The organism is Sedimentibacter acidaminivorans, from assembly GCF_017873955.1.
Taxonomy (GTDB): Bacteria; Bacillota; Clostridia; order Tissierellales; family Sedimentibacteraceae; genus Sedimentibacter; species Sedimentibacter acidaminivorans.
In genome coordinates, this window is sequence record NZ_JAGGKS010000004.1 from 57,672 (window position 1) to 115,342 (window position 57,671).

Here is a 57,671-nt window from a genome sequence, read left to right on the forward strand (position 1 = left end):
ATAAGATCTCCACTGTATTGTCTATCAAGTGATACATTAAAATTTCCTTTTGCCATTTCTTCTAACTTGCTTGTAATATCCTCAACAACTTCTCTAAATACTGATACTATAGTTGCTGTAGAGTTTATAAGAACCGCTCCGCTATCGCTGCCTTTAGAAACCTCTGCTTCTGTATGTAAATCTCCTTCTGCTAAAAGTTTTAGTCTTTTAACCGATGCAATAATTGGCTTTGCTATTTGTCTTGACCTATATAATAATACTAATACATTTATGGTTGATATTATTATTATAGCTACAGCAATTTCAACATAACCAGTAATATATCCTAAAACGAAAATAGCTATCATAGCTATTATGTACCCTATTATAAGAACATGTATTTTTTTAAATAATGATTTCATTTTTTCACCTTTACTTTAATATATTTTACTTTATTTAATAGTGATGCAATGGGGACTGTCCCCGTTGCATCCAAAGTTTTGCCAAACAAAAAGAACCGTCCACAAGAACACCCTAGAAGTCCACTAAACACTTATATCTATCTGATTACCTATATTGGGAGATAATGCAATATTTCTTATAATTTCTGTCATCTGTGTAGCACTATCCTTACTTACATCTAAGGCCATTTTCGTTAAGGCTATTCCAGCTGTCTGTTGTACTCTTGACTGGCTCATCACCATTGATAGAGCTCCGATATCCATATAATTTCCTCCTAAATCACTATAATATATTTTTTTCATAGACTCCGTCTCAATAACGACAGAAAAATTTTGCCAATTATACACATCTCATAATCCACTAATCAGAGAAAAGAGTCAGAGCTTTCACCCTGACTCTTTAATTCTACTTTTACTTGTTTATAAATTATCTTAATAACTGAAGAACTTGTTGTGGTTGTTGATTAGCTTGAGCAAGCATAGCTTGAGCAGCTTGAGAAAGAATGTTGTTTTTAGAGAATGTAGACATTTCTTTCGCCATATCAACGTCTCTTATACGAGATTCAGCAGCTGACAAGTTTTCTGAAGATGTTCCTAAATTGTTGATTGTGTGTTCTAAACGGTTTTGATTAGCACCCATAGTTGCACGTTCATCAGATACCAATTTAATAGCATCATCTATTATTTTAATTGCAGCAGTTGATGTAGCAGCATCAGTACCCAAATCAGCGATACCACTTGTTGCAAATAAACCAGATGTTGTCATATCTGCAAATGTTACATCAATACTTTGAGTAGTATTTGCTCCGATTTGAAGTGTAAATACACCCGCTGTTCCACCTGTTTCATCAAGTAAATTTTGTGTATTAAATTGAGTTTGTGTAGCTATCCTATCAATTTCTTTAATAAGCTCAGCATTTTCTTTTTGAATTTCTCCTCTATCATCTGCTGTATTAGTATCACTTGAAGATTGAACTGCAAGTTCTCTCATTCTTTGAAGAATTGAGTGAGTTTCATTTAAAGCACCTTCTGCAGTTTGAATCATTGATATACCATCTTGAGCATTAGCTGATGCTTGATCTAATCCTCTAATTTGGCCTCTCATTTTTTCAGATATTGCCAATCCAGCAGCATCATCCCCAGCTCTGTTTATTCTCATACCTGAAGAAAGTTTTTCCATTGATTTGTTAGCACTGTTTGTGTTGATGTTCATCATTCTGTTTGCGTTCATTGCACCTAAATTGTGGTTAATTATCATTTTATTTCCTCCTGAAATTTTTTAAGTGGACATCCTGTCTCACTGATTAGTTTTTTATTACTTTTGCTTTATTATCAATTATCTTAATAATTGAAGAACTTGTTGTGGTTGTTGATTAGCTTGAGCAAGCATAGCTTGAGCAGCTTGAGAAAGAATGTTGTTTTTAGAGAATGTTGACATTTCTTTCGCCATATCAACGTCTCTTATACGAGATTCTGCAGCTGACAAGTTTTCTGAAGATGTTCCTAAATTGTTGATTGTGTGCTCTAAACGGTTTTGATTAGCACCCATAGTTGCACGTTCATCAGATACCAATTTAATAGCAGCATCTATTGTAGCAATTGCAGCAGTTGCTCCAGAAGCAGCAGTACCAGAACCTAAATCAACACCACTAACTCCTAAACCTGATGCTCCTGCATCCATTTTTGCAAAAGTTACATTAATACTTTGAGTAGTATTTGCACCAATTTGAAGTGTAAATACTCCAGATGTTCCACCTGTTTTATCAAGTAAGTTTTGTGTGTTAAATTGAGTTTGTGTAGCTATTCTATCAATTTCTTTAATAAGCTCAGCATTCTCTTTTTGAATTTCATTTCTATCATCACTAGTATTTGTATCGCTTGAAGCTTGAACTGCAAGTTCTCTCATTCTTTGAAGAATTGAGTGAGTTTCATTTAAAGCACCTTCAGCAGTTTGAATCATTGATATACCATCTTGAGCATTAGCTGATGCTTGATCTAATCCTCTAATCTGGCCTCTCATTTTTTCAGATATTGCCAATCCAGCAGCATCATCCCCAGCTCTGTTTATTCTCATACCTGAAGAAAGTTTTTCCATTGATTTGTTAGAATTGTTTGTGTTGATGTTCATCATTCTGTTTGCGTTCATTGCACCTAAATTGTGGTTAATTATCATTTTATTTCCTCCTGAAATTTTTTAAGTGGACATCATGTCTCACTGATTAGTTTTTTATTGCTTTTGTTTATTATAAATCTTTTTCATTTTTTACACTAGCGCCTGTGTTAAAAACTGTTTTTATACCTTTACAATACATATATCGTATTTTTTTTTATTTTGTTTAGTGTTTTTTAAAATTTTTTTATTTTTTTATAACATCTTTAAACCAAATAAATACAATCATATATCAACTGCTTTATGATATGGCCTTTCTAATCTTTTCAATAAAGTTTCTGCAAAAATAAAATCCATCTCATCATCAATATCTACAGAATGTTCTTTAGATATGACAATTGCAAAACTCTTATCATGATAAATATTATCAGTACTCATTAAATATTCTGTATTAACAATATATATGGCACCATTTATCCTATAGTAAGTAGGTAGTTGCTGTCTCGGAATGTTTATAGTATCTTTATTTAAGAAATTTACCATTGAACAATTCTCTGACAATGTATTTGACCAAAGTGGAGAATGATCAACTTCGCATACCGAAACAACCGTATTTGCGCTTTTTTCCTTCATTTTATTAAATGCTGCTATTATATCATCCGATGTTCTAAGTGGTGATGTCGGTTGAAGTATAAATACTACTTCAAAATCTTTACCAATATTTTTATACTTTATTATAGCATCCTTCACTACATCTAAAGTTGAAGATGCATCTGTTGCAAGGTAACTACTTCGAAGGAATGGAACACTCGCACCAAATTCACGAGCTATTTTTGCATATTTCTCTGAATCTGTAGATACAAATATTTCATCAAATAGCTTAGACTTTATCGCCGCTTCAATTGTATAAGCTATTAATGGTTTGTCATTAAATAACCTTATATTTTTATCTTTAAGACCTTTCGATCCACTTCGAGCTGGTATAACTGCTAAGATTTTCTTGTTATTATACATTCGATATCATCCTCATACTATTATTTATTATTCTATAGATTTTACTAAAACAAAAGCTTCTGCACTATCAGCCCCTATAACAGCTCCTCTAATAGTTCCATATGCTCTTATATTTCTTACGCTTCTTGGAAATGGATGTTCTGATACTTCGCTCTTAAATATACTAGCAATTTCTACTTTCTTATCAATATATTCAGAAATATTAACATAATAATTTGGTTTAAATGCATCCTCATAAAAAGAAAAATCCGTTTCAGAAGGTGTTTCCATCATAAGTACTTTTTTTATAAAAGGGTACCTGAAATTTTTAGTGCATGAGTAACATAATTTAAAAGTAATTCTATGATCAGAATGAACATCTTTATAATAAGGTAATATCAAAATACTTGGTTGTACATCATTAAAAACTTTACTTATTTTCTGAATAAGTTCAGACTCAAAATATGTATCTAGTCCAGAAGGTTTTAAATTAAGATTATAATATCCATTTAAACCATAGGCATTAATCATATTATTAATTTCATTATCTCTTTTTTTAATATTAAAATCACTGTACCCATATGATGAAGTCATATGAGTCATATTTAAAACAAAAACCTCATTGCCTTCAGCTTTTTTTCTAAGCATTAACCCCCCTGAACCTAAGGTTTCATCATCAGGATGAGTAGCTACAATTAAAAATTTATCCATAATTCACCCCTAAAATAAATCTATATCACTCATAGTTAAATACCAGTTGTTATAATCAAATAAAACTTCTTTATTCTTTTCAGAGTTGTCTCTGACTATAAAATGAAAAATCTTATTACTTTTATAAAATTCAAATTCTTCCAATACTTTAAACAGTTCATTGTCATTAAACCATGTATTAACTTCCGAAACATTTTGAATTTGAAAAGATGAAAAAGCAATATTAAGTAATTCTTTTAAAATATTTTCATTTAGCACAAGTATGTCAACTATATCTCCTATTAAGGTCGAATCAATAGTATAAGTTTTTGTAACTAAATATCCTAAAACCTTATCATTTTCAATATATGAAAATATTTTATATTCATTAATTGGATTAAATATAAACCTCCAATTTAAATATTCCGAATTTCTACATGTAACAATTCTGTATTCATTTACCATATCTATGAAGAAATCATCAAATCTTTTATCGAATTTTTCAAGAATAACACAATTGTTATTTTTTTTATAATTTAAATTAAACTTTTTTGATTTAAACATAGGTATTTCTTTTATTAATTCAAAATTAAGTTTATCTGTAAATCCTTTAACTGAATTTTCATTTGGAACTCCATATATTACATCTAGTGTGCTTTTTTCGAACAATTGCTCTGCTAGTTTTGTAAATAATCCTTTGCCACGGTAATAAGGATCGGTCATTGTAGTCATACTTAATGCAGAATTATGTTTTTTACCATCAATAAATATTACAGTAGGAGAAACAGCATAATGTGCTGCCAACCTACACTTATTCCATGCAAGATTTATTAAATTGGTATTCATATTAGGATTGTCTAAATATCTCCACTTCCAATAGATATACGTTAATTGTCTATTAAATGCTCTGTTAAATAGTTCAATTATAAATTCTTCATCACCACACTTATATTCTCTTAAAGAAAATTCCATCTTAATTTTACTCCTCTATTGTTCTTTCTTTACTTGCAAGTTTAATTTTCCTTATTATCTAAATATTCATTAATTTGCAAATCATAAAAAGTTTTTTCTTGTAATTGTTTTGCAATTATTTCTTTTTTTATAGTATCAATTATAGATTTTGAAGTATTTTTGTTATCGTATGGATTATTTATTTTTTGCAATTTAGATTTCCTTATTACTAAATTAAGTTTCCTATATACATCATCTCTATTAGTCTTACAATTAATAATGGATTCACACTGTATTCTGCCATCTTGCCTTTTCCCAATGTTTATCGTATATGTACTTAAGCTTGGAACCTCAATAATACCACTTGATGAATTACCAACGACTGCTTTTACATATTTTACTGTACTTAAATATTTTAGTGTTCCAAGTGAAAAAAATACAATAGAATTCATAGGATGACTCAAAACATATTGATCTATCATGTCATTTATAATTCTGCCACCTGTATCTGAATTGCATTTTGTAAATATTATCCTTAAACCTTCTATTCTATCAAAACCCAATAGGATTTCATTGAATTGATCATACGCAATGCTAGGTTCAAGAGATAGCGGATGAAATGTACACAATATCGTCCTATCATTAATATGAAAGTTTAATTCTTTTTCTAATTCTTCCTTAGATAATAATTTTAGTGTTTTAATATTCTCTATCCCTAGAGATCCTACATTAAAAACTCTATTTGGATTTTCACCTAATTGAATTACTCTTTTTCTATAATATTCTGTTGAAGTAAAATGTAAATAGCTCATTTTTGTGATGGCATGTCTAATCATATTATCAATGGTTCCTGCCCCTGTCTCTCCACCATAAAGATGAACTATAGGTATTTGAGCTACCATAGCTGCACTAGCAACTGATAATACTTCATATCTATCCCCTAATAAAATTACTAAATCTGGACTTAATCTTTCAAATGAATCCGCAAACCCTATCATACATATACCCATTGATTTAGTAATTCCTTGAGCAGTATCTGAACTTAATAGCATCTCTACTTTTTCATCAATCTTAAAACCATCATTTTCAATTTCTTTATAAGTCAAACCAAATTCTGGTGAAAGATGCATTCCTGTTACTATTAATTGCAATTCTAACTCATAGTCATTGTTTATAATATCAATTAACGGCTTTAATATACCATATTCTGCTCTATTACCAGTTACAACACATAACTTTTTCATAATTACCCCTATAATTAAACCACATATATTAAATATTAAATTATTTTTAAAATTTTAATATTCTATTAACTCATCTTCTTCAAAGTCTCTAATTGCATTTAGCCCTATTATTTCAAACCATCGCATTGGGCTTATACCATTCCCTGGTCTTTTAACAGTTAGATTATCTTCAGTAAAGATTTCTCCTTTTTTTATGCTGCTTTTTGCGATTATACTTTTCCTTGCAATATCCATATTCTTCTGTTCAGATTTTGCAGGCACTTTATCACCGTTACCTATTGATAATTCAACGTTACGAATTGCGCTAACCATAGCTTTTAATTCACCTGGTTCTAAACTAGCTTTGTGATCAGGTCCCTCCATATTTCTATCAAGTGTAAAATGCTTCTCTATTACAGTAGCACCCATTGCTACTGCTGCGATTGGGATTTCAATTCCTCTTGTATGATCCGAATACCCTACTGAAACATTAAAACTATTTTTTATAGTAATCATTGCGTTTAAATTTACGTCTTTATATGGTGCTGGATATTCCGTCGTACAATGCAGTACTGTTATATCACCTGCACCATTATTTCTTAATATTTCTAATGCATTTCTAATATCCTCAATGGTACTCATACCTGTAGATAAAATAATTGGCTTATTTAATTTAGCTATTTTTATTAAGTATGGTAAATTTGTAATATCTCCTGATGGAATTTTCCACATTTTCATATCAAGACTATTCAAAAAATTAATACTATCAAAATCAAATGCTGTGGAAAGAAATTCGATTTGCTTTAATTTACAATAATTCTGTAATTCAACAAAATCATTAAAAGATAATTCAAGCTTGCTAAGCATTTCTAGCTGACTTTCATCATTATTTGTTAGTTGTTTTTGATATTCAGCTTTACAAGCACTCTTTGTAACAATATTTTTCGACACAAATGTTTGAAATTTTATACAATCTGCGCCAGATTCTTTTGCTTTATCAACCAACTTTTTAGCATTTTCAAGGCTTCCATTATGATTAACTCCTGCTTCCGCTATTATATAAACACTCATCTAGGTTTAACCTCCTTGCATGGATTTCCATAGGCTATAATTGAATCATCTATGTTATTCAATACAACGCTTCCCATTCCTATAGTAGTATTATCTCCTATATTTACCTGTTGCTTAATTACACTTTTTGCCCCTATGTGAACATTTTTACCAACATGAACTTCTCCACATAAAACTGTACCTGGTGCAATATGTGAAAATTCACCAATAACACAATCATGTTCTACTGTTGAAGAAGTATTAATAATAGACCCCTTACCAATGATCGAACCAGCGTTTATAACTACATTTTTTCCAACGTAAATTCCACTTTCCATTTTTACATACTGACTTACTATAGAAGTTAGGTCTAAAAAATTAGGTATCTCAAAGCCTATTTCTTCAATCATATTATATAATTTAATACGTTGTGAAGGATTTCCAATGCTACCGAGTGTCACAAAGGCATAATTATATCCGCTTTCATATAATTTAACTAGATCATTATCACATCCAATAGTACTGATACCAAAAATATATTTTCCGATATTTTCAGATTTATCAATTATACTAATTTCTGAATACTGATTTAATTGTAAGAGAGTATCCAATACTGATTTACAATGTCCTCCCCCACCTATTAAAAGTAATTTTTTACTCATCATATTCTAACCTTTTTCTCATATTTTCCATTTCATCCAACTGACCCATATCCATCCAGGAACTTTCACCAATTGGATAAACTCCAATTTTTTCACCAGCTTGCCTGTACTTTTCTATTATATCAGGAAACCCTATAGGCATATTATCTTCTAATTCATTAATTATTTTAGGTTCTACTATATACATACCTGTGTTTGTAAAAAAAGATAGCTCTGGCTTTTCCTTCATACTTTCTATCTCACCATTTTCACTTATTTCAATTACACCATAGGGTATTTTAATTTTTTTTAAAGAACACACCATGGTAATTAAATTTTTTTCTTTTATATGGAAATTGTACATCTTTTCATAATCTTCGTCTATAATAATATCACAGTTTGAAAGTATAAATGTAGAATTAATTTTATGTTTTAGAAGGCTTAATCCACCTCCAGTTCCAAGAGGAATATCTTCATCAATGTATGCTATTCCATAATTTTTTTCTACTTCACTAAAGTAGGCTTTTATCATATTTTTCTTATGATTAACTATTAAATGAAATTTATCACTTCCGTATTTATGGAATCTATTAATAATATGTTCTATTATTGGAATTTCACCAATTGGAATTAATGGCTTAGGTAATATTTTAGTATAAGGATAAAGCCTTGTACCAAAACCTCCAGCAATTATTACAACAGGTACATTCAGCTTTTTTCTGTTATTGATTTTCTTATCGTTCCAACAAGTAACTGATATTATCTCCATATAATCATCAACAATTGGAACGGCCTCTATTGAATACTTTTTCATATATTCTTTTGCATTATCTTTATCTTTTTCATATAAAAATTTTGGTGAATAATTTGCTATATTTTTGACTTTGGCTTCGAGATTTCCTTTTTTGAGAATCCACCTTCGAATGTCTCCATCAGTTAAAGCAGCAACAAACTTTCCATCACTGACAACAAAAAGAACTTTTTTAGCAACTTTATCTAAAAGAGCCATAGCCTCAATCATTGTGCTTTCTTCATCTATTAAAAAATCTCTAATCTCCATATTACCCACCTCTTATGGTTTAAAAAATATTATTATTGAGGTTTTTTCAAACAATCTACAACATTTAACAAATCCTCTTTTGTCAAATTTGTACTGCAAGGGATATTGACTACATTTTCTATATAATACTTTGCTTTTTCTATTTTATATGTTTGACTACTTAAATATGGTTTCTGATCACTAATCAAGCCCCATATTGGCCTTGATTGTATATTATTTGACGATAAATGCTTAATTATTTCATCTCTATTTAGAGGATATTCCTTGCTACATTCCAATGCATAAAACCAATAATTACTCCTAATATTATCTTTAAAACAAATAAGCGATAACCCTTTTATATCCTGAATGTTTTCTTTATAAAAATTATAATTTTCTTTCTTAATGTTTATGAAACTTTCTAATTGCTCTAACTGTGCTAAACCAAGAGCTGCCTGCAAATTTGTCATTCGATAATTATATCCTATTTCATCATGAGTATAATACAATTCATCACTTTTGGCTTGGGTAGTTAGATGTTTAGCCTTGTTCAATAACTCCATATCGTTTGTAACTATCATACCACCACCACCAGTAGTGATAATTTTATTACCATTAAATGAATACACCCCAACATTACCTATTGTTCCAGAATATTTGTTTTTATATTTGCCTTCAGTATAATAGGTTCCAATTGATTCGGTAGCATCTTCAACTACTTTTAAGTTATACATATCTGCTATACTCATTATTTTTTCCATATCAGCCATATTACCAAACACATGAACAATTAACACTGCCTTGATATGTTTCTTAGTCTTATTATTTATAAGTTTACCTGATTTAAAGCTACACTCCTTTTGACAAAACTCTAACAGTTTGTCTGCATCCATGGTGAGCGAATCATCACAATCCATGAATACTGGTTCCGCTCCAATATATTTAACTGGATTAACAGCAGCTATAAATGTTAGTGTTGGTACAATAACTTCATCTTCTCTTGTTACCCCACAAATTTGAAGAGCTATATGCAAACCAGATGTCCCATTTTGGCACGATACTGCTCCACATACTTTAACATATTCCGCTACTTTTTCTTCAAATTCTTTGACATATGGACCACCAGTTGATACCCATTCAGTTTCAATGGCATGTGTTATATAATCTAATTCTTTTCCCTTTAAATTAGGAACAGAAAGAGGAATAAATTTTTTACTCATATTATCTCCTCCAATTAAATATTATAAATATCTGATTTATATTTATCTATATTATTTCTGAAAAACTCTATAGTTTCAGCTAACCCTTGCTCAAATGTATACTGTGTTTTCCAATCAGTTAATTTTTTAATTTTTTCATTAGACCCAAGCAATCTATTCACTTCACTCTTTTCAGGTCTTAACCTTTGCTCATCACATCTAATTTTTGCATTAGGATTAATTTGCCTTATTAATTCTTTGGCAAGCTGTTCTATTGATATTTCCTGTTGAGTTGCAATATTAATTTCTTCACCTACAGTTTTATCTGATTTGGATATCTCAATAAACCCATTAACCGTATCTTTAACATAGTTAAAGTCCCTAGTTGGAGTTAATGATCCAAGCTTAATTTCCTCTTTTCCTGAAAGCAACTGTGTGATTATTGTAGGAATTACTGCTCTTGCGGATTGACGAGGTCCATAAGTATTAAATGGTCTTACTATAGTAATAGGCATATTAAAACATCTATAAAATGATTCTGCCAATCTATCTGCACCTATTTTTGTAGCAGAATATGGAGATTGTCCTTGAAATGGATGATTCTCATCTATTGGAACATATTGTGCAGTACCATAAACTTCTGATGTTGATGTAACAAATACACGTCTTGTGTTTAAATCTCTTGCTGCCTGCAATACATTTAATGTCCCTTTTATATTTGTATCAACATACATATCTGGTGAATGATAGCTGAATGGAATTGCAATAAGAGCTGCAAGGTGAAAAACCTCATCAATTCCATGCATCGCTTCTCTTAAACCATTAGGATCTCTAACATCTCCTTGAAAAATCTCTATTTCATTTAAGATTTCTTTTGGAAGTGTATCAAGCCATCCCCAAGTATTAAATGAATTATAATAAACAAATGCTTTTACATTTTTTCCTTGTCTTACTAATTCTTCTGTCAAATGACTTCCTATAAAGCCATCTGACCCAGTAACTAGAATTTTATTCATAGTATTCAACCTCTAATTTCTTTTTTAGCAAATATGCAAAAATTAACATATAATCAATAATATTATATACTGTTACTACTTATATATTCAACAATATCTGAATTCATTTCATCATAAATTGGCTTAATCATATCCATATCCTTAATACATATATCTATAAACTTTCCAAAACCCTCTAATACTCTTCTGGCTTTTTTGTCTGGATTTCTATCATTATTTAAGCTAACTATACTATCCGCCAACATCTCATATTGAACTCTATTCATAGGAAGTATAAATGTTTTATAGAAATAATTATGTTCAATTTTTCTTAGTTCTTTATCAAGATTTAAATATAAATTTTCAACATTAGTATATCTTCTATTATTTATAGCTTTTTCTATTTTACTTAGTATTTCTTTGTATTCTTTGTTTATCTTTAAGGCATCATTATAAGCTTTATCCATGAGTTTAGATTGAGACTCTAAATGCTTTTTATCATAACTTGTTTTATTTATATCCAATGAATTTCCTTCTACCATCTTCTCATTTAAACTTTTTTCCATTATCTCTTTTAATTCTATAAACTCTGTTCCTTTGATGTTTGCTCCACCTTTAGTTGTATTAACAACATTTACATTTGAAAAGAGTTCAATATAACTTTCCATTTGTAGTCTCATTGAATTAAATCCGTCATTGGTTAGTATCTCGTTTCCATAAACATCCTTAACCCATATACCCTTTTTTATTTCTTCATCAGTAAGGTCTCTGCTATAGGAGATTCCTTCTGAATAACGTTCTTTGCCACGAAACCCAAGATTTTGCCCTACTAACAAAACATTGCTAAAACCCAGGGTACACAATAGTTGCATGGTAACTACTGCAATAGATGGAGCATCATATACTATACTTATACTCTCATCACTTTCACTTTTTAAATAATATCCTGCTATTGAATCTTGACTTGTTATAATATGATATTTATTCCCTAAATAATTTTCTAGAGTTTCATATCCTACTGATGAACCAAATATTAAAGGAATATCTTTAATCCCTTTTTCCTTTATAGACTTAAATACTTTTTGATTAATAACTGATGGGTCATAGGTACAAGCTGCATCTGGATTTATATTATTATAAATAAGAGTATTTACAGCTGAACCTACGCTAAATATATATGCCAAACCTTTATCCTTGATAGTTCTCAAATTTTCAATTTCTTCATTTAAAGATGGTCCTGCTGCTACTAATATAGCCGTTTTACCTTTAAATTCACCACTCTTTTCCATTATTATATTTGGAGTTGATAAAACATCTCTTAGGTTTTTCATGCTATTTATTATCCATCTTTTTTGATAAGCAAAATTTGCTAGCATTGATCTTCTTTTATTTTTAATTAACTCCTTATATTTATTTAAAAATGCACTATACTGTTCTTCAAAAACATTTGCATAAATTGGCAACTCCATTATGACGATTTTCTTATCTGTTTTCTTTAAAAGCACCTTAAAAAAGTCATCTAAAATTTCTTGTTTATACTCGCATTTTAGTATTTCTAAATTGCGTAAAAGTGAACTTTGAATATTATATTCTTCAAGAAAATATCGAAATATCTCTATAGATGGTTCATAAATAGAAAATGATGTATTGGGATACCTTTTTATAAATACATCTAGGTGATAACCAAGACCTATTCCATAAAAAATAACGTGTGTATCTTTATCAACATTTTCTTCTTCTAATTTATTTATAATTGACTCTGCTTCTCGAAAGGGATTATATTTGCTATGCAAATAAATACACCCATTGTCTTTTTCAATTTTTACTGTTTTTTGATTATTTTTAGTATTTTCTATGGTAATATTACTTTGAGCTTTATTTTCTTCTATTTTTTTCAATTCAGTATACAATTCTGGGTGGTTTCTTTTAAGAAATATAATATTATCTGCTAACATTTTTGTCTACTCTCCAAATGTTAAAAATTCTAATTTTTTTAACATAGCTTCAAATACAGGCACTATTTCATACAAAGTAATATCCCCAATTAATATATTGTCTTTTCCTAAAATTGCATTCTCTAGCTCAGGAATAATATTATGAAGTTTTGATATCTCTTGAACATACTCATTCCAAATATCATAATCATTTACTACAGTATCTAAATTATTAATAGAATTAATCTGAGTTTGAGATTCCATAATCCACTGAATACCTTCAAATAAATCTGATAATTCAGACCAAGTGTTTTCACTTGGTCTTTGATAAAATTTTTCTGCCAGTTTATTAATTATTGGAATTGCATTCTTTACATAATTATAAGATGACAAAATCATTTCTTTAATCATCTCGTCAAGAGTTAAAACAACAACTTCTACTTTTTCTATATTTTTAATATTTTCATTAATATAGTTATAAAAATCATCATATATGACCTCACCATCAATAATCAAATGAGAAAATTGCAAATTCTCTTTTTTCAAAAGTTCATCAATGCTATTCAATATTTGTTGAGTAATCTCCAATTTATTTTCGAACTCTAATATTTTGTTTTGTATTTGAATGTACATAATTCACCGACCCCTTTATCTTTTCCTTGATAATACAATATTATTTTTCTACTAAGCACCTCACGTTATCTTACGAATAAAAAAATATATTTCTTAAACTTTAATATTTAATACTCTTGAAGTTTCATTATCTTGGAAGTTATTTTGTTTTATAATTATTAACTCTTCATTTATTTTTTTACGTATTTCTTTATCCATTTCTATTACTTGCTGAATAGACTTTTCAATGTCCCCTTTTATGTCTTTAATTATTTTTGAATCTTCACTAAATATTTCTCTAGATTTTAATTCATTAATCTTTGCATCAATTAAATCAATAGATTCTTTATACTTTTGTCTTTTTTGAATCATTTCATTTATTTTATTAAAATCTATTTTAAAAGAAAGCGACAAAATTTGTTTCGTATAATTTCTTAAATTTTCAATTGCTTCTAGTTTTTCCTGCAATAAATTTATCATATTTCACCTTAATTCTTAGAAGTTCTTGCTAGTTTATCTGCTTGTTCCCATGTATCTCTGTAATCTCTTACTAGAGGGAGAATATCCTCAATAGGTTTTGTTTTTCTTGAAAAAATTGCTTTTACTATTTCTCTATTAAAAAAGGAATACATTTCTTTTAATTCATTTGACATTTCATAACTGTAATCTAATGTTATAATTAAATAATTAAATATTTCTCGGCATTTTTCTAAAAGAACTCTTGATTGTTCATATTCATTATTGTCCATTAATATCTTGCTTTGATTTAATTTTTTAATTGCTCCATCAAATAAGCTTAAGAGTAATTCTCCCTTTGTCATTGTATTTACTGATGTTTGTTTATATTGTTCATATGGATTTAACATAATGTACCTCTGTCTTTTTTTTATTTCCTATTTTATTGGCTCATCATACTTGTTAGCCATGAACTTTGATTATTGAGAGAATTTAGCGCTTGTTCTAGAGCAGTAAATTTTTTATAATATCTTTCCTTTTCATCAGCTAAATCATCCTTTAATTTAGCCATTTTTTTATCGTACTCTGCCATACTTTTAGATAAAAAGTTTTTATCCGCTGTAAGTCCATCTGATAAGCCTGCTTCTTCAATGAGAGTTCCTGTTCCTCCGAATGTTCCTACATTAGCTTGCAAAATACTTTGAACTTGCTTCGCTATCCCCGACACACCATTTGTTTCAGTAGCACTTTTGGTAAATAAATTTATTACTTCTTCAGGATTTTCATTTAGTTTAGTTTTAAAAGTTTCTTCATTAAATACTAGTTTTCCGCTTGTATCATAACTTGCTGGAGCTATCCCAATACTTGATAATGTTAAAGTGCTCACTGATGTTTTGTTCGACATAACATTTCTTAAGTTTCTCAATACATTGTCCATTTTACTGTCGCCATAAAGCATACCTTTTTTTGCTTGTTCATTCCAACTATCAATATCATCTTTTTCCATTTCATCCTGTTGATCTGGAGTTAATGGCTGAAAATCGCGGTTTGGTCTTTCTGTTGTCTTTTTACTAATTAAAGAGATTATTTCATTGTAATCATCTATAAACTGTTTTACATTTTTTATTATATCGTCTGTGTTTTTTGTAACGTTGAAAGTTGTAGCTGTTGTAGGGTCTGATGAAATGATATTACCAACTGCATTTTGATTTAAATCTATGTTTATATCATCAATCGCGAAACTAGATGTGCTACGTCTTATTGTTAAATTATCAACCCCATTTAATGAATATGTAATTTCTGTATCAGTTCCATTTGTATTTACTGGTAATGGTCCAAATAATGAAGCTGATAAACTGCCTCCATCAGCATCGTCACTAATATTAATGCGTGAACCTAAGCCAGTGTCATCAGATTTTACCGTAATTTTATCGGTCACAGAAGAATAATACATTGTTACTCCGGCATTAGAATTATTATTTATTTCACTTATTATATCATTTAAGGAATCAGTTGTTTCAAATGTAAACTTTTCATCATTTATTGTTATGTGATATTTACCATCTGTACCTACATTAAGAGGACCTTTTATGCCTGAATCTACAATTGCAGTAGATTTAGAAATCCTATTGTATGTACCTTCTGTAACGCCTAATGTAACATCGTTAATATCTGTTATTCCAAATACATCTGTGTCTTTAGAAACAGCATCTCCTGTTTCGAAACCAGTAATAAAGTTGTTATTAGCATCAACATTTACTTTTATTTTATCTTTTCCAAATGCATTATCTAATTTTGCTTGCAGTTTCGTTGCATTAGTAACGCCACTGGCATCATATAAGTTTATAGTTTTTTTTACTCCGTTAAAATCAATTGTAATATCAGATGTTGATTTTACTGCAATATCAGCTGAAGAGATGCCGCTAGTCGATATTATATTATTTGATATAGTAGAAGTAGAAGTAAAGCTTGCATTTGTTGCAACACTTGCTACATTTGTAATTTTGAAATTTTTAATACTATCGCTATTTCCAGATACACTAACATAATCTGATGATGATTTAATTGTGCTAGAATCAAAAAAACTGTTGCTCAAAATATTTGTACTCTTACTTGATGAAAATGATAAATACTTATCACTAAACGCTACCAGTTTTGTACTTATTTCTCTATATGCTTCCTGCCTATAAAGTAATTTTTGTTTAGATTGGTATGCCCGATTTATTTTGTTCTTCGTACCTGCTGCCATTTGTTCTACTAATGTATCAGTATCTAGTCCTGAAGCCATTCCGACTATACGGTTGCTAGTTGATGAGCCATATAAGTTCATTGATAATATTGACATGTTTTGCTCCTTTCTTGTTTTGCTTTATTTTCTATATTAGTGTTTCGGTACGCATGCAATGCGTTCCCTACAAATTATGTTTTCTAGTGTTGCTGGTGGAACCCGCCCCTACAAATTAATTAACTTTTGTTTAGGTGCTTTATTAGTAAGTCTGATATATTTCCAATTGATGATTGAACTATTACAGCACCTATGTTATATGCTACCATTGGCATTCCATAAACTACACAGGATTCTTTATCTTGTCCAATTGTATATGCACCAGATTTTTTCATATTGAGTAGACCTGCTGCTCCATCTTTACCCATACCTGTGAGTATGATCCCAACGGAATTTTTCCCTGTAACTTCTGCAACTGAGTTAAATAACACATCAACTGATGGACAGTGACCACTTACTTTTTCTCCTGGTCTGCATGTTACAAAATATCCTTTTTCATCTTTTAATATTTTCATTTGATTATCACCAGGTGCTATTAGAACTAATCCGGCTTCTACTCTATCTCCGTTTTTCGCTTCTCTAACTTCCATGTTACAAATTTTATTTAATCTCTCAGCATACATTTTTGTAAATCCTGCTGGCATATGCTGTGTAACTAATATGCCAGGGGTTTCTTTTGGTAATTGCTTTAAAACTTCAAGTGTTGCCTCAGTACCTCCAGTTGATGCCCCTATTGCGATAATTTTCTTTGTTGAACTTACATTTATTTTTGAACTATCTAATGATGATAAATCAACCTTTTCAGCTACATTATTTGTTTTTAAATTGGCAACTGATGCTACTTTTAGCTTTGACTTTAATTCTTTAAAAAAATTAGCCATATCATTTTCTGATGACATATCTGGTTTCTTGACAAAATCTACAGCGCCTGCATGCAGTGCATCAAATACACTTATATTCATGGAGCTAACTAAAACAACCTTAAGAGGTTTTTCTGCCATAATTTTATTCAAGAAAACCAATCCGCTCATTTTAGGCATTTCAACATCTAGCGTCAATATATCAGGATTTAGCTTATCAATTTTATCTAATGCATCTATTGGATCAATGGCAGAACCAACAATTTCAATATCTTCGTCCTCACCTAGCTGCTTTCTAAGTATACCTCTAAACAATAAGGAGTCATCTACTATTAATACTTTTATTTTGTCTCTTTTCATACTATCATTCCTTCTTGTATATTGCCGGGCAAATATATTTGTATTTTGACTGACCTCTTTGTATTGTTTCTGCGTGTCCAATCATAAGATGTCCACAAGTTTGTGTTGCCTCGTAAAATTTATTTACAAGCTCAATTTTAGTAGCTGCATTAAAATATATCATTACATTCCTACAAAATATCACAGTGTATTTATTTCTAGCAACGATTGGATCCATTAAATTAAATGTTTTAAAAGTAATTTGACTCTTTATTTCTGGTGTTACCTCATATTTATTGTCAGAAGTTTTTTTGAAAAATCTATTTTTGTATGACTGTGGTAAATTTTTTATGCTTTCTTCAGCATAAATTCCTTCTTTTGCTTTATCTAAAACATTTTGTGAAATATCTGTTGCAAGTATTTGTACCTTCCAGCTCATTCTTTTTAGTTGAAAATAGTCATTAATTATCATAGCCAAGGTGTATGGCTCTTCTCCCGAGGAGCAACCTGCACTCCAAATATTTATTGTTTTTAATTTGTTTGTTTGTTCTTCGTATGGTAATATTACTTCTCTTAAATATTTAAAATGATTTTCTTCTCTATAAAAATATGTGTAATTTGTTGTTAGTTTATTTATTAATAAGGATATTTCTTGTTGGTCGTTTCTTTTTATACTTTTTATATATTCGCTGAAGCTTTTCATGCCTTTGCGCTCTACCATATTTGAGAGTCTGCCCTCTATAAGTTGCCTTTTTTTTGATAAATCAATTCCGTAATTTTTATGCATATACTGCACAAATTCTAAAAATTCTGCATCAGTTAATTTTATCATATTATAAACTTTCAATTAGACTGCTAATATCTAATATTAGATTAATGCTACCATCTCCCAATATTGAGCAACCTGATACTCCTGATTCTTTAATTTTATATTTGTTGAATATAGTTGGCAAAGGCTTAACAACAACTTGTTGCTCTCCTATTATTTTATCAACGAACAAGCAAACTTTATTTTCTCCAGCTTCTACTAATATGAGTATACCATCATCAATATTTGTAACATTTGTTTCTATATTAAAGAAATTATGTAACCTAACAACTGGATAGCATTTATCCCTAAGTATTATCATTTCTTGACCATCAGTATTGTGTATAATGTCCTGAGATTTAACTTTAAATGACTGCTGAATATTTTTTATAGGAATTATTAATTCTGAATCTCCAACTACTACCTGCATTCCCGATACTATAGCTAGTGTTAAAGGTATTTTAAATGTAATGGCTGTTCCTTTATCTTGCTTGCTATCAAGAACAACAGTTCCTCCAACTTTTTCAACATTTGACTTAACTACATCCATTCCAACCCCTCGTCCAGAATATTCTGTTACAGTTTCATTAGTTGAAAACCCAGGTAACATCAAAAGCTGATATATTTCTTTTGCACTATATTCATTTTCTGGCTTTTGCAGTAATCCTTTTGTTTTAGCTTTTGCTAATATTTTTTCTGTATCAAATCCCTTTCCATTATCTTCAACAGTTATATGAATTTCTCCTCCTGTGTTAGAAGCAGAAAGTTCTATTGTTCCCTTAGGATCTTTACCTTTTAATATTCTTTCATCAGTTGATTCCATCCCATGGTCCATAGCATTTCTCACAAGATGCATAATTGGGTCTGATATACCATCTACTATGGTTTTATCTACCTCTGTTTCTTCTCCAATTAAAACTAATTCAACATCCTTATTTAATTCTTTTCCCATATCTCGAACTATTCTTTTCATTTTTTGGAATATTCCCGAAACGGGCACCATTCTAAGTGACATAACAATATCTTGCAATTCATCTGTAAGCTTTCTAAGTTGTCTAGATGATTTCGTAAAGCTTTCTAAATTTAAATTCTTGATTTCACTATTTGATGATACCATAGATTCTGCTATTACTATTTCACCTACAATATCTACTAGACTATCAAGTTTTGAAAGATTGACAGTTATTAAACTCTGCTTGTTATGCTTTCCAATAACTTCTGAATTCTTTTTATTTTCTGCTTTTTTTACTTGGCTTTTAATATTTCTACCTTCATTTTCATTTACACTGTTATTTTTAATCAAACTTTTATCAGATTTTTTTTCGTCATTAAATTCTATAACAGTGTAATTTTTTACATTTAACGCTCCTTTTACCACTCGTATTCCTGCATCTAGAGAATCTTTGTCTTTTAAAAAAACAAAGAATCCGTCCTTTACTATCTCTGCTGCCGCTTCACTATTATTTTCTACACTTTCAGGTTTATTGGTAAATTCAACACCCATTTCAGACAGTTGATTAACTATAAAAAACGCTCTTAAATTTTCCATACCACAGTCGTCATCAAAGAATATTTTTATGCAATATATTTTTTCAGTACTTGTATCGCTTTCAATTAATGTTTCTGTTAACGCCGCCTCTTCCAACGGAGCTGAATTTCCAGTAGAACTTTCTTCTACAGATTTTTCTCCAGATATAACCTGTAGAAAATTGTGAATTTCTTTTTCAAAATCATCTAAATTTTCTTCTAGAGCCTCCCCCTGTTCTATCTTCGAAATTTCACCTTTTATAAAGTCTGTAAACTTAAACACCAAATTTACTAATCTTTCATTATATTGTTTTTCAACACCATTTTCTCTAATATAATAAAACAAATCTTCTACTTTATGTGATATAGTCATTATGCTATTAAACTGCATCATAGCGGACGAACCCTTTATAGTATGCATTATTCTAAATATTTCATCTACACAGTCCTTATCAAATGCTTGTTCACTCTCTGCTTTAAGCAATATTTCATCCAATTGTTCCAATAAAGTATTTTCTTCAAAGAGATACATGTCCAGCACAGAATCTAAATTATTATCCATATTCAGGTCTCCTTCATTTCTTAAGTTACTCATATTATTTATATCGACATTTTTTTAAATTTATTAAGTATTTCACCGAAAATTTTATAAATTTTATTATTTTAATTGTTTTTCTCCTTATTTAATTTATAAATCTGCCGATAAATATGTATATAGATTATATTAATCTTTTATTTTAGTTATAAATATAATATGATATAATAAATACACAGAGGAAACAAAGACTGACGTCTTTGCTTGATATGTATTTATTGAATCGTTGTGAAACAAGCCGATTTGCGGCTTGTACTATGATATAATAAATACACAGATGAAACAAGGACTGGCGTCTTTGTCTGATATGTATTTATTGTATCGGTGTGAAACAAGCCAATTAGCGGCTTGTACTTATGATATAATAGTAATAGAACTATTAACAGGAGATAGTATTCATGATAGATAATGATATTCGTATAAAAACAAATGCCCCTATTAATGACAACGGGGTTAATAAGCTTAAAATTAAGACTGAAGAAAGCTTACCTTTCGACGTAGTTGACCCTACTAAAGTAACAAAACCTGCTAAACAGGAAAGCGGTAATAATACTAACAATAATGGTCTTAAGTACAATTCAGATTCTGTTTTTGAAAAATTTATACAAGCCTTAAAGAATTCTCCTGTATTGTCTGAAGGCGCAAGAAAAATACTATTAAATAATCAGTTTATCAACCATAATATTAAAACTGACCCCGTTTTAAGCACTTTATTTGAAAATTTTTTAAAAAGTATAGAGATGGATGGTAATGAAATATTAAATTTTTTGAAATTTCAGCAGAATTCAAACACTAAATTTCATGGTGATTTTTTCGATTCTCTAAGAAACATTTTAAAAAGCAATTTAAACAATAACGATTTTAAGAGTGTTCTTAGAAACTTCTTAAAAAGCTATGATTGCTTTGTTTCAGTTGATGAAACTTATACTTCAATACAATCGTCGCTCAAAAATATATATAATACTTTACCACAAATGTTAAAGCAACCTTTTAGTGATTTAGTTGATAAATTGATTTTAGATAATTACTCAAATAGTTTAGATATAAATTTAACTATGTTAAAAAATGAAATAATACCATTTATCGGTCGTTATATAGCTAAAATGAATGATTTTGGCCCAGTCAGAGATTATGTTTCTGTTTTAGTTCACAACATGGTTAGACTTGAATCTAGTTCTAAAGAAAATTTTTCTACTGATTTGGATAATCTATTTGATTATTTAAAGTTCAACTTAAATATTGGAGATAAAGAACTTCAAAAAATAAAATTATCACTAATAACCAATTACGAAACAACTAAAACTATCAAAAATGATTCAATTGACTCATTTATAAAACTTATTGAATCTGGCATAAAGGATAGTAATAATTTAGTGAACAAAGGTGTAATGGAAGAAATTACTGAATCCTTACTTTTTAGTCAAAATGTAAATATTCCCTTGACTCATATGTTCCTTCCATTAAATTATAATGGGATGTTTATGTTCTCGGAACTATGGATTAGTAAAAATTATGAAAATTCCAAGGATAATGAAAAGAAAAATAAATATGAGCCTAGTGAGACTTATAAGATTTTTTTAACTTTTGATATTCAAAACATAGGTTATTTTGAAACGATTTTAGTATTAAAAGACTCTAAAGTATCTCTTGAAATTTCCGTTCCAAGTTCTTTCAAAAACCATACTAAATCGATAAAAAGTGATATAAGTAAAATATTAATTGATAAAAACATAACTATTTCAGATATATACATAAATGAATGTATAAAAAAAAGAAGGTTTAATGAAGTGTTCAATAATCTCTCAGAAAGGAAAAGTGGAGTAGATGTCATTGTATAACAACAAGCGTGCCGTAGCACTCAAATATGATTCAAATAAAAACAATGCCCCCATGGTTATTGCCTCTGCATCTGGATATATAGCAAATAAGGTTGTTGAAATTGCTGAAGAAAATGGCGTACCAATATACAAGGATGACTCACTTTCAATTTTATTGTCACAACTTGACGTAGGGAGTGAAATACCAGAAGAAATGTTCGGAGCTATTGTAGAAATTTATTTGTACTTTTTAAACTTTAAGCTTAAGGTCAATAATGACAATAATATTGATGAATAAATGATTTGTGAAAGGAATAATATTAATGGATAACGTAATTTTTGCTTTAGATATAGGTACCCGATCTGTTGTAGGTGTAGTAGCTGAAAATATTGATAATATACTCAAAGTATCAAGGATTGAAAGTATATTTCACAGTCAAAGGGCAATGATTGATGGACAAATTGAAGACATAGATGAAGTAAGTAGAGTTGTTTCTAATGTTAAAAATCAACTTGAAAGTAATTTGGGTATTAAATTAGATAAAGTTTCTATAGCTGCTGCTGGAAGATCTTTAAAAACAGAGCGCATAATATTGGAGAGAGATTCGGACATTAGAAAACCTATAAATGTTGATTTCAAAAATGCAATAGAAATTGAAGCATTACAGCTTGCTCAGGATATCTTTTCTAAAACTTCTAATAAAGATGACTTGTTTTATTGTGTTGGATATAGTGTATTGAGCTACTCTTTGGATGGAAAAAGCATCTCTAATATAGTTGGTCACAGAGGAAATAAAATTTCTATTGAAATTATTGCAGCTTTCTTACCTCATACTGTAATTGAGGGACTTTATTCTTGCATGGATAACAACAATCTGGAAGTTGTAAATTTAACCTTAGAACCAATTGCAGCAATGGATTTAATAATACCTTCTGAATTAAGGCTATTAAATTTAGTTTTAATTGATATTGGAGCTGGTACATCTGATATTGCCATTTCAAAAGGTGGAAGTATCGTAGGATATGATATGGCTACAATTGCTGGTGATGAAATAACAGAATGCATAATGAAGAACTACATAGTTGATTTTAATTCAGCTGAAAATATTAAAACTCTTTTGAGTAAAGACAGTGGGAATTTAGAGATAACAAATATATTAGGTATCCCACAAACTTTAAAAAAGGAAGAAGTATTAGAAACTATAAAAACTTCTGTTTATGATTTATGTGTAGAAATAGCCTCAAAGATTACAAAATTAAATAAAGAGCCTCCTGCTGCTGTTTTCTTAGCTGGTGGCGGAAGCAAGATTCCATTTATCAAAGAATTTTTATCTGAATTGCTTAATATTCCACAATCAAGAATAGCAATTTCTAACAAGTCTAGCATAAAGAATGTTGATTTATCTATATTAGATAATTTTGGTCCAGAGTTTATCACTCCAGTTGGAATTGCATACTCCGTAATATTAAATAAAAATTATGATTTCTTTAGTGTAAGTGTAAATGGAACGAAAGTTAGACTTTATAGCATAAGACAAATGAAGGTTATGGATGCAATTTTAATGTCTGGTTTTGATTCTAAAAAACTTATTGGTTTTTCAGGCAAAAGTTTGAGATTTAACCTTAATGGAAGTGAAAGATATTACTCAGGTGAATTTTCTACACCTGCTCAGATTTATGTTAATTCTAGTGTAGCAAATATTGAAACTACCATAAAACCTGGTGACTGTATAGATGTTATTCCAGCAATAGATGGAACTTCACCAGTAGTTAGAATTTCTGATATTGCAAGTAATTCAATAGAGGGATTTGTTTATTTCAACGGAATCAAAGTTGATTTTGGAACTAAATACTATGTTAATAAAGTGGACGTTAGAGATGATTATATAATAGGAAACTCTGATTCAATTGAAATAGTAAAAATTGAAACAATTAAAGATTTAGTTCAAATTTATGAAATAGACAAAAGTTTCTATAACTTTTTTGCAAATGGGAAAATGGCAGATCTCGATTATAAATTGTGTAACGGATATACAATAGATTTAATTAAAAAAGAAGAAGAAGAGCCAGCTGAAGAAAAAGCTAATGTTGATGTGGAAATTAAGTCTAATGAAGAAATAGATTTAATTGATGAAGTAAAAACAATTTGTGAAGAAGACTTATATATTGAAGTTTCTATTAATGATAAAAAGGTGAAACTCCCTAACAAAGATGAACCATATATTTTTGCAGATATGTTAAATTATACTGATATTGATCCAACAAACCCCAAAGGTAATATTGTAATCCTTCATAATGGGAAAGACGCTTCATACACCAATTTGATTTATAGCAATGATATTATTATAATAAAATGGGATTCTGATTTAAACTAGTTTTAGATTTATACTTTTTATTAAAGGAGCATTTTATGAACGAGAGAATTTTATTAGTTAGAATATTTGATTTAGATGAAATTAATATTGGACGAGGTATCCTTTTAAGTTTAAATAGCAATGCAATAATAGTAAAAGGAAATAATTTACCTATTTTAGATTCTGGTATGAATATTATTGTAAAAGTCTATGACGAGCTTGTGGGAATTTCTCCCTATTTATGCAATGTAAGTGTTGCATCTAAGCATCAGCTTACTGCACAAATTCTTAGAAAAGAACCTGTTATTGAGCGAAGAAATGCATTGAAAGTTCGGACTGATTTATCTTTTTATGTAAGTAAAATTCATAGGAATGGTGATGATATAACTGATGAATTACCAAATGTTAAGATAAATATACTTAATTTGAGCATAGGTGGTATGCTTATTTCGTCCAATATAGACCTAATAATAGGAGATGTTATTACATACTATTTTAAGTATTATAAATATAAATCAATTCCTTTAGAAGCAAAAATAATTAGAATTGATAATTTAAAAGATGAATGTGAAACAGAAAATGAAAACAGTAATGAAGCTAAAAATTATGGTTGCTATTTTCTAAGTATGTCAAGTAGTGATGAAGCTGTTATTTTGCAGTACTTATTTGATAGACAGCTACAATTATACAGAAATAAATAATTTCAGAGGTGAATTTTTTGATAAAAAAGTCAATTATAATATTATTAATTTTTACAATTATATTTAGTTATTCTAATACAATCTATGGAAGTGAAACTGTAGTTAGATCAATATCTATAAATGGTGGTAAAACGCTTAATATGGCTGTTGATGATTTTGTAACATTAGATATTAAAATTAATCCTACTAGCATAAGCTCTAATAGTATTAAATTTTCATCATCCAAACCAACAATAGCAGATGTAGATTACAAAGGAAATGTTACAGCTAAAAAAGTCGGAAGAACTACTATTACTGCTGAATTGAATGGGAAAAAATCTAGCATTACAGTCAGGGTATCATCGGTAAACAAATCTATAAGTGCTGATTTTTCTACCAAAGATGTTTCTAGTAGGAACTTTAAGGAAATTACAATAACTCCCCATAGATATGATGATGGAGAACTTATTGAAGATGATGCTGATGATGAGTATTACATATATCTTCCTTCAGGGTATCTTGTTAATGGAAAAAGTGCAAGTTACGTTGCAGATAGAAATGGTGTATATCCTTTTACAATTTATTATGGTAACACTAGAAGAACCCTTTACTATACTGTAAAGGATATCGATAGCAATGTGACCGATAATAACAATATAGACGATGATGAAGAGGATATTAATTTTGATTATACCCTAATGTATGATTATGAAAAAAAACAAATTTTATTTAATATGGAACTAGATAAAATCAGATCAATAACTGCACCTAATAAAAAAACTACAATATCAAGCAGTGTAAATTATTATATAACTAACATAAAAAATAATAATCCTATTGATTTTTCATTTACAATTGATGATGTAATCTATCGTTATAAAGTAATTAGACAGGGTGAATTTTATCTTTTAATTTCTCTATTACCTGTTGACTATGATGATTACAGCTCAATTGTACATTATTCAGGTTATAATTTTACAACTAATGAAATTTTCGAGACTTTTCCTAATAAAGGTATTTTTTATGACAATGGAAATTACGAGGTCATGATTCAATCAGATTCTAACACAAAAGAAATTTTTAATTTCAATATAGATGGAATTGATTTCAGAAGACCATCCGTTGAATCATCTTTCCTTTCTGATTATACATTTGAATTAGAAATTGAGGATGATTTTGGACTAGATTATATGATTACATTTGATGGTAAATATGTTCCACTTGGCGGAAACAGCAATACTGGAACAAAAATTGTATATAAACATAACACAAAGGTAACATATAACGGTGACTATGTATTTACAGTTGTTGATAAATCAGGAAATAGAACTGCCTATATAACTAATATAGATTCCAGAATCAAATCTCGAAAGCATTCTATTGATTATGGTGTTCACAATTATAAATACACCAAGGATTTATTTGAGAACATTGGTATATTATATAAAAACAATGATGATAATTCAGATTTATATGAAATTATCCTACCATCGTATATGAACGGAAGTAATTCTTCATACTTCTATCCTGATTCGAATATATCTCGTGCTGAAATAGTTACTTTATTTTGTAGAATAACCGATCTTCCTTATGATACAAATGCGTTTTTAAAAAATAAATTTACCGATATAGAACATCATTGGGCAAGAGATTATATTTCTATGGGAAGTAGTAAAAGATACGTATCTGGATACAAGGATAAAACATTCCGACCAGACAATAATGTAACAAGGGCTGAATTTTGTAAAATGCTTTCAAACATAAGTGCTTTTAAGTCTAAAGTTTCAGCACTTCCTGCTACAAGCAATTATGATTATATTGATATAAATAGTCACTGGGCACAAAAAGAAATAATTAAAATTACAAGTAGAGATATAGTTGTTGGTAACAACAGTCACTTTTATCCAGACAAGCCAATAACAAGAGCAGAAGTTGTACATGCCATAAATAAACTTTACAATCTAAACCCTACTGCTAGTGAATTAGCTTATATTAATTCCATCTATAAAAAGTACTACAATTACAGAGATATTATTAATAATAAATATTATGATGATATTATTATTTCAATAGTAGGTATGTATAGAGAAAAATTAAATTAATTTAAAAGGAGATTGTTGAAAATGGTAGTAAATTATGTAGAATTATGTGTTAAACGGTTTTTAGATAATACCTTAAAAACTGACCCGAACTATTCACATATATGCAAATGTGAACAATGTATCGATGATATTTTGGCAAAATCACTAAATAATATTAAACCTTTTTACATCACATCAAAGACTGGCGAGGTATATGCAGAATATAATTCCCTTGAAATACAGAATAATACTGAGGTTATTAAAGAAGTGATAAGTGCCATTGAGTATGTTTCAAAAAACAAAAGACACGATTAACTAATAAAATTATATAATAAAAAAAGGAAATTATTGAATATTATTTCCTTTTTTTATTATATAATTTTTATATTTTTAGCAAAAGACTTTATTGTTAAATTTCCAGTATCACTATCAAAAATTATAGTTCTACCATAATTTGCTCCAACGTCTTGTGCTATAAGTTTTATATTCAACTTACTTAGTACTTCTTTCGTTGCTATGGTATTTCTTTCTCCAATATTACCAATACTAGAATTACCTTTAATTTCAAACATCCTTGCTCCACCTGCTATTTTAGCAATCATTCTTGATCTCATACATCCCATTAATTCCATTTGTTTTACCATTTCAGGTATTCCGGTATCTGCGTATTTGAATACATTGTTCTTATCGCTTACATTATTATTAGTTGGTAGCATAATATGCACCATTCCTGCAACTTTTTTAACTTGATCTACAATGCAGATACCAACACAGGAGCCTAATGCATAAGATATTAACCCTTTTGGTGAATATGCTATTTTCATATCTGCTATTCCAACATTTAGTTCATCGCTCATATTTCAATTCCAAATCCTTTTAATAAAATATTAAGCGAGGACATATTTGGTAACAATAGCATATTACTATATACTGTTTCTTCTCCATAGAAGTATTTTTCTTTTATAAATATAACCTTATCTGCAGCTTCTGCAAATTCTACTGCAACAGCATCTAATAAAGCACCAGCCATATCTATATTTAAACCAGGAACAGATATGTCAATTTTCATATTTGTAAGCGTAGCAATGGAATTAACATAAGAAGACACCATTATATTTCCAATTTCAGATAGTGCTGATAGCTCCATTTCTGATATGTCTTCAAATTTACTAAGCTCTGTTCCCATCAACGAATTTAATATTAAATGTACAAATTCTTTTTTCAACAAGAATAATATTACACCCTCTATATCTCCATCGAAGCTAACTAATATTCCCACTACAACATTCTCCGCACCACCTATGGATTGAATTGCATCATCATAGTTAAGTATGCTAACTTCTGGTACATTCATATCTATTCTTTTAGAAAGCATTTGTGAAAGTGATGTAGCTGCGTTTCCTGCACCAATATTACCAATTTCTTTTAGTACATCTATATGCATTTCATTTAATTCATTATAACTAAACAATCTTTTTACCTCCTATATTATGTCAGATGACTTCAAAGGCACTACGACAATATCACTTCCATCATTATAAATTTTGCTGTAACTAATATCCTGTCTGACCCTGTACTTCAGCCAGCCAATACTAATTCTTGTATTAACATACATAATACCTTTGCATATTATTTTGTGGTTTGCAATGTTGTCTATTGGAATCTCTTCTTCTAGTTCCTTTGCTATTTCGCAAATATCTTTATTCACTTTAGCTTTTTTAAAAATAAGACTTTTACGTAATACATTTCTATTTTCTATGCTACTATTTATAAGGATTTTCATTTTATCTTCTAAATCTTCAAGTTCTTTAACTTTATTATTATATTCTCTTTTTAAATCTAACTTTTTATTTTTTACTTTATTTATTGCATCTTCATTTTGTTTATAATTGCTCAAATCAATAATTAAATTAGTTTCTGAGTTTGCTTTAGAACCAATTGTTGGAGCATAAATCATTTCTTTTGCATTGCTTGTACCACCTATTATGGATGCATTATGTCCTTTTAATATTATCGAGCCATTAGCAATAGCATTGCTATTAATTAATGTTTCAGAATAAATGTTTTTTTCAGATTCAACAGATGCATTTTCTATATATTTACTAGTTATATTACCTTTTGCATAAATTGTACCCTTGCCCATACCATTCATGCCCTTGCCTATTATAACTTCTCCACCTGCTTCAATATATGCACCTTCAACTAATCCTCTAACTTTTATATCTTGTTTAGCTTTGACTGAAAATCCAGCCTTAACATCTCCATTTATAACTACGCTTCCTGGAAAATCTATATTACCGGTTTCATTTCCCACATTATCTACTGTGTAAACATCTTCAACAACAACTTTATTTCCTATTATTTTTGCACATCCATCAACACTTGAACAAAGTTGCAACCCATCCTCAGATATATAAGTATTTTTTCCATTGCTAAAGTAAACTTTTTTACCTATTTTATAACTAACGTCATTTGCATATATATCAATACCGTCAGTGCCTTCTTTTTCTGGTATTATATGGCAGAGTACATCACCTTTCTTAACATTCACTACATTGTTCAAATTTTGAAAATCTATTGTTCCATCTTCTTTTTCTTTTAATTTGTTTTCATTTGATGTATCAAAATCATATATTAATTCTGCATCCTTACCATCAACAGGGTCTAGCCCTGATGCAGCTACGAGTTCTTTCGAAAACTCCATTTTATTACAATATTCAATAATTTCTTTTTCATCTATACCATATACTACATCTTGTTCTTTTATGTAATTCATTATATCTTCATAATCCACGGTTGACTCATTGTTTATTAAATCAATTCTGATATATAACTTTAATCTATTTGCTGACACAAGATGACTTATTTTGTACTTTAATAATTCTTTCTCCTCATTATCAAACTCCTCTAACTGATTACGATTATCAACTGTATTATTATTTAAATCCATAATGCCACCCTCATCTTTTATTTTATAGTTAACCCCTTAATGAATTTATTGTTTGTTCAATTTCATCTGATGTTTGTATCACTTTTGAATTCAATTGAAATGCTCTTTGTATTTGCAACATTTTAACCATTTCTTCTGACATTTCCACACTAGAAGACTCCAAAAATCCTTTTATAGGCTTTAAATTTTCAGATAAATTATATTCTGCATCTTCATTAGCTATTTCAAATAAGTTGTTACCTACAGCCCTTAAATCAGAATTGTTTTCTAGTGTAAACACTCCTACTTTTTGCTCTTCATACTCATTATACTCATCATACTCATTGCCAATAATGATTGGCTCTTCGTTTTCATCAAGTACATATCCACCTTGATACATTAGATAGTTTTCTCCGTCAACATTTGTTTCCTTAAATTCTCCGCCTCTTGTAAAATATGTATTATCTTCAAACTGTACTGCAAAAAAACCATCACCTTCAATTGCAAAATCTGTCTCTTGACCAGTAAAATAAAAGGATCCTTGATTGAATACAGTATCTACTTTACTTAACTTTGAACCACTTCCAACTCTAGTATCACTATCGCCGGCTCCTTTAATGTTTGAATATAATAAATCTGAGAATTCAGCTTTTGACTTTTTATATCCAACAGTTTGTACATTGGCTATATTATTTGACAATACATCTAAGTAATTTTGATTGCTTGTTGCTCCATTAGTTGCTGTATAATAAGCTCTAATCATTATAATCTCTCCTTTTACTAATTAATCTTTCCAATTTCACTAACTGCCTTATCCTGTACCATATCATATATTTTTAAAGCTTGTGATGCCGTTTGAAGCGCTCTTTGAGATGAGATTAGTCCAGTCATCTCTTCTGTTACATTTACATTTGACCTTTCAATTGTTTTATTTAAAATTTTAGAATACTCCAATAAGTCTGGTACTTCTCCTGAAGTAAACATCCCTTCTCCTGATTTTTCTAAATTATTATAATCAAAGAAATCATATAAGGCAATCCTATCAACTTCTTCATCATCAACAACTATACTTCCATCCTCATTAAAGTCAAATTTATCAGTACCTACATAGATGTCTCCATACTCGCCTTGAACTCTACCAACACCATTTAGAGTTAAATATCCTTCTAAATCAATATTAAAGCTACCATCCCTGGTATATACAGTTTCACCATTATTATCAATGCTAAAAAAACCTGGTCCAATTATAGCAAAATCTGTTGCTAATCCCGTTTCTTCTAAAGTACCTTGTGAATGAATTGTATTGTTATCTTCCATCGCTCTAATAATTGAAACATTATTTATTGGTGTAGCTTCTTCATAGATACCTTTTTGCTTATATTTACTTATTAATAAATTACCAAAATTTGTAGTAACTGCCTGCTCCTTTTTATAACCTGCTGTATTCATATTAGCAATGTTATTACTTGAAATATCTATTTTTCTTTGTTGAGTAAGCATACCTGATGTTAATGCATAGAACCCTCTTGACATATTTTCACCTCATATCATATTTTATCTTGCAGATACTCCTTAATACTCTTTTTTAACTTTTCTAGGGCCATAGAGTGTATTTGTGATGCTCTAGAATTGCTTATATTTAAAATTTTCGAAATGTCTTTAAGTTTTATTTCTTCTTTATAATACAATGATATTACAAGCTTTTCCTTTTCCTTAAGCTGATTAATACTTTCCTTCAACACTTTGCTCAGTTCTTTTGTTTCGTATATATCTTCTGGAAGCTCATAATCATATTTAATTTCACGATCTCTTAAATTTGCTTCTCCAACTAATTCTTCAAATGACATTATGCTTGTACCCAATGTATTTCTGACAATTTGATTGTATTCCTCCATATCAATTTGTAAAAATTCGGCAATTTCATTATCATTTGGTGTTCTTCCAAGCTTAATATTTAATTCTTTTTCTGCTTGGCTTAGAATCTTAGCATCAGTCTTTACCTTTCTTGGAGTCCAGTCTTGTTTTCTAACATAGTCAATAATGGCCCCCTTCACACGAATTGTAGCATAAGTTTCAAATTTAACATTTTTTGATATGTCAAATTTATCTATAATGTCTATCAAAGCAATAATTCCCTCATTTATGACATCATCAACGTCTCCATATTGCTCATAAACTCCTCTTATTTTTAGTGCTATTATTTTCACTAGGTAGCTATACTTTTCTATTATCTGATTCCTAATAGCTATATCTTTTGTTTCAGCATATCGCTCCCATAGATTTTCATTATCTGGTTGTATCTCTTTCATACAAATCATCTGTATCACTCTCTCATTTTATTTAAATTGAAATGTTACCTATTGCTTGTATTTGTACAGCGTTGTCAATTTCATTAAATGATAATACTACCGCCTTTGGATAAAATTGATCTACCAATTTTCTGAAATAACTTCTTACAAATGGAGATGTCAAGATTATTGGTACATTTATTTCCTCTTTTAGCTTCTTAATTTGTTCCAATAGCTCTCCTACAATTTTTTGCATTACTTCTGGATCTATTGATAAGTAAGAGCCTCTATCATTTTTATTAATTGCACCAATTATTAGTTTTTCTACATCGGTACTTAGTGTAATTACCTTTATTTGTCCACCTTCAGACCACTTCCTGGTTATAGTCCTCTTTAATGCTTGTCGAATGTATTCTGTTAACATTTCAGTATCTTTTATAGATGAACCATAATCACCTATTGTTCCTACTATTGTTTCCATATCCTTTATTGGTACTCCCTCGTAAAGCAGATTTCCCAGTATTTTTTGCATGTTACCATATGATACAACTGAAGGAACAACTTCAGATACTAATGAATCATTAGTTTTCTTCAAGTTTTCTAGTAGTTGTTCTACATCCTGTCTTGATAACAGCTCATGTGCATGTAATTTTACTATTTCTGACAAATGAGTTACTAAAACTGATAATGGATCTATTACAGTATAACCATATATTTCAGCTAATTCTTTTTTATCCTTTGTTATCCACTTACTAGGTATTCCATATGCAGGTTCTATAGTATCTATTCCATCTACTTCACCTGTTATAGCCCCTGGATTAAGAGCTAGATAATAATCAACAAGTATTTCACCTCTTGCAATTTCTTCTCCTTTAAGTTTAATTAAATACTCATTAGGATTTAAATAGCCATTGTCACGAAGTCTTACTGATGGAACTACCATACCCATCTCAGATGCAAATTGCCTTCTAAACATTACTACTCTATCTATAAAACTTCCTCCACTTGATTCATCAACAAGTGGTATCAGGCTATATCCAACTTCCATTTCAATTGGATCAATTTGTATTAGTTCATAAATATTATCGATATTTCTAAAGTATTCTTCTTCTGATTCTGCTGGTTTTTCTTGCAAACTTTCATCTTTTAAAATGTCTTTTTCAGACTTAATTACACTACTCTTTAATAATCTAGTACCTAGAAAAATAAGAATTGCTGCAAGTGTAAATACTTGTAGTTTTGGAAAACCTGGTATCAATCCCATAGCAATTAGTACTACACCTGAAATTATAAGAACTACAGGTTGCGACTTTAATTGATTTGAAAGCTCAACATTTAAACTAGATTCTGATGCAGCTCTTGTTACTATCATACTTGTAGCTGTAGATATTAGAAGTGCTGGTATTTGTGATACTAAACCATCTCCAACTGTTGCTATAGAAAATGTCTGCAAAACTTGTGCAAATGTTGTACCCCCTTGCACCATTCCTATAATTACACCACCAAGAAAATTAATAGCGGTGACAATTATAGACATTATAGAATCACCTTTTACAAATTTTGTAGCTCCATCCATGGCTCCGTAAAAATCGGCTTCTCTTTGAATGTTTGACCTTCTTAGTCTTGCCTGATCCTCTGTTATAAGCCCTGAACTTAAATCTGCATCTATTGCCATTTGTTTTCCTGGCATAGCATCTAAAGTGAACCTTGCAGATACTTCTGCAATTCTTTCAGCTCCCTTTGTAATTACAATAAATTGTACTAAAACAATTATTAAAAATACTATAAATCCTACTACTGCATTTCCACGCAATACAAAATTTCCAAATGTTGCTATGACCTGTCCTGCCGAACCACTATTTGTTAAAATCAGTCTCGTAGACGATACATTTAACGATAATCTAAATAGTGTTGTAATCAACAACATTGAAGGGAATACTGAAAATTCTAAGGCTTCTTTGATATACATTGTAGTAAGTAATATTATCAGTGATAAAGATATATTAATTATAAACATCAAATCTAAAAAGAATGCCGGTAGTGGAATTATAAGCATTAATACTATTGCTATTATAAATAATGATATAGAATTATTTAAAAACTTTTTCATGTTTTATTGTTTTCCTTTTTCTTTAAGTTTATAAACCCATGCTAATACTTCTGCTACTGGTTCATAAAACTCTAATGGTATTTCCATATTAACTTCTGCATTTTCATATAATGCTCTTGCTAATGACTTATTTTCTACTAAATTTATATTATGTTCCATTGCTTTCTCGATTATTTTCATTGCTATATTGTCCTGACCTTTAGCTAGAACAATTGGAGCTCCATTACTGTTTAAATCATACTTTATTGCTATTGCAAAATGTGTAGGGTTCCTGATTATTACATCTGCTTGTGGCACTTGTTGCATCATTCTTGACATTGATATAGCTCGTTGTTTTTCTTTCATTTTTCCCTTAAGTTGTGGGTCGCCTTCTTGTTGTTTGTATTCTTCTTTTACATCTTGCTTAGACATTTTAATATTTTTTTCGTATTCCCACCATTGATATAGGAAATCTAATGCCGATATGGCAACAAATGCTATTATTATACTATTAACTAGTGACATAATGGTTGTAATTATAAAGCTTAAACCTGCTATTAAGTCCATAGACATCAAGCGTGGAACTAGGTATAAGTTTTTTCTTATAACTGAATAAACTACATACCCTAAAATTGAAATTTTTATAAGATTCTTTATAAGTTCCACCACTGAACGAATCGAAAACATCTTCTTAATTCCAGATAATGGATTTAGCTTTGAAAGCTTAAACTTTATGCTATCTGCTGATATTAAAAATTTTGTTTGTGCACCGGTAAATATTATTGTAACAGTTATTACAGCAACCATCAGTACTCCGCATGATCCAAATACTGCTATTGCAATGTCTCTAAATGTCTGCGAAACAAAACTTTCATTAAAACTTAATGTTGTTCCCATCAATGAAATATATTTAATCAATGACGTTTTTGTAACCATGTATATATAAGGCATCCATAATTTCAATATATAGAAAGATATAGCTATTACCCCTACCGTTATAACATCCTTACTTTGAAATACATTACCTTTTTTTCTCTCGTCCTTCCTCTTTTTGGGGGAGGCTTTTTCAGTTTTTTCTCCAGCCATATTACCCTACTTTCAGCTAATTAACAAACTTAAGTTTCTTTGAATTGTTTCAAACATAATAGTCAATATATTTTCTAGAAATACTGAAAAAGATGGAACAAGAATCATAACAATAAATAATCCTACAAAAAGCTTAAGTTGAATATTTACAGAAAAAACCTGTATTTGAGGAATCGCCTTCATCAATATTCCTACACCAGCTTCAGTTATTATTTCTACAGCTAATACTGGTAGTGCTAATTTTATAGAAAAAATCAATATTTGTGAAAACATCTCTACCATATTATAAAATAAATTTTGCGGTATGGTAAATGATCCAATTTCTATAAGTTTACATGAAGTTATAAATATTTGAATCAGTGATAGATGCCCTCTCGCGCTAAAAAACAATAATATTATAAATGCATTTAAAAAACTACCTGATACACCCATTGAAATATTGCTACTAGGATCATAAATCTTAGACATAGACATACCGATTTGCATGTCTATTATCTCTCCGCCAATTACAATTACTGAAAAGAACATACTTATTATATATCCTATTAAAAAACCTATAAATACTTCTTTTAAAATAACTAACCCATATTCTAATATAGAAGAAATTAAAATATCATCTGTAGGTGGAATAATCCCATAAACTGTAATTGTAAGCATTAAGCTTAATGCTATTTTAAATGTTGCAGGCAAAGTTCCTCTACCGAATATTTGATTAAAAAAGACACAACCACTCATACGTGCTAATACTAATAAAAAATATGTTAAATCTCCTTCGTATGCCATGGCTTTACCTCATCAATAAATTGTTGTCATAATATCAAATATATAATAAACAAAATCAGACATAACCTCTGTCATCCATGGTCCAAGAATTATTAAAATTATAGCAGTAGCAAATAATTTTGGTACAAAGGTTAGTGTTTGCTCATGTATTTGCGTTGCTGCTTGAAAAATAGCTATAACAAGACCTATTACTATACTAATAAGCAATATTGGAGCTGCTATCTTAATTCCCGCTACCATAGCTGATTGCATAATATCCATAATAACTGATGTAGTCATATATTCCTCCTATGTTAAAAATTAAATGTAGTTATTAAAGTTTTAAATAGAAGAGACCACCCGTCCACCAACACAAACAGCAAAAGTTTAAACGGTAAGGATATCATAACAGGAGGAAGCATTATCATTCCCATAGACATAAGAATACTTGATACTATCATATCTATTATTAAAAATGGAATAAACAGTAAAAAACCTATGACAAATGCCCTTTTCAACTCACTTGTAACAAATGAAGGAATTATTATAGTTAATGGAAGCTCTTGTAGATTTTTGGTGGATTTTAATTTCTCATCTCTCGACATATCCATAAACATTTTTAATTCACTATCACCAGTTTGCTTTAACATAAAAACCTTAATCGGCTCAGAAGCTTTTGTAAAAAATTCTTGTTGCGTTATTTCCTCATTTTTATATGGTTGATAAGCATCTACATTAACTTCATCAATAACAGGTGACATTATAAATAATGTCAGGAACAATGCAATACCAACCATTACTTGATTCGGAGGTGTTTGTTGAAGCCCCAAAGCATTCTTTAAAAATGACAACACTATTATTATCCTTGTGAATGATGTCATCATTATCAATATAGATGGAAGTAATGACATAACTGTAAGCAAGGCTATTATTTCTATTGTTTCCACAGAGCTTCCATTGATATCCATATTAATAACGCCTCCATATGCCTTAGCGCTATAGATTGGAACAATCAATAAAATTAAGAGCAAAATTTTAAATATATATTTATTTTTATTATTCATTTTTGCCCCTCTCGCTACAATTTCTTATTTTTAAAAAATCTAGAAAATATTTTATTGAACTCAATGCTTTCGCCAGTATTTTCTGAAATTTTTAACTCAAATTCATCTAAATCCTTTATTATATTTATATTGTTATCAGTAATACTAATCAGATAATATTTATTAGAAATCTCTATTATTGCTAAATATTTGTTTTGACCCAGTACAATCCTATCAACTATGTTCATATACTTAGACTTTGTTATACTGGTAGCCTTTACAGACAACCATTTAGTAGAAAAATAAGTTAAAAACAGAACAAATATTATACCTAAAATAGATATTACCAATGATATTATATCTTTAATGATAATCAACTCCTATTAACCAATTATACCTTCAACTGTTTTTAATACTCTATCTGCTTTAAATGGCTTAACAATAAAATCTTTTGCTCCACTTCTAATTGCTTCTACAACCATAGACTCTTGTCCCATTGCAGAACACATTACTATTTTAGCGTTAGAATCATATGCTTTTATTTCTTTTAATGCATCTAGTCCATTTTTATTTGGCATTGTTATATCCATTATTACTAAATCTGGTTTTTCTGCTTTATATGTCTGAACAGCAATTTCTCCATCAGCACCCTCTATAATATCTTCATATCCATTTTTTTTCAATGTATCCTTAAGCATCATTCTCATGAATGCAGCATCATCTACTATTAATATTTTACCTTTCATTTTTACCTCCATAAACTTATGTGTTTTTTATTGTTTTTTATATTTTTATAATGATATTTTTATAATTTCATCTTTTTTAACTATTTCAGAGATTCTAACACCAAAGTTATCATTTACAACAACAACTTCTCCCTTCGCTATCATCTGTCCATTTACTATAATATCTACTAATGCACCTGCTTGCTTATCAAGTTCTACTATTGTACCCTGAGAAAATTCTAGTATATCTTTTATTTGTCTTTTGGTTTTTCCTATTTCAACACTAACTTCTAATGGTACAGACATTATTAATTCAAGATTTGAAAGTTAGTCTTGGGATAAATCTTCTTCATAATCATCAAAATTTTCATATTTCATAGGACTGACATTAACTATATTTTGTGATCTTTGCTTTGTCTTTGTCCTATTATTACTTTGTTTTCTTACAGATGGCTTTTCTTCAATATATTCTTCTTCCTCCTCTTCATCTTCTTCATCCTCTTCATGTTCATTGTAATGATTTTGTTGAATAACACTTTTTTCAGATACTGGTGGTACAACACTATTTGAATGATCTTCGTTTTTTTTCAAAGAAGAAGTATCTTCTTCAATACTTGATTCATTTTCATCCATGCTATATCCAGTTCCTTTTAAAAACATTGATACTATTTCTCTCGAAAGTTCTAATGACATAACATTTACAAACTTGCTATCAACAATTTCTTCTATAAACAAATTAAAACTGACTGCTACTATAATATCATTTTCATTAAAATACTTATTCTTAAAATCTACCTTATCTTCTATTTCATATGTTACAGGTGTAGAAATATTTATTGGTTTTCCTAAAAAATCTGCAAGTGCCGTAGCAGCTGAACCCATCATCTGATTCATAACCTCACATATTGCACTTATACTTATTTCATCCATTTGAAACTCTTCATCTGGTATTGTTTGTCCCATTAAAATTTCTATAATAGCCTTGGCATCTAATCTTTTTAATATCATTAGATTAACACCATCTAAACCCTCTACGTACCTTATCTCAGCACCTATGGCAGGCTCTAATCCCTCAAAACTAAATTCTCCAGCATTAATAACATTTACCTTAGGTACAGTTATCTCTACCCTTTTACCTAATAATGTAGATAAGGATGTAGCTGAAGAGCCTAAACTTATATTCATTACTTCGCCTATTACATCTTTTTCCATATCAGAAAAAATAATTTCATTTGCCATATATAGCTCCTCTTTCATTAATGTATAATTTTACTTATTTTTATTACACCTTTACTCTTTTTAGTACCCCATTTTCCCTCGAACCATTTTTCACCATCAACATTAACATCTATATCTGAATTATAGTTCTTGTCAAGAATTATTACGTCATCAACCTTCATATTTAATATATCACCTAATGAGGCTTCAGTTTTGCCCAAAACTCCTGATACGGTTAGCTTTGAAACTTTTAATGTTTTCATAATGGCTTCTTTTTGATTTTCATAATTTTGATCTGAATTTTTCTTTTTAATATTACTTTTTGAAAAAGCATCAGCTTTTTTAAATATTTCATCTAATATATTTGTTGGTATACATATAGTTATTTTTCCAGTTGCCTGACTTAACGTCGCATTAAGGACTATTATTAATACTGTATCATTATAATTTATAGATTGTATGAATCTAGAATTTGTTTCTATTTTACTTAATTCCGTTTTCATACCTATGGTACTCTCCCACGAATTTCCCATAGGAGAAATAATTTGTTTAAGTAAATTACCTAATAATGATAACTCTATATCTGTATAATCTCTTGTAAAATTACTTTCTTCCCCACTTCCCCCTAACAACCTATCAATAATAACAAATGACAACGACTTTGAAACCTCTATGAGAATTTGATTGTCGGAAACAGTTTCATCTGGATATTTTACATTTATAAGTCCCATTAATACATAATCGTCAAGAGCATTGTTATACTCATGAAATATGCTTTCTTCAATTTGTTCAACAGTTACATCACACATAAATCTAAGCATTGAAGTTAAAGAAGAAGATATGCTTCTACAATATGATTCATAAATTCCATTTAGTAAATTCACAGTTTCTTTTGTGATTTTTTTTGGACTTCTAAAATCATATTCTTTAACTTTTTTTTCTTTGCTATGTGATTCAATCTCCTGTATATCTATTTCACCACTATTTAGATTATTTAACAACTCATCTATTTGACTTTGTGATAATACTTCTGCCATATTAGGCCCTCACTCCATTTTTTACTATTTATTCTAAATTTACCTTATTCTTATAGTCTAAGGATTGTTTATTAACAATATTATTACTTACGCTACTATCTACGTCAGAATTTTCTATTCCATTTAAAGTATCCTTTATTATATTTGTATAACTTATAGGATGACCTTTTCTGCTAATATATATTTCAACTCTCCTATTCTTAGCTCTTCCTTCGGGAGTATTATTATCTGCAATTGGACTGTATAACCCATATCCTATTGCTAAATACTTAGCAGGATTAATTACATTTTTCGCCTCTAAATGTTGTAATACGGCATTAGCTCTCTCAGTTGATAAAGTTCTATCTATAGTGCTCTTATCTCTTTCAACTTCTGCGGTATGTCCCGCAATAATTACTTCTTCTATGTAATTATCAACTGATCCTAATCCTTCAGCAAGAACATCTAAAATTGCTTTACCACTAATTTTTAGTTGATTGCTATAACCGTTAAAAGTTATGTCATCATAGAATCTAATAAAAACATACTCTTCTGTTTTACTAACTTCAACGCTATCGTTTAAATTATTTTTAGATATATATTCCATTAGCAAAGTGTACAATTTATCAATATCATCAGTATCTTCTTCTTCGATTATAGGAGTTTCCTCAATTGACCCCTCATCTAACAAGTCATCATCTATTGGTAAATCATCTTGAGTTACAATCGCATCACCTTTTGATAAGGCTTGCACTATCAAAGAATATTTTTGAGCATCTATAGTTGACATAGCATAAAGCATAATAAAAAATGTTAAAAGTAATGTTACCATATCGCTGTATGTCTCAAGCCAACTTGCATGGCCTAATCCACTGGTTTTTCTTTTTCTCGTCAATTCACCAACCCCTTTCAAAACAATTATATTATTTTATGCATTATTTACTTCACCTTGTTTAGATTTTTTTTCCTTTTTAACTTTTTTAGCTTTTGATTTTTTCTTTCCTTCTACTTGATCTTCAACACTACCTGAAGTTTCTCTATCTTTATAGCTAATATACGTTTTTAATTTCCCCTCAATATATTTTGGATTTTCACCAGATTGAATTGAAAGAACACCTTCCATAATTAATTCCTTAACTATCATTTCTTCCTCGTGCATAGCCTTTAATCGATTTGATATTGGTATGCATATTAAATTAGCCAAAACAGACCCATAAAATGTAGTTACAAGTGCAGTAGACATACCCTTTCCAAGTGCATCTGCCCCTCCAGTTGGGTCCATATTTGCAAGCATGTTTATAAGCCCTACCAATGTTCCCATCATTCCAAAAGCTGGTCCAAAAGCTGCACATTTGTCAAATACACTCCACGTAGAAGCATGTCGTGCTTCTATACAATTAATTTCATTTTCTATCTGTGTTCTTACCTTGGAAGGCTCTATCGCATCAACTATAAGCATTGTACACAATTTCAAAAAATCATCTTGCAACTCTATATTGTTTACTTTTTGTTCAAGAACTAAAAGCCCTTTAAGTCGTGCCTCTTTTGCAAGTTCTACAATAGCTTCTATATATTGCTCAAGATTTATTTTATCCTTTCTCATCAAAAGTCTAACATTTTTAGGTACGTCCTTAAGGTATTTTAGCGGAACTGACATTACAGTTGCAGCTATGGATCCACCAATAGTAATATAAACACTTGGTAGATTTATAAAACTTGAAACAGCTTGCGAAGTACTTGATGCACTACTCCACATACCGTATATAACTAACCCGAATCCAGAAATTAGTCCTATTATAAACGAAAAATTCATTTTACACCCCTTGTTATGTTATTCAGTAGTCAACCCTATAAATATTTTCCTATTATAATTAATTATCATATCAACAATTTCTTGCTTGCTCTCCTTGATTAAATAATACCTTCCTGTTGTTAATGTAATTTTTGTCTCAGGTATAAATTCAATCTTTTCTATTAAATTTGAATTAATTATGACCATTTCATTATTTAAGCTTGTAACTTCAACCATATTCATCCTCCTTGGAACATTCTATAAAAATATTAGCCATAACCAAAACATTTTTTTAACCATGGTTAATATTTTTATAGGGCGGCTTTGCCGCCCATTGTTACCAATATTAGCTATCTCTTAAGATTTACAAGTTCTTCTAACATCTGGTCTACAGTAGTTATTATTTTTGAGTTAGCTTGAAATCCTCTTTGTGTAGTAATCATATCTGTAAAGGCACCAGCTAAATCTACATTTGACATTTCCAAAGCATTTGTAAGTAATGAACCTGTACCACTACCTGGTTTTCCAGGTGTATAATAGCTTATATTTCCAGTATCTTTTCCTTCAGAATAATACGAGTTCCCTGATAGTACTAATCCATTTTGATTAGGCACATTTGCAACAGCTACACAACCTAAAGTTACAATTGTATTATCTTTAGCATCTGTTCCTGTACCATTATAATTATATGTTGCAGAAATTGTACCATCTGTATTTATTGTTATATTTGTATAGGTTACATCCGTGGATGCTGGTGCAATATTAATTGCTACAGGATCACCAGTTGAATCTACTGTTGATAAATCCGTACTATTCCATCCTAAAACTTTTGATCCGCTCGCATCTATAAGATCACCAGAAGCTTCAAATTTAAATGCACCATTACGAGTATAAAATATATTGTCACTTTGATCTTTTACTGTAAAATATCCATCTCCGCTTATATATAAATCTGTAGAACTGTCTGTGGGTGAATAACCTGATAATGAATACATTGTATCTACTGAACTTACCTTAGCTCCATAACCTACGTTTGAGGTATTATAATATACATCTGCAAAATTAACCCTTTGAGCCTTATATGCTGATGTGTTAACATTAGCTATATTGTTTCCTATTACATCCATTTTTGTCTGGTGGCTTCTTAATCCCGCTACACCAGAATATAGTGCTTTCATCATAATTAATCATTTCTCCTTTTTTATTTAGCTGTATTGTCTTTCAAAAAAATCCAGACTTTAACTTCCTCAAAAGGACCAGTTATTTTATTACAGCTCCATCAATATTAGTAAATACATTTTCTTTTAACTCATTACTGTTTACTGCTGTTATTACTTTATTATTCACTGTACTAACTATGAAAGCTGAATTGTCTATCATTACAAGTACATTTTTAAGACCCTTGTCTTTAGCTTGACAAACTGCCTCATTTAGTCTATTAGTTACATTTTCATCTATACCTATGTTTCTCTCTTCTATTCTTTCATTTGCATGCTTAGAAAATGATACTTCAACCTTCTTAGATTTTTCGTTTAAAATATCTTTAAATGTTGAATTTACATCAAATTCTTTATTTCTTATAACAGGAGTTGAAAGATTGTTCTTATTTAAATTACTAATACTTCTTATAAAATTTATGTCTGTCATCTATACACCCTCCTCATAAACAATATGTTATTCACTCTGTTCTGAGTTCTCTGCGTCAACACCCGTTTCATTTTCAGTTTCTTTTGAATTCATTATAATCATTTCATCTAAAATATTACCTAATGTTTCTTCAACTACATTTGAATCCTCTTTAGCCTTTATTTCCATAATATTTGATAAATCGAAGGCTTCTCCGTCTACATATAAATAAGTTTCTCCACCATATATTGTAACCTTTTCTACTACCCCTTCTGTAATCTCAAGATCTCCTTTATTGTCATAATTTGCCATAACAACAGTTTTTCCTATTAAGGATGTCGCTTGAGACTGCTTAGACCTCTCTTCTAAATTGCTCATAGCTTGCAATGATGAAAATTGAGCTAATTGTGAGACAAATTCTGTGTTATCCATAGGATTCAATGAATCTTGATTTTTCATTTGAGCAACTAACAAGTTAAGAAAATCATTCATTCCTAATGAAGAGCTATTAGCAGATACGCTATTTGTTGCTAAAGTAGTAGAATTAACGTTATAAGCATTTATTTCCATTATACAACCTCCTATTAAACTATCGTATTTAGTTTAAAGTTTCTTAAATTTATCATTTCAGCTATAAAATTACCTTCCTCTAAGTCGTCAATATTGTTATAAAAATTCTGGTTATTATGATTTTGTTCTCTTTGACTATTTTGTTGGCTGTAGTTCATATTACTTTGATTATTTTGATTTAAAACATTTTCTGTTACAGTTACAGTAACACTTCCATTGTTAAAATGATTTTGCAGTGCTCTAGTCAGTTCTTGAGCATTTGACATTAAGATGCTATTTGTTTTTTGATCTAAAGCCATTATTACAACAGAAATTTTCTCAGATTCAACAGACATCTTAACACTAACTTTCCCTAAATTTTTAGGATTAAGTTCCATCGTTACTTGCTGGATTCCTTCTTTATCCTTTGCCATAAAAATAATTTTATCTTCTACTTGTGATAATACAGTATCTTTTATTTTAGTGGATTCATCACTTATTTCTATTATTTTGTTATTTTCATTAAATATAGGGGGCTTATTTTCTAACAAGTTGCTGCCAAATTCCATATTTGACTTAACATCATTCTGGTTTTCATCCAATTCTTTGGGTAGAACTTCTTTAGATATGCTAATTCTGTTAAATTCTGATTTTATTTCGTTTGTGTTATTAAAATTCTCTATAATTGGTGCAGTTTTATCAAAAACATTGTGTTGTATATTACTGTCACTTTTATTTAATATCAAACTATTTCTTGGCACAATACTACTTTGTATTGTCTTATTACTACTATGCGATGAGTTATTTACTATTTCTTTGATGACAGGTAGTTCTTGATATGTTTTTTCACCAACGATGGAATATCCTTTTAAATCTTGGTTAGCTGATTCTTCAACTAAGTTATTTACCTCTGTCAAGTGTAAACCATTTATAGGATTTTGGATGCTTAAATTAAATTCATTTATAGAATTTTCAGAATTTATATCATTAGATTCAATTCCTATAGTATTTATTTCACATATTGGTTCTTGTGCAGCGCAACCATAAAGTATGTTCATTATACTGCCATAGTCAACTTCAGTTTGATCTGTCGATTTATCATCTTTGCTAGAGAAAATCATCATATTGGTACAACTTTCGTTAGAAATAAACTCACCGGTTGTGATCGATTGTTCTTCAATCGTTCCGCCAAGAATCATACTTAACATTTTTGAAAATGAACTTTGACTACTATTACCTTCAGAAATATTAAATCCATTCTTTTCCAATGTGCCATTTGTCAAATTAAATAGTAGATTGTTAATACTTTTAGCATTATTTAAATTGATAACATTCATTATTTTCACCTCCTTTAACTTATAATTTAATTTATGTTAAAACATATACTGTTTTATCATTCTCGAATTAGCAACAAATTCATCAATAAAAATTTCTTCGCTTTTCATTAATGCTTCATTATACTTCATTAATTCTTTTTCTCTTAATTTCTCAAGGCTTGATATCTCAATGTTCATATTAATTATTTCACGTCTCTTTGATTCTATCTTTTTATTTAACTGTAATTTATCATCTTCTTTTTTTTCAACATATCTTAACATGCTACTCATATACATTTTATAATATGACATTTCTCCAACTGATATGGATACGGATGACTTTTCGTTAAATTCCTTATTTGTTTCATCGTATTTCTCTAATAAACTGACTATTTCATATTCAATGTTCTTTAGCTGTTGATTAAAATTATTTAATTCACTTTTTAAGTTCTTAAGAATTTGTTCTTTAATTTCTAAAACCTTTTGTAAGGAAAAGTAGAATTTTCTCATATTATCTCCTTATTATATAATTAGCAGTTTTTATTTTATCAAATTTTCTCCATAATACTTAGCGTCTCTTCAAATGTAAAGTTCTCATTTATTTCTTGCTTTAGAAAATCATTTACTTGATCAATTTTACTAATAGCTTCGTCTAATTGCAAATTAGTTCCTTTTTTATAAGCTCCAATTGAAATTAAATCGTAGTTTGCATAATATAATGATAATATATCCCTTATTTTTTTTGCATTACTGTTATGTTCATTTGACACTATATCATTCATTAGTCTCGATATGCTAGCATTAACATCTATAGCAGGGAAATGATTAGAATTTGCAAGTTTTCTGGTTAGTACAATATGTCCATCAACAATTCCTCTCACAGTATCGGCAATTGGCTCATTTGTATCATCACCCTCTACTAACACTGTATAAATTCCAGTTATAGAACCTTTGTTAAATTTGCCACTTCTTTCGAGTAGTTTAGGTAATTCTGCATATATAGATGGTGTATATCCCCTAGCAACTGGTGGTTCACCTGTAGCTAACCCTATCTCTCTTTGTGCCATAGCAAATCTTGTAAGTGAATCCATCATGAGAAGAACATCATTTCCTTTATCCCTGAAATACTCAGCAATTGTAGTTGCAACTAAAGCGCATTTTACTCTAAGCATAGCTGGTTGGTCTGAAGTAGCTACCACCAATACAGATCTTTTTAATCCTTCCTCACCTAAATCCTTTTCTATAAATTCTCTTACTTCTCTGCCTCTTTCTCCTACTAGAGCTATTACATTTATATCTGCCTTTACATTTTTTGCAACCATCCCCAACAGAGTACTTTTACCTACTCCACTTCCAGCAAATATACCCATACGTTGCCCTTTGCCTATTGTCATAACTCCATCTATTGTTTTAATACCAAAACTTAAACAACTATCTATTCTTGGCCTTGACAAAGGATTAATATATTCGTTATCAACATAACAATAATCTTCTGCTTGAAAATCTTTACCGTCATCTATAGGTTGTCCCTTGGCATCAACTATTCTACCTATTAGGAAATCTCCCACAGGAATTTTTAACTTATGTTTGGTAGATTTAACTATATTTTCAAGCCCAATACCTTTTATATCTTCATATGGCATCAATAAAACTCTTCCATCATTAAATCCAACTACTTCTGCTGATACATATTTATCAACAATATCAGTACTAATCATACAGACTTCACCAATCCTGTATTTACTCCCAGTAGCCTCAATCATCATACCCGATATTCTTTTCACTTTACCTATATATGTATAAAAATCTTCCTGTTCAAGAGTATCTTGTAGCTTTTTTAATTTCATTCAATCTCCTATTTACTAAGCAAAATTTCTTTTAAATTGTTTAATTGTGTATCCAGGCTTGCATCAACAATATTATCTGGTGTTTCTACTATACAACTTCCATTTGCTAACCCTTTTTTTACTTCAATTTTTATGTCATCTGATATTTTACTTAGTTCATCTATTAATGATTTATCAGCTTCTAACATTTTAACATCTTCATTACTTGAAATATATATTTTAACCCACTCAACATTTTTATAATCATTAATTACACTTTCTATAATTTTAGCTATGAAATTATCCTTTAATTCAATTTTCTGTCTCAGTATTTTTTCTGCAATATCTATAGATAATTTGTAAATTTCATTTTCATACTTTGATAGAATTGTTTTTTTCTCATTTTCTATTAGCTCTATCATGCTATTAATTTCATTTACCCTAGTTTCATTTTTTTTAGAAAGCTCTTCTCTTATTGTTATTAGCCCTTTTTGGCAACCTTCTTCATATCCCTTATTTTTACCAATTTCAAATCCTGCATTATATCCTTCTTCATTAGCTCTCTTTTTTATTTCTTCAACTTCCGACTGTGCATTTCTTTTTGCTGTATTAACAATTCTAAGTGCTTCTGCTGTAGCATCTTTTATTATAGTTTCTCTTTGATTATAAATTTCATATAGCACTTCTTTTGATGAACTTATTTCGGCACTTACTACCTTTTCACATTCTTTTTTACTATCATATAATACATATTCAGCCTTAATAATGTTAGACAATAATATCATCCTTTCCACCTTTAGCTATATACAATTCTCCCTCTTCTTCCAAACGCCTTATAACAGAAACTATTCTTTGTTGCGATTCTTCCACATCTCTTAGTCTTAAATTATGAGTGTATTCTAATTCTGATTGTATTGCTTCTACCATCTTTGTAGACATGTTACTAAATAATACATCTGCAACTTCTTTATTTGATCCTTTGATAGCAAATACAAGATCTTTACTGTCAACTTCACGCAAGAATCTTTGTATACCCATTGAATCAAGCATGACAATATCCTCAAATACAAACATTCTCTTTCTTATTTCATCTGCTAATTTAACATCTTTCTTACTCAATTCATCAAATATATACTTTTCATTTCCTCTATCCATATTATTCATAATGTCAGCAATATAATTAACCCCGCCAACCTCAGTAAAGTCTACGGATATAATAGAATTAAATTTCTTCTCTAAAGCATCTTCTACTTGTTTTATAATTTCAGGTGATGCTCTGTCCATTTTTGCAATTCTTTCTACTACATCTATTCTTTTTTCTTTTGGTAATTCTGCTATTATTGCAGAAGCTTGATCTGCTCTTGCATATGACAATATTAATGCTATAGTTTGAGGATGTTCATTTTGTATAATTGTCAAAAGACTTTTATAGTCAGCTTTCCTTATAAAATCAAATGCTTTAGTTCTTAAAGTCTTTGTTGCTCTTTCTAACATATTAGTTGCAGCTTGAGATCCAAAAGCCTTTTCTAAAACATTTCTAGCATATTCTAGTCCACCTTCTGTAATTACTTTTTGAGTTATACATATATCATAAAAATCTTTTAGTGTATCTTCCATCACCTGTGGATCTAAATGCTGTAATCTAGCAATTTCATATGTAAGGAACTCTATTTCATCTTCTTTTAAAAATTTATATATCTTTGAAGCATCTTCAGCACCAAGAGAAATAATTATTGCAGCAGCCTTTTGTTTTCCAGTTAATTTTGTTTCAGCCATGCTATTCGTCATCCCCCTTCATCCAAGTTCTTATTAATTGAGCAGCTATTTCTGGACTACTGTTAGTAAACTCTTTTAATTGTCTCTTTATAACCTGCTCTTTTGTATCCTGTAATTTTATTTCATCTTGTATGTTTTTCCACGAACTATCATCATCGCCTTCATTTGCAACTTGAAGTGCAGCTTGCTCCAATTTTTTCTTTCTTTTCTTACTTAAAATAATACTTATTACAAATATTAATATTGCTAGAATTCCTAGTGCTATGCCCCCGTAAATAAGTATCTGTCGTGTAATGTTAGGAAATTCTTCTAAAGGATCAGTTACTACAACAGGTGGAGAATCAGGATCATAAAATTGCATATTATGCAATGCAACCTTAGAAGATTCAATACCAGCAGAAAAAGCTACTAAGTCCTTGACGTTATTAGCTTCTTCCTCAGCCATATTGGACTTGTTTATTGCTACAGCAACAGTTAAATTCTCAATATTACCAGGATTGTGTTCTATTTGTTCCTTTAATTGACTTACTAAATAATTTATAGCATTAGTATCCTTAAAATATATATTGTCTCCTTCTATTGTTACACCAGGATATGTTGGCAACTCTGCATTCGTTTCTGTTCCAGCAATTCCCCCTACAGTTTGACCTGGTCCTGTAATTTCCCTTTCACTTTGTGTATCACTTGGTACACCAGTTTTAGTTTCTTCATCTGGTATATATTGCAGTGTCTCACTAATTTTTTTATCAAAATTTATTGTGCATTTTGCTGATACCTGAACATTTTCTGCTCCATACATCGCAGAAAGAAAACTTCTTACACTATTTTCAGTATCTTTTTCAAATTCTTTTTCTATATCTAATTTTAATTTAATAGAATTTGTTTGAAGCATATCGGGATTTATTAACAAGCTATTCCCATCTGTATCTAAAATAGCTACATTTTCTTCTTTTAATCCTTGTACACTTTTACATAATAACTGAAGTATACCATTGGTCTGAGAAGCAGTTATTGTTTTGCCATTTACAAGATTGATTTTAACTGAGGCAGATGCCTCCTCCTTATCAGTTTCCCAAGCAAAACTTTTTTCTTTTGGAACCGTTATAGTTACTATAGCATCATCTACACCTTCAATTGTTTCTATAGATGATTGCAATCTTTCTTGAAGTTGATAGATTTCATATACTTTTTTTTCATAGTCTGTTGTCATAAAATCTATACTATTAGTAAACAAATCATAGTTCGCACCACTACGAGGGTGTCCTGATTCTGCTAACTTCATCCTTAATGCATTTTCTTGTTCTTCAGGTATTAGAATCGTTCCATTCTTTTGGTATTTATAGTCTACATCGCTCTCCTGTAACTGTTGCATTACTTCTACTGTTTCTGTTTCATCAATATTATTAAATAAAACAACGTAATCCCTATTATTTAATAAAAATGTTATAGCTAATGCTAATATTATTAAGCTAGCAAAACCACCAACTACCAGTCTTTTGGTTTTCTTGCTTAATTTAGCCCAAAACTCATTAATGTTTTTTGCAATTTTTATAATTTGATCATTCATCTAAAAGCTCCTATATAGTATATGAATATTAGCTTAATGTATTTTTTATAAGGTTTTATAATATATTCATATATTATACACCCATACGCATAACTTCATTGTATGCATCGAGGGCTTTATTTCTCAACTGTAGAAATAAATCTAACGACATTTCTGCTTTCTTAGTATTTATCATCAAGTTATGTAAATCATCAGTTTCCCCAACAGATAGTTTATATATATCTTGGTCTACTTCATTTTCAGCATCTATATAATTATTTAATGCATAATCAAAGACTGCTTTAAAACCAAAATTATTGTCTTTATCATCTGTATTATTGTTTTTGTTTAATTCATTTAATTCTTGTAATCCGTACAATGGTTGAATTGGTTCAATAAACATCTAGTTACCTCCCTATTTCCAAAGCTTTAACAGCCATTTGTTTTGTAGTATTTAATGCAGTAATATTTGCTTGATATGCTCTATATGCTTCCATCATATCAACAGTTTCCTTAAGCGAATCAACATTTGGCATACTAACATAACCATTTTCATCGGCATCTGGATGTTCAGGATTGTATACTAGTTTGAAATCGCTTTGATCCTCAACTATATCAGTAACTTCAACCCCCAAATTAATCTCACTACTATTTAAATTTTTCACCAACATCTTTTTGAAATCTCCTGTTGATGATAGTACAATCATTTTTCTCCTATAAGGACCGCCTGTCTCTGTCCTAGTTGAATCAATATTTGCAATATTTTCAGATATTACATCCATCCTTAGTTTTTGTGCCGTAAGACCTGATCCACTAATATTAAGTGATTGTAAAAATGACATAATTATACCCCCTTATTTTTTACCTTCAGAAATAACTGATTTAAGTTTGGAAAAATATGAATTCATTTCTGTTACGGTATACATGTATTGTAGCTGTGTTTTTGCAAGATCTAAATTTTCTTTTTCTAAATCGACATTGTTTTCATCTAAGCGCAAAGACAAATCATCGCTCTCACTGACTATAATACTGCTATTTTCAATAGCTTCATTAAACAATGATTTATTAACTACATTTTCCGAGTTTATATCTTTAATCTTATCCCGAAGATTACTTTCAAAGTCAACAACCTTACTTTTATACCCCGGCGTAGAATAATTAGCTATATTATCCATAGTCAATTTCTGTCTAAGCCACAATCCATCCAAATTTTTTACTAATAAATTAAGACTTATATTATTCATTAGAACTCCCCTTCCTCTATATACATAAAAATAACCTCTTAGCAGTTGCTTAGGGTTATTTTCCAAAATATTATCTAGTAGCTTCATTTATTGTTTGCATACACATAAACAAAATCTATAAGTGTATATAATAAACGCACAAAAATAAATATTTTGGAAACTGGCAACCATAGAATACATCCTTAGGCCCTATAGCTTTGTGTCACCACCTTTAGATGGCTTTACCTTTACTTGATATTTTATTACAAAATATTTCAACGTCGTTATTAATTTCTTTTCTTTTGCATTATATAATACAATTAAACATAATGCAAGTAATTTCGACAATTTTTGATACAGAATATTTATAAGTATTTGTCAATTAATGTAATTTTTAAAGTATATGTCCTTCGAATTACTATATATCTAACAAATATATTCAAATAGTATGCTTTGCACTTTTTGTGTATCTTTATGCTTTTGTTTTTTCATACTTGTCATATTTAGATACTAATTTACAACTCTTGTAAATACAAAAAAAAAAGCATACCTATACATTATATAGTTATACATTTTCTTTATCTAAAGATTTATTTTGTGGTTCCTTAATTTAATATTTAAATTTTTTATACTATCTTGGTTTATTTTTTCAGATGCAGTTTTATTGAAATCAGATGTTTCTATTAATTCTTTCCTATAAATTTTAACATCCTTTGGAGCATTTATACATATTTTCACTTTACCTAGTGATATTTCTGATACTATTATCTCAATATCATCTCCTATTAGAATAGATTCTGTTTCTTTTCTTTTTATTACTAGCATCTTCCATCCCCCTTATTATTAAACATCGGATATCTAAGGGGATATTCTAAATTTTCAAGTATAATCTGTTTTGCTATATTTAAATCTGTATTTATAGCAATTGGGCTTTTTAAATTAACTACTGAATTTTCTATTTCTTTACTAATTATTGCTACTAATAAAAATCTTAATTGGGATTTTTCTTGAACATCTAATTTTTCTAAATCATCAATTTCAACATTCGGCTCATAATTATTTATAACTACAAAAGGGTCAATTAGTACAAATGATAAGTCTTTGTTATCAACCGATTGAAGATACATAATATCATCTTCGGGTGTATCTTTTAATATAATGTATTTCTTGTATTCTTCGAATCCATACATTCCTTCTGTAAATATTATTATATCATCTTCGCTAATTGATATATCTCCAAAACTTCTTGTTTTAATATTCATAATTCACCTCAGGCAAAAGTATCTATAGGTTTATAATCGGGGTCTGCACTAGCAGGAACATATATTGGTTTACCAGTATAATTTATTTCTACTCTTGGGTATTCTTTAATTATAATTTCAATATTTCCTGGTATGAAATTTATTTCCGGCCTATTAATTTTCCAGTCGAAATTTAATTTATCCATTTCATACTTTATTGATAGTTCTTGAGGGTCCCATGACATTTCGGACCCAACCGTTGGAACGAACTCAAGATTAAAATTTACATCACTACTAAATTTATTTAACAAAATTTCTGGTATTGGATTATCTCTTATATTTATATTTAGCATCATGTTGCTTTCCTCTGCATAGTTTACTTTAGCCACATAAGTAGATTTTATACCATTTCTTAAAAAATCTCCATCTAACCCATTTGTTTCTACCGTATCTAGTTTTAGTTTAATAGGTTTCATCTGCATTTTAATACCACTTTTATTGTGTGTTATTTCTACAGATGCATCCGTATTAATTATTTCATAGCGAGCTTTGTTAATTTTGTATTCTACTGACATTGGTATGGTTCTTATTTCTAAAAGTGGTTTCATAATTCAATTATCACCTCTTAACATAAAATTATTATTATCTCATAAAGTCAATAAAACTGTTTTGAAGAATTTTATTCCCCATAGATAAAGCAGCATTATATGAATACTCCTGCATTTTAAAATCAATTATTGCATCTGCAGTATCTATGTGTTCAACACCATCTATTTTTTCGTTTAAGCTTAATTGGGTATCTTCATTCCTCGTTTTCAGAAAGTCTAAATACTTTGTTTTAGTACCTATATCTGCAACGCTAATTAATACACTTGTTTTCTGAGTTTCAAACTTTCCAATATATTGACTGATATTATCATATGAATAATTTGGATCTCTTAATTGATCTTTTATTTTTCCCACGAGAGAATACAAATTATTTGGTATTTCTGTTACTCCATCAGCTGCTGTAGCTGTTCCATATCCCATAATTTTTATTCCTGACATAGACAAATCAAAAGTAGTATCCTTAATTAATTCGCCGCTTCCATCAAATTTCATACCAAGTCCAAGGTCTATGTTTAAATTTTCGCTTGCCAAAGCATCTAAATTTATTTGATTTGCATTATCATCAACTGAAATTCCCTTATATAATAAATCGCCATTTGTATCTACTGTAAATGGTATTTCATCTTTACTTGTACCACCAAAAACATATCTATCACTAATTTTAGAATTCAAAGAATTTAACATTGATTCTTGAATATTATCAATTTCTTTAGCTACAATCTCTCTTTCATCAGAGGACATTGTACCATTGACACCTCTTAAATAAGAAGTATATATTCTACTTAAATTATCGTTTATTTCCGTAAGGTTTATTTCCGCAGTTGTAAGAAATGAATCTGTATCACTTATATTTGTATCATACATTTCAGTTTCTCTATACTCTCTTCTAAGTTTGTATGCTTTGATAGCACTAATAGGATCTTCCGAACCCTTAAAAAATTTTCTTCCCGAAGTTACTTTCTCATTAAGATAGTTCATTTTATAAGCAGAGCTATTTAAATTCTTTTTATATTTATTTGTTATCATACTTCCCGTAATTCTCAAGACTCTATACCCCCATTCTATTAATTAGTGTATCTAACATGTCATCTAAAGTAGTCATTAATCTTGCAGCGGCATTATATGATTTGCTATATGTTAAAAGGTTCACACCTTCTTCATCTAAATCAACAGATCCTATACTACTTCTTGAATAATCTATTTGAAACTGTGCTTCAGAATAAATATCATAAGAATTTTTTACATTAGCCACTTGTAAACTTAAATTTGTAGTTGTATGCGACAGAAATTCTTGCATTTTACCCGTGAATAATCCTGTACCTGTAGTTGTACCATCAGTTGTATATGTCATGTTTTTTTGAAATAAAGATATCATGTACAATATATTGTCTGTGGCACCTGAAAGGTCTCCCGTTGTAGTATCTTCTACTGTTTTCGTATTAGTTATGTATGACCCGCTAGCATCTGCCCAAGCATCAGAAATTTTAATATTCAATGCTGTTATACCAGTAGTACTCTCCGATGATCCCCTTGCAGTAAAAAGAGGTTTATCAGATCCATCCGGTGCTTTGTTAGCTTCATTCATTACTTCTGCAAATTTGCCAGCTAATGTATCTAACAGCTTTTGATAATGTTGAACACCTTTATAGCTATTCTCAGTACCTGTAGAATATTCACCTTTACCATTTAATATGTTAAGGTATCCTGCAATTTCACCTTTATCTATATCTTTTGCTATTGTAGCACTAGAACCATCAATTTTCTTTACACTTACATCTGTTAAATCAGTGTTAGCTCCTAAAACCTCTAATGTTACACATTTGTCATTGTCAACTAGATCAAGCAAATTTGCACCATCTTTATCCTTAAGTTGTATAGACAATTCATCTACAGTTCTGCCTCCACCTATGGAAATAGATGTTAAGGTTACTTCTATATCAAGATATGAAGAAAGTTTATCTATTAAAACATTTCTTTTATCATTAAGTTCCAATGCTGGGTTGCCACTTACATTATCTTCTTTTATTTGCTCGTTTAATTCTGCTATATTTTCTATAAGTTTATTCGTATCAGCTACTGCTCCATTTTTAAGATAATTAGTTTGCTGTTCTTTCACAGTATTAATTCTTACTGAATAATTGTTAAACAATTGAGTAAGCATTGAAGCTGATGATCTAACAACACCCTCTATTACAGGATCCGAAGGGCTTGATGTTAATGACTGTAGCTGCTGAATCATATCAGAAAATTGTGCATCTAGACCATCATTTTCTATTTCATCAAAAATAGTTTCCAAATCACTTAAAGCATTACTCTGTACACTTTCAATACCAGATTTTGCTGCTTCTTTTCTATATCTTAAATCAAGAAATGAATCTCTAAATTGACTTGTACCTGTTGCAGTAACTCCTTGTCCTATAATTGGTCCACCAATTCCATATTTTAAATTATTAGTGTTAAGTGACACCGCATTTATATCTAGTCTTTGCCTTGTATATCCTTGTGTATTTACATTCGATATATTTTGGCCAACTATATCAAGCTGATTTTGATTAACTCTCAACGCACTACTTGCTGTTTTATATCCTGAAAAAGTTGATCGTAACATGCTAATCTCCTCTTTAAATTTTTTTAGATATCAGGTAATTCTTAATTTTATTTTTCTGATTTTCTACATTTGTATATGTATTTTCTTTTTCACCTATTTTACTTATTGCATTATCTATTCTGTGCAATCTAATTTCAATTAATGTCTTGCATTTAGAATTAACCTTTTTTAAATCTAAAAGCACCTTAAACAATCTATCGTATTCTAATTTCAATTTATATTTTTCTTCTTCATTTGACGACGATTCTATTATTTCCTTTAGCGTTTTATCCTGCATATTTATATTTCGAGTCGCTTTTTGTCTTCTTTGTTCAAGTCCTTTAATTTTCAAATAAAACACTTGCTCTTTTGAAATAATTTCATCAAGTCTATTTATATCATCTCTAATCATTAAATCATATTTATCATACTCAAGTTTTACAAGGTTCTCATAAGTCTCGGTACTTTCTTTAAGTATATCACATAATGAATCTGTAAGTCCCATATATATATCCTCACTCTACTTATCTAATAGTATCCTAACAATTTCATCAACATCTATTTGATAAGTTTTATTCTTGATGCTTTCTTTAAGCATATCTATTTTTTCACTACTTGCTTCTTTTTTTACTTCTGAAACAATATTATTTTTTATATTATCGTAATTAATTTCACTTTTTTCTGCATCTTTATTTATATTGTTTTTATTTATTTCTATTACATCATAATTTTTATTTTTTGCAACT

65 protein-coding genes, 1 pseudogene and 1 riboswitch (2 of these 67 cut by a window edge) are annotated in these 57,671 nt (G+C 29.5%); of the genes and pseudogenes, 7 read left to right on the forward strand and 59 right to left on the reverse strand.

Annotated features, from left to right (window positions below):
• The 21 genes from J2Z76_RS07645 to J2Z76_RS07745 all read right to left on the reverse strand — a co-directional run.
• Positions 1-401 carry the 5' end (the start) of a methyl-accepting chemotaxis protein gene (locus J2Z76_RS07645; protein ID WP_209511447.1) on the reverse strand. It extends 835 nt beyond the left edge of the window, so the window shows 401 of its 1,236 coding nt (coding positions 1-401); its start codon is at positions 399-401; its stop codon lies beyond the left edge, outside the window.
• A gap of 123 nt (positions 402-524) precedes the next feature.
• On the reverse strand, positions 525-704 hold the full coding sequence (locus J2Z76_RS07650; protein ID WP_209511448.1) for a YjfB family protein: 180 nt from the start codon (positions 702-704) through the stop codon (positions 525-527).
• Positions 705-867: 163 nt separating this feature from the next.
• The gene (locus tag J2Z76_RS07655; RefSeq protein WP_209511449.1) at positions 868-1,698 is read right to left on the reverse strand and encodes a flagellin N-terminal helical domain-containing protein; all 831 of its coding nucleotides are present in this window, start codon (positions 1,696-1,698) and stop codon (positions 868-870) included.
• Positions 1,699-1,776: 78 nt separating this feature from the next.
• Positions 1,777-2,613 carry a flagellin N-terminal helical domain-containing protein gene (locus J2Z76_RS07660; RefSeq protein ID WP_209511450.1) on the reverse strand — a complete coding sequence of 279 codons (837 nt, stop codon included), beginning with the start codon at positions 2,611-2,613 and terminating at the stop codon, positions 1,777-1,779.
• Positions 2,614-2,835: 222 nt separating this feature from the next.
• Positions 2,836-3,564 carry an acylneuraminate cytidylyltransferase family protein gene (locus J2Z76_RS07665; RefSeq protein WP_209511451.1) on the reverse strand — a complete coding sequence of 243 codons (729 nt, stop codon included), beginning with the start codon at positions 3,562-3,564 and terminating at the stop codon, positions 2,836-2,838.
• Between the two features lie 27 nt (positions 3,565-3,591).
• Positions 3,592-4,254 (reverse strand): PIG-L deacetylase family protein, encoded by a 663-nt coding sequence (locus tag J2Z76_RS07670; protein WP_245210381.1) that lies wholly within the window; start codon positions 4,252-4,254, stop codon positions 3,592-3,594.
• A gap of 9 nt (positions 4,255-4,263) precedes the next feature.
• Positions 4,264-5,205 (reverse strand): GNAT family N-acetyltransferase, encoded by a 942-nt coding sequence (locus tag J2Z76_RS07675; RefSeq protein WP_209511452.1) that lies wholly within the window; start codon positions 5,203-5,205, stop codon positions 4,264-4,266.
• A gap of 41 nt (positions 5,206-5,246) precedes the next feature.
• Positions 5,247-6,428, reverse strand: coding sequence for a UDP-N-acetylglucosamine 2-epimerase (gene neuC / locus J2Z76_RS07680; protein WP_209511453.1), 1,182 nt, complete (start codon positions 6,426-6,428; stop codon positions 5,247-5,249).
• Positions 6,429-6,482: 54 nt separating this feature from the next.
• Positions 6,483-7,478 (reverse strand): N-acetylneuraminate synthase, encoded by a 996-nt coding sequence (neuB, locus tag J2Z76_RS07685; RefSeq protein ID WP_209511454.1) that lies wholly within the window; start codon positions 7,476-7,478, stop codon positions 6,483-6,485.
• Complete coding sequence (locus J2Z76_RS07690) at positions 7,475-8,119, reverse strand: acetyltransferase (protein ID WP_209511455.1); 645 nt, start codon at positions 8,117-8,119, stop codon at positions 7,475-7,477. Before J2Z76_RS07690 ends, neuB begins: the two co-directional genes overlap by 4 nt.
• The gene (locus tag J2Z76_RS07695) at positions 8,112-9,158 is read right to left on the reverse strand and encodes a sugar phosphate nucleotidyltransferase (RefSeq protein ID WP_209511456.1); all 1,047 of its coding nucleotides are present in this window, start codon (positions 9,156-9,158) and stop codon (positions 8,112-8,114) included. Before J2Z76_RS07695 ends, J2Z76_RS07690 begins: the two co-directional genes overlap by 8 nt.
• 32 nt (positions 9,159-9,190) lie before the next feature.
• The gene (locus tag J2Z76_RS07700) at positions 9,191-10,357 is read right to left on the reverse strand and encodes a LegC family aminotransferase (protein WP_209511457.1); all 1,167 of its coding nucleotides are present in this window, start codon (positions 10,355-10,357) and stop codon (positions 9,191-9,193) included.
• Between the two features lie 14 nt (positions 10,358-10,371).
• Positions 10,372-11,352 (reverse strand): NAD-dependent 4,6-dehydratase LegB, encoded by a 981-nt coding sequence (locus tag J2Z76_RS07705; RefSeq protein WP_209511458.1) that lies wholly within the window; start codon positions 11,350-11,352, stop codon positions 10,372-10,374.
• A gap of 62 nt (positions 11,353-11,414) precedes the next feature.
• Positions 11,415-13,286, reverse strand: coding sequence for a motility associated factor glycosyltransferase family protein (locus tag J2Z76_RS07710; RefSeq protein WP_209511459.1), 1,872 nt, complete (start codon positions 13,284-13,286; stop codon positions 11,415-11,417).
• A 6-nt stretch (positions 13,287-13,292) separates the two neighbouring features.
• Positions 13,293-13,898 carry a hypothetical protein gene (locus J2Z76_RS07715; RefSeq protein ID WP_209511460.1) on the reverse strand — a complete coding sequence of 202 codons (606 nt, stop codon included), beginning with the start codon at positions 13,896-13,898 and terminating at the stop codon, positions 13,293-13,295.
• A gap of 93 nt (positions 13,899-13,991) precedes the next feature.
• Positions 13,992-14,357, reverse strand: coding sequence for a hypothetical protein (locus tag J2Z76_RS07720; RefSeq protein ID WP_209511461.1), 366 nt, complete (start codon positions 14,355-14,357; stop codon positions 13,992-13,994).
• A gap of 8 nt (positions 14,358-14,365) precedes the next feature.
• On the reverse strand, positions 14,366-14,743 hold the full coding sequence (gene fliS, locus J2Z76_RS07725) for a flagellar export chaperone FliS (protein WP_209511462.1): 378 nt from the start codon (positions 14,741-14,743) through the stop codon (positions 14,366-14,368).
• A 32-nt stretch (positions 14,744-14,775) separates the two neighbouring features.
• Positions 14,776-16,677, reverse strand: a complete 1,902-nt coding sequence (gene fliD, locus J2Z76_RS07730) for a flagellar filament capping protein FliD (protein WP_209511463.1) — start codon at positions 16,675-16,677, stop codon at positions 14,776-14,778.
• A 119-nt stretch (positions 16,678-16,796) separates the two neighbouring features.
• Entirely contained in the window at positions 16,797-17,837 is a 1,041-nt protein-coding gene (locus J2Z76_RS07735) for a protein-glutamate methylesterase/protein-glutamine glutaminase (protein ID WP_209511464.1), read from the reverse strand.
• Positions 17,838-17,841: 4 nt separating this feature from the next.
• On the reverse strand, positions 17,842-18,663 hold the full coding sequence (locus J2Z76_RS07740; protein WP_342455030.1) for a CheR family methyltransferase: 822 nt from the start codon (positions 18,661-18,663) through the stop codon (positions 17,842-17,844).
• Positions 18,650-20,713, reverse strand: coding sequence for a chemotaxis protein CheA (locus J2Z76_RS07745; protein WP_209511465.1), 2,064 nt, complete (start codon positions 20,711-20,713; stop codon positions 18,650-18,652). The genes J2Z76_RS07740 and J2Z76_RS07745 overlap by 14 nt, the downstream gene beginning before the upstream one ends.
• A 310-nt stretch (positions 20,714-21,023) precedes the next feature.
• On the opposite strand from J2Z76_RS07745, the gene J2Z76_RS16830 reads away from it, so the two are divergent.
• Genes J2Z76_RS16830 through J2Z76_RS07775 form a run of 7 tightly spaced genes read left to right on the forward strand, consistent with a single transcriptional unit; the run spans position 21,024 to position 27,993 of the window.
• Entirely contained in the window at positions 21,024-21,155 is a 132-nt protein-coding gene (locus J2Z76_RS16830; protein WP_280922379.1) for a hypothetical protein, read from the forward strand.
• Entirely contained in the window at positions 21,145-22,584 is a 1,440-nt protein-coding gene (locus J2Z76_RS07750; protein ID WP_209511466.1) for a hypothetical protein, read from the forward strand. The genes J2Z76_RS16830 and J2Z76_RS07750 overlap by 11 nt, the downstream gene beginning before the upstream one ends.
• Complete coding sequence (locus J2Z76_RS07755; RefSeq protein WP_209511467.1) at positions 22,571-22,861, forward strand: EscU/YscU/HrcU family type III secretion system export apparatus switch protein; 291 nt, start codon at positions 22,571-22,573, stop codon at positions 22,859-22,861. Before J2Z76_RS07750 ends, J2Z76_RS07755 begins: the two co-directional genes overlap by 14 nt.
• 25 nt (positions 22,862-22,886) lie before the next feature.
• Positions 22,887-24,938 carry a cell division protein FtsA gene (locus J2Z76_RS07760; protein ID WP_209511468.1) on the forward strand — a complete coding sequence of 684 codons (2,052 nt, stop codon included), beginning with the start codon at positions 22,887-22,889 and terminating at the stop codon, positions 24,936-24,938.
• A 35-nt stretch (positions 24,939-24,973) separates the two neighbouring features.
• The gene (locus J2Z76_RS07765) at positions 24,974-25,618 is read left to right on the forward strand and encodes a PilZ domain-containing protein (protein ID WP_209511469.1); all 645 of its coding nucleotides are present in this window, start codon (positions 24,974-24,976) and stop codon (positions 25,616-25,618) included.
• 17 nt (positions 25,619-25,635) lie between these two features.
• Complete coding sequence (locus J2Z76_RS07770; RefSeq protein ID WP_209511470.1) at positions 25,636-27,699, forward strand: S-layer homology domain-containing protein; 2,064 nt, start codon at positions 25,636-25,638, stop codon at positions 27,697-27,699.
• Positions 27,700-27,720: 21 nt separating this feature from the next.
• The gene (locus tag J2Z76_RS07775) at positions 27,721-27,993 is read left to right on the forward strand and encodes a late competence development ComFB family protein (RefSeq protein WP_209511471.1); all 273 of its coding nucleotides are present in this window, start codon (positions 27,721-27,723) and stop codon (positions 27,991-27,993) included.
• Between the two features lie 56 nt (positions 27,994-28,049).
• Here J2Z76_RS07775 and J2Z76_RS07780 read toward each other — a convergent pair whose 3' ends face one another.
• The 38 genes and pseudogenes from J2Z76_RS07780 to J2Z76_RS07965 all read right to left on the reverse strand — a co-directional run.
• A complete protein-coding gene (locus tag J2Z76_RS07780; protein ID WP_209511472.1) occupies positions 28,050-28,535 on the reverse strand; it encodes a chemotaxis protein CheD in 486 nt (161 codons plus the stop codon).
• On the reverse strand, positions 28,532-29,149 hold the full coding sequence (locus J2Z76_RS07785) for a chemotaxis protein CheC (protein WP_209511473.1): 618 nt from the start codon (positions 29,147-29,149) through the stop codon (positions 28,532-28,534). The genes J2Z76_RS07780 and J2Z76_RS07785 overlap by 4 nt, the downstream gene beginning before the upstream one ends.
• Before the next feature lie 12 nt (positions 29,150-29,161).
• On the reverse strand, positions 29,162-30,628 hold the full coding sequence (locus J2Z76_RS07790) for a flagellar assembly protein A (protein WP_209511474.1): 1,467 nt from the start codon (positions 30,626-30,628) through the stop codon (positions 29,162-29,164).
• Between the two features lie 28 nt (positions 30,629-30,656).
• Complete coding sequence (locus J2Z76_RS07795) at positions 30,657-31,370, reverse strand: flagellar hook-basal body protein (protein ID WP_209511475.1); 714 nt, start codon at positions 31,368-31,370, stop codon at positions 30,657-30,659.
• A 17-nt stretch (positions 31,371-31,387) separates the two neighbouring features.
• Positions 31,388-32,140, reverse strand: a complete 753-nt coding sequence (locus tag J2Z76_RS07800) for a flagellar hook-basal body protein (RefSeq protein WP_209511476.1) — start codon at positions 32,138-32,140, stop codon at positions 31,388-31,390.
• Between the two features lie 14 nt (positions 32,141-32,154).
• Entirely contained in the window at positions 32,155-32,916 is a 762-nt protein-coding gene (locus J2Z76_RS07805) for a sigma-70 family RNA polymerase sigma factor (protein ID WP_209511477.1), read from the reverse strand.
• Between the two features lie 31 nt (positions 32,917-32,947).
• Positions 32,948-35,005 carry a flagellar biosynthesis protein FlhA gene (gene flhA / locus J2Z76_RS07810; protein ID WP_209511478.1) on the reverse strand — a complete coding sequence of 686 codons (2,058 nt, stop codon included), beginning with the start codon at positions 35,003-35,005 and terminating at the stop codon, positions 32,948-32,950.
• Between the two features lie 3 nt (positions 35,006-35,008).
• A complete protein-coding gene (gene flhB / locus J2Z76_RS07815) occupies positions 35,009-36,070 on the reverse strand; it encodes a flagellar biosynthesis protein FlhB (protein WP_209511479.1) in 1,062 nt (353 codons plus the stop codon).
• Between the two features lie 12 nt (positions 36,071-36,082).
• Positions 36,083-36,853, reverse strand: a complete 771-nt coding sequence (gene fliR / locus J2Z76_RS07820) for a flagellar biosynthetic protein FliR (protein ID WP_209511480.1) — start codon at positions 36,851-36,853, stop codon at positions 36,083-36,085.
• Between the two features lie 12 nt (positions 36,854-36,865).
• Entirely contained in the window at positions 36,866-37,132 is a 267-nt protein-coding gene (gene fliQ / locus J2Z76_RS07825; protein ID WP_209511481.1) for a flagellar biosynthesis protein FliQ, read from the reverse strand.
• A 14-nt stretch (positions 37,133-37,146) separates the two neighbouring features.
• On the reverse strand, positions 37,147-37,896 hold the full coding sequence (gene fliP, locus J2Z76_RS07830) for a flagellar type III secretion system pore protein FliP (RefSeq protein ID WP_209511482.1): 750 nt from the start codon (positions 37,894-37,896) through the stop codon (positions 37,147-37,149).
• 14 nt (positions 37,897-37,910) lie between these two features.
• Positions 37,911-38,225 (reverse strand): flagellar biosynthetic protein FliO, encoded by a 315-nt coding sequence (gene fliO / locus J2Z76_RS07835; protein WP_209511483.1) that lies wholly within the window; start codon positions 38,223-38,225, stop codon positions 37,911-37,913.
• A 33-nt stretch (positions 38,226-38,258) separates the two neighbouring features.
• On the reverse strand, positions 38,259-38,621 hold the full coding sequence (locus J2Z76_RS07840; protein WP_209511484.1) for a response regulator: 363 nt from the start codon (positions 38,619-38,621) through the stop codon (positions 38,259-38,261).
• Positions 38,622-38,666: 45 nt separating this feature from the next.
• A pseudogene (fliN, locus tag J2Z76_RS07845) lies at positions 38,667-38,921 on the reverse strand (flagellar motor switch protein FliN); the annotation flags it as partial.
• Between the two features lie 6 nt (positions 38,922-38,927).
• Positions 38,928-39,839 (reverse strand): chemotaxis protein CheC, encoded by a 912-nt coding sequence (locus J2Z76_RS07850; RefSeq protein WP_209511486.1) that lies wholly within the window; start codon positions 39,837-39,839, stop codon positions 38,928-38,930.
• A gap of 17 nt (positions 39,840-39,856) precedes the next feature.
• Positions 39,857-40,855: a flagellar motor switch protein FliM gene (gene fliM, locus J2Z76_RS07855; RefSeq protein WP_209511487.1), complete on the reverse strand. Its 999-nt coding sequence runs from the start codon at positions 40,853-40,855 to the stop codon at positions 39,857-39,859.
• Between the two features lie 28 nt (positions 40,856-40,883).
• Positions 40,884-41,729, reverse strand: a complete 846-nt coding sequence (locus J2Z76_RS07860) for an OmpA/MotB family protein (protein ID WP_209511488.1) — start codon at positions 41,727-41,729, stop codon at positions 40,884-40,886.
• Positions 41,730-41,762: 33 nt separating this feature from the next.
• Positions 41,763-42,647, reverse strand: a complete 885-nt coding sequence (locus J2Z76_RS07865) for a motility protein A (RefSeq protein WP_209511489.1) — start codon at positions 42,645-42,647, stop codon at positions 41,763-41,765.
• Positions 42,648-42,665: 18 nt separating this feature from the next.
• Entirely contained in the window at positions 42,666-42,863 is a 198-nt protein-coding gene (locus J2Z76_RS07870; protein ID WP_209511490.1) for a flagellar FlbD family protein, read from the reverse strand.
• Between the two features lie 113 nt (positions 42,864-42,976).
• The gene (locus tag J2Z76_RS07875) at positions 42,977-43,807 is read right to left on the reverse strand and encodes a flagellar hook-basal body protein (RefSeq protein ID WP_209511491.1); all 831 of its coding nucleotides are present in this window, start codon (positions 43,805-43,807) and stop codon (positions 42,977-42,979) included.
• 79 nt (positions 43,808-43,886) lie between these two features.
• The gene (locus tag J2Z76_RS07880) at positions 43,887-44,273 is read right to left on the reverse strand and encodes a TIGR02530 family flagellar biosynthesis protein (RefSeq protein ID WP_209511492.1); all 387 of its coding nucleotides are present in this window, start codon (positions 44,271-44,273) and stop codon (positions 43,887-43,889) included.
• A 27-nt stretch (positions 44,274-44,300) separates the two neighbouring features.
• The gene (locus J2Z76_RS07885) at positions 44,301-44,822 is read right to left on the reverse strand and encodes a flagellar hook assembly protein FlgD (RefSeq protein ID WP_209511493.1); all 522 of its coding nucleotides are present in this window, start codon (positions 44,820-44,822) and stop codon (positions 44,301-44,303) included.
• 14 nt (positions 44,823-44,836) lie between these two features.
• Positions 44,837-46,138 carry a flagellar hook-length control protein FliK gene (locus J2Z76_RS07890; protein WP_209511494.1) on the reverse strand — a complete coding sequence of 434 codons (1,302 nt, stop codon included), beginning with the start codon at positions 46,136-46,138 and terminating at the stop codon, positions 44,837-44,839.
• Between the two features lie 36 nt (positions 46,139-46,174).
• Positions 46,175-46,627 carry a flagellar export protein FliJ gene (gene fliJ / locus J2Z76_RS07895; RefSeq protein WP_209511495.1) on the reverse strand — a complete coding sequence of 151 codons (453 nt, stop codon included), beginning with the start codon at positions 46,625-46,627 and terminating at the stop codon, positions 46,175-46,177.
• A 38-nt stretch (positions 46,628-46,665) separates the two neighbouring features.
• The gene (gene fliI / locus J2Z76_RS07900) at positions 46,666-47,964 is read right to left on the reverse strand and encodes a flagellar protein export ATPase FliI (protein WP_209511496.1); all 1,299 of its coding nucleotides are present in this window, start codon (positions 47,962-47,964) and stop codon (positions 46,666-46,668) included.
• An 8-nt stretch (positions 47,965-47,972) separates the two neighbouring features.
• On the reverse strand, positions 47,973-48,728 hold the full coding sequence (locus J2Z76_RS07905; RefSeq protein WP_209511497.1) for a FliH/SctL family protein: 756 nt from the start codon (positions 48,726-48,728) through the stop codon (positions 47,973-47,975).
• Positions 48,712-49,719 carry a flagellar motor switch protein FliG gene (fliG, locus tag J2Z76_RS07910; protein ID WP_209511498.1) on the reverse strand — a complete coding sequence of 336 codons (1,008 nt, stop codon included), beginning with the start codon at positions 49,717-49,719 and terminating at the stop codon, positions 48,712-48,714. Before fliG ends, J2Z76_RS07905 begins: the two co-directional genes overlap by 17 nt.
• A 1-nt stretch (position 49,720) precedes the next feature.
• On the reverse strand, positions 49,721-51,286 hold the full coding sequence (gene fliF, locus J2Z76_RS07915; protein ID WP_209511499.1) for a flagellar basal-body MS-ring/collar protein FliF: 1,566 nt from the start codon (positions 51,284-51,286) through the stop codon (positions 49,721-49,723).
• A 73-nt stretch (positions 51,287-51,359) separates the two neighbouring features.
• Positions 51,360-51,668 carry a flagellar hook-basal body complex protein FliE gene (gene fliE / locus J2Z76_RS07920; RefSeq protein ID WP_209511500.1) on the reverse strand — a complete coding sequence of 103 codons (309 nt, stop codon included), beginning with the start codon at positions 51,666-51,668 and terminating at the stop codon, positions 51,360-51,362.
• A gap of 4 nt (positions 51,669-51,672) precedes the next feature.
• Positions 51,673-52,107, reverse strand: a complete 435-nt coding sequence (flgC, locus tag J2Z76_RS07925; RefSeq protein WP_209511501.1) for a flagellar basal body rod protein FlgC — start codon at positions 52,105-52,107, stop codon at positions 51,673-51,675.
• A 12-nt stretch (positions 52,108-52,119) separates the two neighbouring features.
• Complete coding sequence (gene flgB / locus J2Z76_RS07930; RefSeq protein ID WP_209511502.1) at positions 52,120-52,509, reverse strand: flagellar basal body rod protein FlgB; 390 nt, start codon at positions 52,507-52,509, stop codon at positions 52,120-52,122.
• Between the two features lie 152 nt (positions 52,510-52,661).
• Positions 52,662-52,745, reverse strand: a riboswitch (cyclic di-GMP riboswitch).
• Positions 52,746-53,070: 325 nt separating this feature from the next.
• Positions 53,071-53,313 carry a carbon storage regulator gene (locus J2Z76_RS07935; RefSeq protein WP_209511503.1) on the reverse strand — a complete coding sequence of 81 codons (243 nt, stop codon included), beginning with the start codon at positions 53,311-53,313 and terminating at the stop codon, positions 53,071-53,073.
• Entirely contained in the window at positions 53,307-53,750 is a 444-nt protein-coding gene (gene fliW, locus J2Z76_RS07940) for a flagellar assembly protein FliW (protein ID WP_209511504.1), read from the reverse strand. The genes J2Z76_RS07935 and fliW overlap by 7 nt, the downstream gene beginning before the upstream one ends.
• An 8-nt stretch (positions 53,751-53,758) precedes the next feature.
• Positions 53,759-54,337 carry a DUF6470 family protein gene (locus J2Z76_RS07945; protein WP_209511505.1) on the reverse strand — a complete coding sequence of 193 codons (579 nt, stop codon included), beginning with the start codon at positions 54,335-54,337 and terminating at the stop codon, positions 53,759-53,761.
• 34 nt (positions 54,338-54,371) lie between these two features.
• On the reverse strand, positions 54,372-55,382 hold the full coding sequence (locus J2Z76_RS07950) for a flagellin N-terminal helical domain-containing protein (protein ID WP_209511506.1): 1,011 nt from the start codon (positions 55,380-55,382) through the stop codon (positions 54,372-54,374).
• A gap of 4 nt (positions 55,383-55,386) precedes the next feature.
• A complete protein-coding gene (gene flgK, locus J2Z76_RS07955) occupies positions 55,387-56,946 on the reverse strand; it encodes a flagellar hook-associated protein FlgK (protein ID WP_209511507.1) in 1,560 nt (519 codons plus the stop codon).
• A gap of 13 nt (positions 56,947-56,959) precedes the next feature.
• Positions 56,960-57,430: a flagellar protein FlgN gene (locus J2Z76_RS07960; RefSeq protein ID WP_209511508.1), complete on the reverse strand. Its 471-nt coding sequence runs from the start codon at positions 57,428-57,430 to the stop codon at positions 56,960-56,962.
• Between the two features lie 15 nt (positions 57,431-57,445).
• Positions 57,446-57,671: the 3' portion of a flagellar biosynthesis anti-sigma factor FlgM gene (locus J2Z76_RS07965; protein ID WP_209511509.1), read on the reverse strand. Its footprint extends 68 nt past the window's final position; the window shows 226 of its 294 coding nt (coding positions 69-294); its start codon lies beyond the right edge, outside the window — the gene reads right to left on this strand; the stop codon is at positions 57,446-57,448.

Coding starts and splice junctions, on each gene's coding strand:
- J2Z76_RS07650 (WP_209511448.1), bottom strand. CDS start 704: ATGGATATCGGAGCTCTATCAATGGTGATGAGCCAGTCAAGAGTACAA.
- J2Z76_RS07655 (WP_209511449.1), bottom strand. CDS start 1,698: ATGATAATTAACCACAATTTAGGTGCAATGAACGCAAACAGAATGATG.
- J2Z76_RS07660 (WP_209511450.1), bottom strand. CDS start 2,613: ATGATAATTAACCACAATTTAGGTGCAATGAACGCAAACAGAATGATG.
- J2Z76_RS07665 (WP_209511451.1), bottom strand. CDS start 3,564: ATGTATAATAACAAGAAAATCTTAGCAGTTATACCAGCTCGAAGTGGA.
- J2Z76_RS07670 (WP_245210381.1), bottom strand. CDS start 4,254: ATGGATAAATTTTTAATTGTAGCTACTCATCCTGATGATGAAACCTTA.
- J2Z76_RS07675 (WP_209511452.1), bottom strand. CDS start 5,205: ATGGAATTTTCTTTAAGAGAATATAAGTGTGGTGATGAAGAATTTATA.
- neuC (WP_209511453.1), bottom strand. CDS start 6,428: ATGAAAAAGTTATGTGTTGTAACTGGTAATAGAGCAGAATATGGTATA.
- neuB (WP_209511454.1), bottom strand. CDS start 7,478: ATGAGTGTTTATATAATAGCGGAAGCAGGAGTTAATCATAATGGAAGC.
- J2Z76_RS07690 (WP_209511455.1), bottom strand. CDS start 8,119: ATGAGTAAAAAATTACTTTTAATAGGTGGGGGAGGACATTGTAAATCA.
- J2Z76_RS07695 (WP_209511456.1), bottom strand. CDS start 9,158: ATGGAGATTAGAGATTTTTTAATAGATGAAGAAAGCACAATGATTGAG.
- J2Z76_RS07700 (WP_209511457.1), bottom strand. CDS start 10,357: ATGAGTAAAAAATTTATTCCTCTTTCTGTTCCTAATTTAAAGGGAAAA.
- J2Z76_RS07705 (WP_209511458.1), bottom strand. CDS start 11,352: ATGAATAAAATTCTAGTTACTGGGTCAGATGGCTTTATAGGAAGTCAT.
- J2Z76_RS07710 (WP_209511459.1), bottom strand. CDS start 13,286: ATGTTAGCAGATAATATTATATTTCTTAAAAGAAACCACCCAGAATTG.
- J2Z76_RS07715 (WP_209511460.1), bottom strand. CDS start 13,898: ATGTACATTCAAATACAAAACAAAATATTAGAGTTCGAAAATAAATTG.
- J2Z76_RS07720 (WP_209511461.1), bottom strand. CDS start 14,357: ATGATAAATTTATTGCAGGAAAAACTAGAAGCAATTGAAAATTTAAGA.
- fliS (WP_209511462.1), bottom strand. CDS start 14,743: ATGTTAAATCCATATGAACAATATAAACAAACATCAGTAAATACAATG.
- fliD (WP_209511463.1), bottom strand. CDS start 16,677: ATGTCAATATTATCAATGAACTTATATGGCTCATCAACTAGCAACCGT.
- J2Z76_RS07735 (WP_209511464.1), bottom strand. CDS start 17,837: ATGAAAAGAGACAAAATAAAAGTATTAATAGTAGATGACTCCTTATTG.
- J2Z76_RS07745 (WP_209511465.1), bottom strand. CDS start 20,713: ATGGATAATAATTTAGATTCTGTGCTGGACATGTATCTCTTTGAAGAA.
- J2Z76_RS16830 (WP_280922379.1), top strand. CDS start 21,024: ATGAAACAAGGACTGGCGTCTTTGTCTGATATGTATTTATTGTATCGG.
- J2Z76_RS07750 (WP_209511466.1), top strand. CDS start 21,145: ATGATAGATAATGATATTCGTATAAAAACAAATGCCCCTATTAATGAC.
- J2Z76_RS07755 (WP_209511467.1), top strand. CDS start 22,571: ATGTCATTGTATAACAACAAGCGTGCCGTAGCACTCAAATATGATTCA.
- J2Z76_RS07760 (WP_209511468.1), top strand. CDS start 22,887: ATGGATAACGTAATTTTTGCTTTAGATATAGGTACCCGATCTGTTGTA.
- J2Z76_RS07765 (WP_209511469.1), top strand. CDS start 24,974: ATGAACGAGAGAATTTTATTAGTTAGAATATTTGATTTAGATGAAATT.
- J2Z76_RS07775 (WP_209511471.1), top strand. CDS start 27,721: ATGGTAGTAAATTATGTAGAATTATGTGTTAAACGGTTTTTAGATAAT.
- J2Z76_RS07780 (WP_209511472.1), bottom strand. CDS start 28,535: ATGAGCGATGAACTAAATGTTGGAATAGCAGATATGAAAATAGCATAT.
- J2Z76_RS07790 (WP_209511474.1), bottom strand. CDS start 30,628: ATGGATTTAAATAATAATACAGTTGATAATCGTAATCAGTTAGAGGAG.
- J2Z76_RS07795 (WP_209511475.1), bottom strand. CDS start 31,370: ATGATTAGAGCTTATTATACAGCAACTAATGGAGCAACAAGCAATCAA.
- J2Z76_RS07800 (WP_209511476.1), bottom strand. CDS start 32,140: ATGTCAAGAGGGTTCTATGCATTAACATCAGGTATGCTTACTCAACAA.
- J2Z76_RS07805 (WP_209511477.1), bottom strand. CDS start 32,916: ATGAAAGAGATACAACCAGATAATGAAAATCTATGGGAGCGATATGCT.
- flhA (WP_209511478.1), bottom strand. CDS start 35,005: ATGAAAAAGTTTTTAAATAATTCTATATCATTATTTATAATAGCAATA.
- flhB (WP_209511479.1), bottom strand. CDS start 36,070: ATGGCTGGAGAAAAAACTGAAAAAGCCTCCCCCAAAAAGAGGAAGGAC.
- fliR (WP_209511480.1), bottom strand. CDS start 36,853: ATGGCATACGAAGGAGATTTAACATATTTTTTATTAGTATTAGCACGT.
- fliQ (WP_209511481.1), bottom strand. CDS start 37,132: ATGACTACATCAGTTATTATGGATATTATGCAATCAGCTATGGTAGCG.
- fliP (WP_209511482.1), bottom strand. CDS start 37,896: ATGAATAATAAAAATAAATATATATTTAAAATTTTGCTCTTAATTTTA.
- J2Z76_RS07840 (WP_209511484.1), bottom strand. CDS start 38,621: ATGAAAGGTAAAATATTAATAGTAGATGATGCTGCATTCATGAGAATG.
- J2Z76_RS07850 (WP_209511486.1), bottom strand. CDS start 39,839: ATGGCAAATGAAATTATTTTTTCTGATATGGAAAAAGATGTAATAGGC.
- fliM (WP_209511487.1), bottom strand. CDS start 40,855: ATGGCAGAAGTATTATCACAAAGTCAAATAGATGAGTTGTTAAATAAT.
- J2Z76_RS07865 (WP_209511489.1), bottom strand. CDS start 42,647: ATGAATTTTTCGTTTATAATAGGACTAATTTCTGGATTCGGGTTAGTT.
- J2Z76_RS07870 (WP_209511490.1), bottom strand. CDS start 42,863: ATGGTTGAAGTTACAAGCTTAAATAATGAAATGGTCATAATTAATTCA.
- J2Z76_RS07875 (WP_209511491.1), bottom strand. CDS start 43,807: ATGATGAAAGCACTATATTCTGGTGTAGCGGGATTAAGAAGCCACCAG.
- J2Z76_RS07880 (WP_209511492.1), bottom strand. CDS start 44,273: ATGACAGACATAAATTTTATAAGAAGTATTAGTAATTTAAATAAGAAC.
- J2Z76_RS07885 (WP_209511493.1), bottom strand. CDS start 44,822: ATGGAAATAAATGCTTATAACGTTAATTCTACTACTTTAGCAACAAAT.
- J2Z76_RS07890 (WP_209511494.1), bottom strand. CDS start 46,138: ATGAATGTTATCAATTTAAATAATGCTAAAAGTATTAACAATCTACTA.
- fliJ (WP_209511495.1), bottom strand. CDS start 46,627: ATGAGAAAATTCTACTTTTCCTTACAAAAGGTTTTAGAAATTAAAGAA.
- fliI (WP_209511496.1), bottom strand. CDS start 47,964: ATGAAATTAAAAAAGCTACAAGATACTCTTGAACAGGAAGATTTTTAT.
- J2Z76_RS07905 (WP_209511497.1), bottom strand. CDS start 48,728: ATGATATTATTGTCTAACATTATTAAGGCTGAATATGTATTATATGAT.
- fliG (WP_209511498.1), bottom strand. CDS start 49,719: ATGGCTGAAACAAAATTAACTGGAAAACAAAAGGCTGCTGCAATAATT.
- fliF (WP_209511499.1), bottom strand. CDS start 51,286: ATGAATGATCAAATTATAAAAATTGCAAAAAACATTAATGAGTTTTGG.
- fliE (WP_209511500.1), bottom strand. CDS start 51,668: ATGTTTATTGAACCAATTCAACCATTGTACGGATTACAAGAATTAAAT.
- flgC (WP_209511501.1), bottom strand. CDS start 52,107: ATGTCATTTTTACAATCACTTAATATTAGTGGATCAGGTCTTACGGCA.
- flgB (WP_209511502.1), bottom strand. CDS start 52,509: ATGAATAATATAAGTCTTAATTTATTAGTAAAAAATTTGGATGGATTG.
- J2Z76_RS07935 (WP_209511503.1), bottom strand. CDS start 53,313: ATGCTAGTAATAAAAAGAAAAGAAACAGAATCTATTCTAATAGGAGAT.
- fliW (WP_209511504.1), bottom strand. CDS start 53,750: ATGAATATTAAAACAAGAAGTTTTGGAGATATATCAATTAGCGAAGAT.
- J2Z76_RS07945 (WP_209511505.1), bottom strand. CDS start 54,337: ATGAAACCACTTTTAGAAATAAGAACCATACCAATGTCAGTAGAATAC.
- flgK (WP_209511507.1), bottom strand. CDS start 56,946: ATGTTACGATCAACTTTTTCAGGATATAAAACAGCAAGTAGTGCGTTG.
- J2Z76_RS07960 (WP_209511508.1), bottom strand. CDS start 57,430: ATGGGACTTACAGATTCATTATGTGATATACTTAAAGAAAGTACCGAG.